The sequence below is a fragment of the Ammonicoccus luteus genome (assembly GCF_050880385.1).
GTDB lineage: Bacteria > Actinomycetota > Actinomycetes > Propionibacteriales > Propionibacteriaceae > Enemella.
On record NZ_JBNZCI010000001.1, the window covers coordinates 1,034,776 to 1,092,446 of the forward strand.

General features: G+C 67.1%; 49 protein-coding genes, 1 tRNA gene and 3 pseudogenes (2 of these 53 only partly in view). 27 read left to right on the forward strand and 26 right to left on the reverse strand.

The features are described from left to right. Positions 1-122: the 3' portion of a hypothetical protein gene (locus tag ACQ260_RS04810; protein ID WP_432558246.1), read on the forward strand. The gene continues 727 nt to the left of window position 1, outside the view; 122 of the gene's 849 nt are visible here — the last part of the coding sequence; its start codon lies off the left edge, out of view; the stop codon is at positions 120-122. Beyond that, positions 119-1,093, forward strand: a complete 975-nt coding sequence (locus ACQ260_RS04815) for a ParB N-terminal domain-containing protein (protein ID WP_432558247.1) — start codon at positions 119-121, stop codon at positions 1,091-1,093. Before ACQ260_RS04810 ends, ACQ260_RS04815 begins: the two co-directional genes overlap by 4 nt. Here the strand turns inward: ACQ260_RS04815 and ACQ260_RS04820 are convergent. Further along, positions 1,090-2,020 (reverse strand): IS5 family transposase gene (locus ACQ260_RS04820; protein WP_432558248.1). Its coding sequence is split into 2 segments (ribosomal slippage): positions 1,090-1,635 and positions 1,637-2,020, totalling 930 coding nucleotides; the frame shifts between segments, so codons are not numbered across the junction. The two genes, ACQ260_RS04815 and ACQ260_RS04820, sit on opposite strands and share 4 nt — an antisense overlap. Positions 2,021-2,079: 59 nt before the next feature. Between ACQ260_RS04820 and ACQ260_RS04825 the strand changes: the two genes are divergently transcribed. The 18 genes and pseudogenes from ACQ260_RS04825 to ACQ260_RS04910 all read left to right on the forward strand — a co-directional run. Continuing rightward, complete coding sequence (locus tag ACQ260_RS04825) at positions 2,080-2,424, forward strand: inorganic pyrophosphatase (RefSeq protein WP_432558249.1); 345 nt, start codon at positions 2,080-2,082, stop codon at positions 2,422-2,424. Positions 2,425-2,514: 90 nt separating this feature from the next. Then, complete coding sequence (locus ACQ260_RS04830) at positions 2,515-3,240, forward strand: hypothetical protein (RefSeq protein ID WP_432558250.1); 726 nt, start codon at positions 2,515-2,517, stop codon at positions 3,238-3,240. Positions 3,241-3,256: 16 nt separating this feature from the next. Beyond that, complete coding sequence (locus ACQ260_RS04835) at positions 3,257-4,891, forward strand: M23 family metallopeptidase (RefSeq protein WP_432558251.1); 1,635 nt, start codon at positions 3,257-3,259, stop codon at positions 4,889-4,891. 10 nt (positions 4,892-4,901) lie between these two features. Further along, entirely contained in the window at positions 4,902-5,168 is a 267-nt protein-coding gene (locus ACQ260_RS04840) for a DUF6112 family protein (RefSeq protein ID WP_432558252.1), read from the forward strand. Between the two features lie 113 nt (positions 5,169-5,281). Further along, positions 5,282-5,551: a DUF6112 family protein gene (locus tag ACQ260_RS04845; protein WP_017883434.1), complete on the forward strand. Its 270-nt coding sequence runs from the start codon at positions 5,282-5,284 to the stop codon at positions 5,549-5,551. 41 nt (positions 5,552-5,592) lie between these two features. Beyond that, positions 5,593-6,939 carry a conjugal transfer protein TrbL gene (locus ACQ260_RS04850; RefSeq protein ID WP_432558253.1) on the forward strand — a complete coding sequence of 449 codons (1,347 nt, stop codon included), beginning with the start codon at positions 5,593-5,595 and terminating at the stop codon, positions 6,937-6,939. 6 nt (positions 6,940-6,945) lie between these two features. Beyond that, positions 6,946-8,415, forward strand: a complete 1,470-nt coding sequence (locus tag ACQ260_RS04855; RefSeq protein WP_432558254.1) for an SCO6880 family protein — start codon at positions 6,946-6,948, stop codon at positions 8,413-8,415. A gap of 52 nt (positions 8,416-8,467) precedes the next feature. Beyond that, positions 8,468-8,971 carry a hypothetical protein gene (locus ACQ260_RS04860; RefSeq protein WP_432558255.1) on the forward strand — a complete coding sequence of 168 codons (504 nt, stop codon included), beginning with the start codon at positions 8,468-8,470 and terminating at the stop codon, positions 8,969-8,971. Then, the gene (locus ACQ260_RS04865; RefSeq protein WP_432558256.1) at positions 8,968-10,470 is read left to right on the forward strand and encodes a putative type IV secretion/conjugal transfer ATPase; all 1,503 of its coding nucleotides are present in this window, start codon (positions 8,968-8,970) and stop codon (positions 10,468-10,470) included. The genes ACQ260_RS04860 and ACQ260_RS04865 overlap by 4 nt, the downstream gene beginning before the upstream one ends. Beyond that, positions 10,467-10,919: a hypothetical protein gene (locus tag ACQ260_RS04870; RefSeq protein WP_432558257.1), complete on the forward strand. Its 453-nt coding sequence runs from the start codon at positions 10,467-10,469 to the stop codon at positions 10,917-10,919. Before ACQ260_RS04865 ends, ACQ260_RS04870 begins: the two co-directional genes overlap by 4 nt. A gap of 75 nt (positions 10,920-10,994) precedes the next feature. Further along, a complete protein-coding gene (locus ACQ260_RS04875; protein WP_432558258.1) occupies positions 10,995-11,471 on the forward strand; it encodes a hypothetical protein in 477 nt (158 codons plus the stop codon). Beyond that, positions 11,468-13,258 (forward strand): type IV secretory system conjugative DNA transfer family protein, encoded by a 1,791-nt coding sequence (locus ACQ260_RS04880; RefSeq protein ID WP_432558259.1) that lies wholly within the window; start codon positions 11,468-11,470, stop codon positions 13,256-13,258. The genes ACQ260_RS04875 and ACQ260_RS04880 overlap by 4 nt, the downstream gene beginning before the upstream one ends. A 227-nt stretch (positions 13,259-13,485) precedes the next feature. Then, a complete protein-coding gene (locus tag ACQ260_RS04885) occupies positions 13,486-14,034 on the forward strand; it encodes a hypothetical protein (RefSeq protein ID WP_432558260.1) in 549 nt (182 codons plus the stop codon). Between the two features lie 113 nt (positions 14,035-14,147). Continuing rightward, on the forward strand, positions 14,148-19,097 hold the full coding sequence (locus ACQ260_RS04890; protein ID WP_432558261.1) for a helicase-like domain-containing protein: 4,950 nt from the start codon (positions 14,148-14,150) through the stop codon (positions 19,095-19,097). Between the two features lie 61 nt (positions 19,098-19,158). Further along, positions 19,159-19,617 (forward strand): single-stranded DNA-binding protein, encoded by a 459-nt coding sequence (locus tag ACQ260_RS04895; protein WP_432558262.1) that lies wholly within the window; start codon positions 19,159-19,161, stop codon positions 19,615-19,617. 14 nt (positions 19,618-19,631) lie between these two features. Then, complete coding sequence (locus tag ACQ260_RS04900) at positions 19,632-20,231, forward strand: hypothetical protein (protein WP_432558263.1); 600 nt, start codon at positions 19,632-19,634, stop codon at positions 20,229-20,231. A 210-nt stretch (positions 20,232-20,441) separates the two neighbouring features. Further along, entirely contained in the window at positions 20,442-20,858 is a 417-nt protein-coding gene (locus ACQ260_RS04905) for a sulfate permease (protein WP_432558264.1), read from the forward strand. A 188-nt stretch (positions 20,859-21,046) separates the two neighbouring features. Continuing rightward, positions 21,047-22,078, forward strand: a pseudogene (locus ACQ260_RS04910) (recombinase family protein); the annotation flags it as partial. Between the two features lie 165 nt (positions 22,079-22,243). Here the strand turns inward: ACQ260_RS04910 and ACQ260_RS04915 are convergent. From ACQ260_RS04915 to ACQ260_RS04950, 8 genes are all read right to left on the reverse strand, one after another. Then, positions 22,244-22,462 (reverse strand): hypothetical protein, encoded by a 219-nt coding sequence (locus tag ACQ260_RS04915; protein ID WP_432558265.1) that lies wholly within the window; start codon positions 22,460-22,462, stop codon positions 22,244-22,246. Between the two features lie 127 nt (positions 22,463-22,589). After that, positions 22,590-22,662, reverse strand: a tRNA-Ala gene (locus ACQ260_RS04920). Between the two features lie 96 nt (positions 22,663-22,758). Next, the gene (locus ACQ260_RS04925) at positions 22,759-23,778 is read right to left on the reverse strand and encodes a L,D-transpeptidase family protein (RefSeq protein WP_432558266.1); all 1,020 of its coding nucleotides are present in this window, start codon (positions 23,776-23,778) and stop codon (positions 22,759-22,761) included. A gap of 146 nt (positions 23,779-23,924) precedes the next feature. Then, positions 23,925-24,587: a histidine phosphatase family protein gene (locus ACQ260_RS04930; RefSeq protein WP_432558267.1), complete on the reverse strand. Its 663-nt coding sequence runs from the start codon at positions 24,585-24,587 to the stop codon at positions 23,925-23,927. Then, positions 24,584-24,955, reverse strand: a complete 372-nt coding sequence (gene rsfS / locus ACQ260_RS04935) for a ribosome silencing factor (protein ID WP_432558268.1) — start codon at positions 24,953-24,955, stop codon at positions 24,584-24,586. The genes ACQ260_RS04930 and rsfS overlap by 4 nt, the downstream gene beginning before the upstream one ends. Then, positions 24,952-25,626, reverse strand: a complete 675-nt coding sequence (nadD, locus tag ACQ260_RS04940) for a nicotinate-nucleotide adenylyltransferase (RefSeq protein WP_432558269.1) — start codon at positions 25,624-25,626, stop codon at positions 24,952-24,954. Before nadD ends, rsfS begins: the two co-directional genes overlap by 4 nt. 30 nt (positions 25,627-25,656) lie before the next feature. Beyond that, positions 25,657-25,788, reverse strand: a complete 132-nt coding sequence (locus ACQ260_RS04945) for a hypothetical protein (protein ID WP_432558270.1) — start codon at positions 25,786-25,788, stop codon at positions 25,657-25,659. Positions 25,789-25,876: 88 nt separating this feature from the next. Beyond that, positions 25,877-27,121, reverse strand: coding sequence for a glutamate-5-semialdehyde dehydrogenase (locus ACQ260_RS04950; RefSeq protein WP_432558271.1), 1,245 nt, complete (start codon positions 27,119-27,121; stop codon positions 25,877-25,879). 87 nt (positions 27,122-27,208) lie between these two features. Between ACQ260_RS04950 and ACQ260_RS04955 the strand changes: the two genes are divergently transcribed. Further along, the gene (locus tag ACQ260_RS04955; protein ID WP_432558272.1) at positions 27,209-28,048 is read left to right on the forward strand and encodes an alpha/beta fold hydrolase; all 840 of its coding nucleotides are present in this window, start codon (positions 27,209-27,211) and stop codon (positions 28,046-28,048) included. A gap of 23 nt (positions 28,049-28,071) precedes the next feature. Here the strand turns inward: ACQ260_RS04955 and ACQ260_RS04960 are convergent, their stop codons facing one another. The 5 genes from ACQ260_RS04960 to ACQ260_RS04980 all read right to left on the reverse strand — a co-directional run bounded on the left by ACQ260_RS04960 (position 28,072) and on the right by ACQ260_RS04980 (position 33,991). Beyond that, positions 28,072-29,208, reverse strand: coding sequence for an ABC transporter ATP-binding protein (locus tag ACQ260_RS04960; protein ID WP_432558273.1), 1,137 nt, complete (start codon positions 29,206-29,208; stop codon positions 28,072-28,074). Further along, positions 29,205-30,236 (reverse strand): ABC transporter ATP-binding protein, encoded by a 1,032-nt coding sequence (locus ACQ260_RS04965; RefSeq protein ID WP_432558274.1) that lies wholly within the window; start codon positions 30,234-30,236, stop codon positions 29,205-29,207. Before ACQ260_RS04965 ends, ACQ260_RS04960 begins: the two co-directional genes overlap by 4 nt. A 1-nt stretch (position 30,237) precedes the next feature. Further along, positions 30,238-31,203, reverse strand: coding sequence for an ABC transporter permease (locus ACQ260_RS04970; RefSeq protein WP_432558275.1), 966 nt, complete (start codon positions 31,201-31,203; stop codon positions 30,238-30,240). Further along, positions 31,200-32,222, reverse strand: a complete 1,023-nt coding sequence (locus ACQ260_RS04975; RefSeq protein WP_432558276.1) for an ABC transporter permease — start codon at positions 32,220-32,222, stop codon at positions 31,200-31,202. Before ACQ260_RS04975 ends, ACQ260_RS04970 begins: the two co-directional genes overlap by 4 nt. An 83-nt stretch (positions 32,223-32,305) precedes the next feature. Continuing rightward, positions 32,306-33,991: an ABC transporter substrate-binding protein gene (locus ACQ260_RS04980; RefSeq protein WP_432558277.1), complete on the reverse strand. Its 1,686-nt coding sequence runs from the start codon at positions 33,989-33,991 to the stop codon at positions 32,306-32,308. 205 nt (positions 33,992-34,196) lie between these two features. Between ACQ260_RS04980 and ACQ260_RS04985 the strand changes: the two genes are divergently transcribed. Further along, a complete protein-coding gene (locus ACQ260_RS04985; protein ID WP_432558278.1) occupies positions 34,197-39,038 on the forward strand; it encodes an NAD-glutamate dehydrogenase in 4,842 nt (1,613 codons plus the stop codon). A 27-nt stretch (positions 39,039-39,065) separates the two neighbouring features. Here ACQ260_RS04985 and proB read toward each other — a convergent pair whose 3' ends face one another. The 5 genes from proB to ACQ260_RS05010 form a co-directional block, all read right to left on the reverse strand. After that, complete coding sequence (gene proB, locus ACQ260_RS04990; RefSeq protein ID WP_432558279.1) at positions 39,066-40,211, reverse strand: glutamate 5-kinase; 1,146 nt, start codon at positions 40,209-40,211, stop codon at positions 39,066-39,068. Beyond that, the gene (obgE, locus tag ACQ260_RS04995; RefSeq protein ID WP_432558280.1) at positions 40,208-41,761 is read right to left on the reverse strand and encodes a GTPase ObgE; all 1,554 of its coding nucleotides are present in this window, start codon (positions 41,759-41,761) and stop codon (positions 40,208-40,210) included. The genes proB and obgE overlap by 4 nt, the downstream gene beginning before the upstream one ends. Before the next feature lie 138 nt (positions 41,762-41,899). Further along, the gene (gene rpmA, locus ACQ260_RS05000) at positions 41,900-42,169 is read right to left on the reverse strand and encodes a 50S ribosomal protein L27 (RefSeq protein ID WP_432558281.1); all 270 of its coding nucleotides are present in this window, start codon (positions 42,167-42,169) and stop codon (positions 41,900-41,902) included. Between the two features lie 14 nt (positions 42,170-42,183). Continuing rightward, the gene (rplU, locus tag ACQ260_RS05005; RefSeq protein WP_432558282.1) at positions 42,184-42,492 is read right to left on the reverse strand and encodes a 50S ribosomal protein L21; all 309 of its coding nucleotides are present in this window, start codon (positions 42,490-42,492) and stop codon (positions 42,184-42,186) included. A 182-nt stretch (positions 42,493-42,674) separates the two neighbouring features. Further along, positions 42,675-43,094, reverse strand: coding sequence for a helix-turn-helix domain-containing protein (locus ACQ260_RS05010; RefSeq protein WP_432558283.1), 420 nt, complete (start codon positions 43,092-43,094; stop codon positions 42,675-42,677). 318 nt (positions 43,095-43,412) lie between these two features. On the opposite strand from ACQ260_RS05010, the gene ACQ260_RS05015 reads away from it, so the two are divergent. Then, positions 43,413-43,967, forward strand: coding sequence for a hypothetical protein (locus ACQ260_RS05015; protein WP_432558284.1), 555 nt, complete (start codon positions 43,413-43,415; stop codon positions 43,965-43,967). A gap of 140 nt (positions 43,968-44,107) precedes the next feature. Here the strand turns inward: ACQ260_RS05015 and ACQ260_RS05020 are convergent, their stop codons facing one another. From ACQ260_RS05020 to ACQ260_RS05030, 3 genes and pseudogenes are all read right to left on the reverse strand, one after another. After that, on the reverse strand, positions 44,108-44,830 hold the full coding sequence (locus ACQ260_RS05020; protein WP_432558285.1) for a dienelactone hydrolase family protein: 723 nt from the start codon (positions 44,828-44,830) through the stop codon (positions 44,108-44,110). A 567-nt stretch (positions 44,831-45,397) separates the two neighbouring features. Next, positions 45,398-48,004: pseudogene (locus ACQ260_RS05025) on the reverse strand (Rne/Rng family ribonuclease); the annotation flags it as partial. 274 nt (positions 48,005-48,278) lie between these two features. Further along, a complete protein-coding gene (locus ACQ260_RS05030) occupies positions 48,279-48,980 on the reverse strand; it encodes a TIGR03936 family radical SAM-associated protein (RefSeq protein ID WP_432558286.1) in 702 nt (233 codons plus the stop codon). Between the two features lie 108 nt (positions 48,981-49,088). Between ACQ260_RS05030 and ACQ260_RS05035 the strand changes: the two are divergent. Further along, positions 49,089-50,792: pseudogene (locus ACQ260_RS05035) on the forward strand (NAD-dependent malic enzyme); the annotation flags it as partial. A 145-nt stretch (positions 50,793-50,937) separates the two neighbouring features. On the opposite strand, the gene ACQ260_RS05040 reads toward ACQ260_RS05035, so the two are convergent. The 4 genes from ACQ260_RS05040 to ACQ260_RS05055 are packed head-to-tail and all read right to left on the reverse strand — an operon-like array spanning position 50,938 to position 55,165. After that, positions 50,938-52,914, reverse strand: coding sequence for a TIGR03960 family B12-binding radical SAM protein (locus tag ACQ260_RS05040; RefSeq protein ID WP_432558287.1), 1,977 nt, complete (start codon positions 52,912-52,914; stop codon positions 50,938-50,940). 55 nt (positions 52,915-52,969) lie between these two features. Continuing rightward, positions 52,970-53,377: a nucleoside-diphosphate kinase gene (ndk, locus tag ACQ260_RS05045; protein ID WP_432558288.1), complete on the reverse strand. Its 408-nt coding sequence runs from the start codon at positions 53,375-53,377 to the stop codon at positions 52,970-52,972. Between the two features lie 19 nt (positions 53,378-53,396). Continuing rightward, positions 53,397-53,741, reverse strand: a complete 345-nt coding sequence (locus ACQ260_RS05050) for a DUF4233 domain-containing protein (RefSeq protein ID WP_432558289.1) — start codon at positions 53,739-53,741, stop codon at positions 53,397-53,399. After that, a complete protein-coding gene (locus ACQ260_RS05055; RefSeq protein ID WP_432558290.1) occupies positions 53,741-55,165 on the reverse strand; it encodes a bifunctional folylpolyglutamate synthase/dihydrofolate synthase in 1,425 nt (474 codons plus the stop codon). Before ACQ260_RS05055 ends, ACQ260_RS05050 begins: the two co-directional genes overlap by 1 nt. A gap of 27 nt (positions 55,166-55,192) precedes the next feature. On the opposite strand from ACQ260_RS05055, the gene ACQ260_RS05060 reads away from it, so the two are divergent. The 3 genes from ACQ260_RS05060 to valS form a co-directional block, all read left to right on the forward strand. Continuing rightward, positions 55,193-55,780: a MauE/DoxX family redox-associated membrane protein gene (locus ACQ260_RS05060; RefSeq protein WP_432558291.1), complete on the forward strand. Its 588-nt coding sequence runs from the start codon at positions 55,193-55,195 to the stop codon at positions 55,778-55,780. Beyond that, positions 55,777-56,541: a DsbA family protein gene (locus ACQ260_RS05065; protein WP_432558292.1), complete on the forward strand. Its 765-nt coding sequence runs from the start codon at positions 55,777-55,779 to the stop codon at positions 56,539-56,541. Before ACQ260_RS05060 ends, ACQ260_RS05065 begins: the two co-directional genes overlap by 4 nt. A gap of 98 nt (positions 56,542-56,639) precedes the next feature. Further along, positions 56,640-57,671, forward strand: the 5' portion of a protein-coding gene (gene valS, locus ACQ260_RS05070; RefSeq protein WP_432558293.1) for a valine--tRNA ligase. 1,593 nt of this gene lie beyond the right edge of the window; the window shows 1,032 of its 2,625 coding nt (coding positions 1-1,032); its start codon is at positions 56,640-56,642; its stop codon lies off the right edge, out of view.

The window sequence follows — 57,671 nt, forward strand, 5'->3', positions numbered from 1 at the left end:
CCGCCGGGCGCGGCATCCTGCTGAGGTTGCTGATCGGCGAGAGCCTGCGCGCGCTGCTGCGCGACGACGATCTCGTGCTGATGATCTCCCTCGCGGCCCCGAAACGCGGGGGCCGGTCATGAGCAGGCGCACCGGACACATCGAACTGGACCGCACGGTCGACTCGATCATCGTCGGCAACCGGCACCGCACCGACCTGGGCGACCTGACCGCGCTGGCCGAGTCCATCGAACGTGACGGACTCCTGCAGCCGTTGACGGTCACCATCGACGGGGTGCTTGTGTGCGGCGCTCGGCGGCTGGCCGCGATCAAGCTGCTCGGCTGGCGCACGGTGAGCGTGTGGGTGCGATCGGGCGTCTCGGGCAGGCTCGGGCACCTGCTGGCTGAGCAAGACGACAACCTTCTGCACAAGAACCTCACCCCGAGTGAGAAGACCGCGCTGTATCGCGAGCTGAAGACCCTCATGGCCGAGGACGCCGCTCGGAGGCAGGCGGCAACACGATTCAGCGTGGAGAACCAGCCAGGAAACGACGGTGTGGGAAACTTTCCCGCACCGTCTGAAGCGGCGGGCCGGGCCAGCGAGCAGGCCGCCGCGATGATTCCCGGTGGCGTGTCGTACAAGACACTCGACAAGATCGACTACCTGCGGCAAGTCGCTGACGACCGCGACCTGCCTGCCACGGTGCGCGGCGATGCCGCTGCCGAACTCGAACTCATCGATGCCGGTGGGCCGGTGCATCCTGGCTTCGAGCGCATCCGCGCTGCCGTCGACGCAAGCGAGGACGCCGATCTGGAGGCGCTCGCACAAGAGGCCGTCGCCCGTGCGCATACCGCGCAGAAGAAGCCCGCACCGGTCACGTCCACGGGTGAGGCCGAGCCTGTGCGGTGGCCGGTGCGCGCGTTCGTCGCCACTTGGACGGAGCTTGCCGACTGGTGGACACATTACGACGCCGAGGTGCTGGCGAGCGATCTCACCGACGAGCAGATCGCCTCGTTCCTGGCGACCGCTGAGGGCACCAGCACGTTCGCCGACGAGCTGCGTGCTGCGCGGCAGTCGCTGGAGAGCCCGCGCAGGCATCTCCGGGCGCTCTAGGGCGTGTCTTCTAATTGGCGTAGCCAGGTCAGGATTGCGCAGAGTGTGACGGCGGCGCGGTAGGTGATTGCGAGTTTGTCGTATCGGGTGGCCAGGGCGCGCCATTGCTTGGCCAGGGCGAAGGATCTCTCGACGACGTTTCGGTCTTTGTAGAGGTCGGCGTCGAGTTTCGGGGGCCGCCCACCGCGGGAGCCTCGGCGTTTGCGGGAGGCGATGGTGTCGCTCTTCTCGGGGATGACCGCAGTGATTCCGCGGGTGCGGAGCTGGCGGCGGATCGTGCCGGATGAGTACGCCTTGTCGGCGATCACCGCGTCGGGACGGGTGCGAGGCCTGCCCCGGCCAGGGCGCGGAACGTGGATGTCGGCCAAGACCTGTTCGAGCATCGCGCCGTCGTGTCGTTGACCGCCGGTGACCACATTCGCCAGCGGCCGGCCGCGACCGTCGACGGCGCTGTGAATCTTGGTGGTCAGCCCGCCACGGGAGCGGCCAATGCCGTGACCTGCAGGTTCACAGTCCGGGAAGGGGCGGTTCTTGTGATTCGATCGTGCCCCCTGTGTCCTGCTCAGGGCGCGTTGTATTTGTACCGTGCTGGTGCGCTCGGCAGATGGTGGCGTCTACCGAGACGTTCCAGTCGATCTTTCCGGCCGCATCGGCCTCGGCGAGGATGGCCTGCAAGATCCGGTCCCAGGTGCCGTCTCGGGCGTAGCGGGCGTGACGCTTCCAGACCGTCTGCCAGGCCCCGAACTCTTCCCGCGGCAGGTCCCGCCAGGGAATGCCTGCTCGGTAGCGGTAGATGATGCCCTCGACGACCTTGCGGTTATCGCGGAACGGATGCCCTTGCCGTCCTGCGTTCGAGGGCAGCAGGGGCTCGATCCGCGCCCACTGCTCATCGGTAAACTGGCGAAAACGTGACTTCGTCTGTCCCATACGGCCACGGTCTCGCGGTGCAGCGTTCAGCGTCGGGCGCCACGCCCTAGGTTGACTACATGGCAACCGCTGAAATGTTCTCCGCCCTGGAGCACCTTGTACACACCAGTCGCCTCGTCATCGACCGCCCCAGGGGAACACCTCACCCGCGTTTCGGTGAGGTGATCTACCCGCTGGATTACGGCTATCTAGACGGCACAAGCAGCGGCGACGGTGAGGGCATCGACGTGTTCGTGGGGTCGCTGATGCCACGCAGGGTCGATGCAATCTTGATATCGGTAGATCCAGGCAAGCGAGACGTCGAAGTCAAGGTCCTTCTCGGTTGTACAGCAGAGGAATCGGAAACTGTCCGCCACTTCGTTCATCGACATTTGGGCTTGGGTTGTCACCTCGTAAAGAGGTAGGTGGTTCGCGTCACGGCGGTCGCTGTCACCAACCTCATGACCCGCAACATCTAGCCCTCATCGGGTGAGTGGGCGGCGCACCTGGGGGTTATGAAGACGACTCCCGATGATCCCGCCCGCACCCGCCGCCGACTGATTTCCCTCGTCTGCGCCGGAGTCGCGTTCCTCGTCCTGGCTGCGATCGGCGTCTACGGGCTGGCGACCGGCCCGAACGACACCGGCCCGTCACCCGATGGGCGACCAGTGCCGACTCGCCCCACCCCCGATCAGTCGGCTCCGCGCCTGCCTTACGTCGCACCGTCGACCGACCCCGAAGAGTTCGCGCGCTCGGCCGCGCATGCGCTGTTCACCTGGGATACCGCCAGCGGGTTCCTGCCGCTGGATTACACCGCCGTGCTGCTCGACGTGGGTGATCCGACCGGGAACGAGCAGGCAGGGCTGGCATCCGACGTCGCCTCCTATCTGCCGGACCGTGACGCTTGGGTCGATCTGCGCCAGTACAGCACGAGCCAGCACCTGATGATCACCGACGCCTACGTACCGGACCAGTGGGCACAGGCAGTCGAGCAGGCCCGCCCCGGTCAACTCCCAATCGGGGCAATAGCCATCACGATCGAGGGCACCCGGCACCGCGAAGGGATCTGGAACGACGAACCGGTGACGTCTGAGCATGCGGTGGCGTTCACGATCTTCCTCGCCTGCCCACCCGAAACCCCGCCGACGGGCAGCCAGAGCATGACCGACGCACCGGATGCGGGGGCGGTGCCGTCGTGCTACTTGCTGCGTCTGTCGCTCCTCGACCAGCCGCTGCGCTGAGACGGAGGCCATGACCATGAAGAAGGTAGCTATCGCGTTGGCCCTGCTGCTCCTGCTCGGCCCGTTCGTCGGGCTGCTGGCGATCGGCGTGCTGATGAACCCTGCCGCGAACGCCGCGTGCACCATCGACGGCACCGGTGTCACCATCGGGAACATCCCCGACTCGCTCACGGCGACCACCGCGAACGGCGAGACCATCACGCTCAACCGGCAACAGCTCACGCACGCGGCGACCATCATCGAGATCGGTTCGGGCATCGACGGGGTGGGGCGCGACGGCATCCAGATCGCGCTGATGGCGGCCTTGACCGAATCCACCCTCCGGATGCTGTCGAACACCTCCGCCTATCCCGAGAGCGCCGACTACCCGAACGACGGCAACGGTGGCGACCACGACTCACTCGGGTTGTTCCAGATGCGCCCGCAGTCCGGGTGGGGCAGCGTCGCCGAACTAATGGACGCCACCTATCAAGCTCGGGCGTTCTACGGCGGGCCGGACGGCCCCAACTACCCGAGTCCGCGTGGCCTGCTCGACATTCCCGGCTGGCAGCAGATGAGCAAGGGCGAGGCAGCTCAAGCCGTCGAAGTCAGTGCCTACCCCGACAGGTACAACAACTACGAGCCGGTCGCGCTCACCATCCTGAGCACGCTCACGGGAGCGGGTGGCCCGATCAACCCAGCACCGCTCCAACCCACTGTCATACTGGCTGAGGTCGCGGAGTCATCGCGCGTGGTCTTCCCCCTGCCGGAGGGCACCTGGGTTCCCACGTCACCGTTCGGGTCGCGCATCCACCCGATCACCGGGGAGCAGAGCTTCCACACGGGTTCTGACTTCGCCGCGCCGGACGGTACGCCGATCCTCGCCGCAGCCTCAGGCACGGTTACGGTTGCCGAGTTCTCCGGCGGTTACGGCGGCCTCGTCGTGATCGAGCACCGTATCGCCGGGCGCACCGTGGCGACCGCCTACGCGCACAGCTGGCAGCACGGCATCCACGTCTCGGTCGGCGATCAAGTCGTGGCCGGGCAACACGTCGCCGACGTCGGTTCCTCGGGCATGAGCACGGGGCCGCATCTGCATTTCGAGGTTCGTGATGGCGGCACCAACGGTGAGTTCATCGACCCTGCCGCATGGTTGAACCAGCACAACGCCGCCGCTCTTCCCGAAGCCGCAGTCGGGGCTCCGAACGGATGTGAGAAAAGCACCGGCGCGGCCGGTGACCCGGCACCGTTCGACGATGATGACCCGAACAGGCTGGTCGCCGATCCGACCTCGACCGGGCAGATCACCGCCCGGATGCTGCACCTGTACGAGCAGACCATCGCTTCGTTCCCTGACACTGGCTGGAGCTGTTACTCACCCCGGCCCGGCACCCAGTCGGAGCATCCCTTGGGGCGTGCGTGTGATCTGACGTTCGGCAATGCGATCGGCCAGTATCCGACCGCTGAGCAACTCGCGTACGGCTGGCAGGTCACCGAGTGGATGCAGACCCACGCCGAAGTACTCGGCGTGGAATACCTGATCTGGCAAGGCAAGATCTGGTCGCTCTCGCGCGATGCCGAGGGTTGGCGTCCCTATGGCGGTGGCGGGATGCACGACCCCAGCAACGTGACAGGTGGGCACTACGACCACCTCCACGTCACGGTGAAGTAGCGGGTGCGTCATGGACGTGTTTCCCGACTTCGACGGACTGGCTGGCATCGGCGATCTCCGGGAGGTCGTTGGGGCACTGCTGATGTTCGCCCTCGTGATCGCGGTGCTGATGCTGATCGTCTCGGCGATCATCTGGGCGGTCTCATCGAGCACCGGCAACTATGCCGCCGCATCCAAGGGCCGCGTCGGAGTGCTGGTCTCTCTCGGCGGCGCAGTCCTGGCCGGGGCCGGTGTCGCGTGGATGAACTGGCTGATCGGCATCGGCCAGCAACTCTGACCCGTATTGCTTCTTCTGAGCGCTCGCCCACTTGGGGCGGGCGCTCTCGTGCGTGTGGCAACGGGGTGCACCTGACGGCAGAACCACCCATCGCTTCGTGAAGGAGAACTGCCGTGATTGACATCGACCCCAACTCCAGCGGCTTGCCGGGAATCGAGCAGCTGCGCATCATCGTCGGCGCAGTCATGACCGTGGGCCTGATCCTCAGCGTTCTGGCGCTGATCGTTTCCGCGATCATCTGGGCCTACGGGTCCAACTCGTCCAACCCGCACCTGGCCGGTCGCGGCAAGATCGGCGTTCTGATCTCGTGCGGTGCTGCCGTTGTGTGTGGCGCGTCTGTGACGCTCATCAACTTCTTCTGGGGCGTCGGCCAAGCCGTCTGAAACCCACCCATCAACAACTCCGAACTACAAGGAGGCTCGTGATGGGCGTGTGCGATATCCCCGTCATTTCCAGCGTCTGCGATGTCGCCGGTGAAGCCGCCGCGACGCTGATCTCGGCACCTTTCGACTGGCTCGCCAGCGCGATGGGTGAAGCCGCCGCCTGGCTGTTCGAGGCCGTCTGGACGGTCTTCGACACCACCACGCTGGTTGACGTCACCAGCGGCGAGTACCTCGGCGTCTACAACTTGATCTTCGGGATCGCCGTGTTCGTCATGCTGCTGTTCTTCTGCCTGCAACTGATCACCGGCATGATCCGCCGAGAACCCGCCGCCCTCTCCCGCGCCGCCCTCGGCTTAGCCAAGAGCGTGCTCGGGTCGTTCGTGGTCATCACGCTGGTGGCGCTGCTGCTGGAGATCACCGACCAACTCGCGATCGGGATCATCCAAGCCGCCGGGGAAACCACCGCAACGATGGGCGACAAGATCGCCATTCTCGTCGCCGGACTGACCGCACTGAACGTCGGCGCTCCCGGAGTCGGGGCGATCCTGACGATCTTCCTCGCATCCTTGGCGATCGCTGCCGCCGCCATCGTGTGGCTGTCGTTGCTCATCCGCAAGGCGCTGCTGCTGGTCGCGGTCGTGCTCGCCCCGTTTGCGTTCTCCGGTGCCTCCTGGGATGCCACGCGCGGCTGGATCTCCAAGTGGGCGATGTTCGTCATCGCGCTCGTGTTGTCCAAGCTGGTGCTTGTCGTGATTCTGCTGGTCGCGGTGACCCAGGTGTCGGCCCCAATCGACGCCGACCTATCGAACATCGCCGACCCACTCGCCGGGGTCGTACTGATGGCACTGGCCGGGTTCGCGCCGTACATGACTTACCGGTTCCTGTCGTTCGTCGGTTTCGATCTCTACAACTCGATGGGAACCGAGCAGGAAGCCAAGAGCGCCCTCAACCGGCCCGTGCCGACGCCGGGCAAGCCGCAGGGCGGCGAACCGAAGAAGGTACTCGACGAGGGCGCCAAGAGCGGCGACAAGAAGGCCAGCGGCGCTGCCGGTGGTGGCCCTAACGCGAAGCCGACACCACCAGCGTCCTCAGCGGGTAGTGCTGGCGCGGGCGCGGGTGGTTCTGCCGGAGCCGCAGGTGCCGGGGGTGGCGCGGCGGCGGCAGGGCCGATCGCCGCAGGAGTCGTGGCCGGTGCCGCTGTGGTCAAAGCAGCCGCGACCGCCGGACCTAAAGCGGGTCAGGCGCTCGCTGGTCAGGCCGATCAAGCGGCATCTGGTGCCGAGCAGTCGGGGTCGGCCCCAGTCACTCCGAACGCGCCGCCGCCGTCACAACCGCTGCCGAAGACCCCGAACAGTTCCCCGACACCGCCGAAGCCGACCAAGGAGTGACCTGCGATGCCCAGCACTGAAACGGCCCACGAGCGCGGCGGCGAGCTGGTGCCCGTGAAGTTCTCCCGCCTCACGAGGCGCGGCATCCTGCTCGGACTGTCACTGTCTCAGCTGATCACCCTCGGTGTCGGCGGGGCGAGCCTCGTGGCCGCGTTCTACGGCGGAGGCGGTGCCCTGTTCCTCATCACCGCGCCGATCTGGGTACTCGCTGCCGCGATCACCTGGATTCCGGTCGCGGGCCGCCCGCTGGTCGAGTGGCTGCCGGTGGCCTGCTGGTGGCTGTGGCGCACCACCGGCGGGCAACTGACCTACCGGCGCAGGATCGTCACCCCACGCCCGGCAGGAACCCTCGCGCTGCCCGGCGATGCGGCCCGGCTGCGTGAGTACGTCGATCCCGAGACCGGGGCCGCAATGGTGCATGACCCGACCGCCGGAACCCTCACCGTCGTCACCGAGATCACTCATCCTGCGTTCGTCCTGCTCGACCCCGGCGAGCAGGAACGGCGCGTGACCGCATGGGGCAGGGTGCTGGCGACCGTGTGCCGTTCGGGGCGTATCGCCACGCTGCAAGTGCTGGAGCGGACGCTGCCGGACTCCGGGCAGGGGTTGGCCGAGTGGTGGGCCGCGCACGGCACCGCCGACGGTTCATGGGCGGCGACGACTTATCAGGAGTTGATCGAACGGGCCGGGCCTGCCGGGGAGCGCCACGCGACCACCCTCAGTCTGAGCCTGGATATGCGGGCCGCCGCCCGCCAGATTCGCACCGCAGGCGGCGGCGTCAAGGGCGCGGCGAACGTGCTGCGGCAGGAGATGGGCACGCTGTCGGCGGCGCTGCGTTCGGCAGACCTGACGAGCAAGGGCTGGCTCAGTACCGGACAAATCGCGGTCATCCTGCGCTCAGCATATGACCCGGCGATCGCCGCGACGCTGGAACGCCACGGCGACCTCGGTCACGACCTCGCCACCGCCGGGCCGGTCGCGGTCACCGAGTCGTGGGGGCATCTTCGCAGCGACTCGGCCTACCACTGCGTCGTGTGGATCTCGGAGTGGCCGCGCTCGATGGTGCATCCAGGGTTCCTCTCGCCCGTGCTGCTGTCCAGTGGCATTCATCGGGCGTTCTCGCTGATCTGCACCCCGTTGCGCACCGATCAAGCCGCCCGCGACATTCGCCGCAAGAAGACCGAATACATCAGCGACGCGGCACAGCGCGCCCGCATCGGGCAGATCGAAGACGCTTCGCAGACGGCCGAGTACCACGATGTGCTCCAGCAGGAGGCTGACCTGACTGCCGGGCACGGGGTGCTCCGCTACACCGGGCTGATCTCAGTGTCTGCCGACTCGCTCGAGGAATTGGAAGCGGCAGTCGCCGCGATCGAACAAGCCGCGATCCAAGCCTCGTGCGAGACCCGCGTGCTGGTCGGCCAGCAAGCGCAGGCATTCACCGCCGCCGCACTGCCGCTGTGCCGCAAGGTCTGAACCGTCGGGTGCACCTCGAAACCATCCCCACTGATTCATCTGGAGGTCCGACATGCCGACGTTCAACGACCCGACTGCCGACGCGGAGGAAGCCCGCCAAGCATTGCGCGGTCTCGCGCACGCCACCATCCGCATGGACGACCCCGACAAGCTCTACGGCATCGTCGGGGAACTCCTCGGCGCGGCCCGTTCCCTGGAGCAATCGCTCATCCAACTCGCAGGGGCCAGCCTCACCCACCAAAGCAGCGCCGCCCACGACGACGGCGACCGCAACCTCGGGGCCGCCGATGCCTGGGCCGCTGCCGACGCGCTCCAGCAGGCCGCACGACACGTCAACGCCGCCGAAAGCGTGCTCGAACAGGCATCCGGGCATCTGGGCCGCATCGCATGGCAACCGCCACAGCTAGACCGCACCGGCCCGGTCCAGGACACCGCCACCGCCGACGCCGCGCAGCGGGCGCTCGATGAGCGCCGCGACCGAGTGCGCGGCGACGGATCATGGTTCACCCCTGACCGCATCGCGGACATCACACGCAACCGGGGGCTAGACCGATGAGCCCTCGTGAGGATGAGAAGCTGCACGCCTCGGTGCTGGTCGCCCCCGCGAAAGAGCGGCGACGCTACCGCAAACAGCGACGCCAGGCCGCGAACCAGCTACATCACGAACAGCAACAACGGAAGACCGCAGAGGCGAAAGCTCGCGCCGACGCAGAGAAAGCCGAGCGCGCCGCACGCCAGTACCTGCCCGCCGCAGGCGAACCCGGCCCGGCCATGCTGCGCGCACCAGGCCGTTTCCATCTGCCCCGACATCAAGACACCTCCGCCACTCTGTCAGGCGCATACCCGTTCGTCGCAGAGGGTGGGCTCGGGTCCAGCGGAGTGTTTGTCGGCCAAGACCTCTACTCCGGTGGGTCGTTCGTCTACGACCCCTGGGTGCTGTACGCCAACGGTGTCATCACCGCACCCAACGTGGTCTTGGCCGGAATCGTCGGCTCCGGCAAGTCAAGCCTGGCGAAGTCCCTGTACACCCGCAGCCTTCCTTTCGGTAGGCGCGTGTATGTGCCGGGCGACCCGAAAGGCGAACACACCGCCGTTGCTGAGGCTGTCGGCGGACGCGCGATCGCACTCGGGCACGGCATGGCCAACAGGCTCAACCCCTTGGATGAGGGCTATCGGCCCTCTCACTTCACCGACGTCGAGTGGGAGAGCACCGTGTCCGCTCGTCGACGTGACCTCATCGGCGCGTTGGCCGAGGTGGTACTCGCTCGCGCGCTGACCCCACTGGAACACACTGTGATCGACACCGCGCTGACCGCGACCGTGCGGGAGAACACCGTGCCGATTCTGCCGATGGTCGTTGACCGCATCCTCGCCCCCACCAGCGATAGCGACGGACGACTGGCCGAGGACGGCAGAATCGTCGGCCACGCTTTGCGGCGGCTGGTCGCTGGCGACCTCGCGGGGTTGTTCGACGGCCCCTCGACGGTGCAGTTCGATCCGACGCTGCCGATGATCAGCCTTGACCTGTCGCGGGTGACGGAGAACAGCACGCTCATCAGCGCATTGATGACCTGCTGCTCGGCGTGGATGGAGTCCGCACTTCTCGACCCAGCAGGCGGACAACGGTGGGTGATCTATGACGAGGCGTGGCGTCTGATGTCGCAGCCGTCGCTGCTGAGACGGATGGATGCGCACTGGCGACTCGCCAGGCACTACGGCATCGCCAATGCCTTGATCTTCCACAAGCTCACCGATCTGGAGAACGTCGGCGACTCCGGCAGCGCCATGCGCTCGCTGGCCAATAGCCTGCTCGCGAACGCCGAGACCCGCATCATCTACCGGCAGGAGAGCGACCAGCTGGGCGTCACCGCCAAGACCCTGGGCCTAACGACCACCGAACGCAAACTGTTGCCTTCACTCGGCGTCGGACAGGGCCTGTGGCGCATCAAGGAACGCAGTTTCGTTGTTCAACAACAACTACACCCTGCCGAGCTAGAACTGTTCGACACGAGCGCCAGGGCATCAGGTCTGACTCCCGGCGGGAGCACACTGTGAACCCGAGCGAACCCGACCGGGAGCGCCTCATGGCGACCATGAGCGCGCTCGATGACGGACTGAACCAGATCGCGAGGAAGTACGACGGCAGCGTGCAGTTCTTCTACGAGGATCCCGAGACGTTCGGTGCCGGGCACTTCGTGTTCTACCCGGAGAACGACGGCCGTTCACGGTTCGCGATCGAAGAGCAGTACACCGGCACCGACTGGTCCGACGACGAGCGACTGCCGACATCGTGGACATGGACCGCAGAACGCCGAGTGCGCCACCCTGACGGCACTACCGTGTGGGGCATAGAACGCGAGGGCGAGGCACGCGCCGAGGACTTCCGGCAGGTGCTCGCCGAGGCCGAGAAGTGGGCACGGCGCACGCAGAACCGCACCGCCTCGAGCAACCAGTTCGGCATCGGGCGCGGGCATCGAGACGAACCGCCCGCGCCGAGGCTCTGACGCCTGACTGAGAGACGGCGGGCGCACCTGACAGGCATGAGAAAGCCTCCCACCTCTGCTTCTGTTCCTGCGCCGGTGTCGATGCCGGTGATCCGCCTGGCCGTACACGACGACGGCACGATGAGCGCCACCGTTGACGGTGAGCCCCTCGCGCCGCCGGTAACCGAGGGCGTGTGGCGGCGTGGTTCGTTCGCGCGGATTGTCGATCAGGTTACCGCCGAGCGGATGATCCCGGCACGGGTCGAGGTCACCGAGGCCGATGGCTCGACGTTCACCGACATCATCACCGCCACCGCCCGAAAAAACACCCCAGCCCCTGACCTGCCGGAAGACGAACCGGCGAACGCGCCCCAGCTGCTGGAAGTGACCGGGGAGGGCTTTGTGCCCGGCGAGGACATTGCGGTGTGCCGCATCATCCGGCACACCGACGCGGCTCCGACCGGCAACGCCCGCGCGCTCATCGACCTGGCCCACGACCACATCGACGCTGGCGACGAGGTTGTGCTGGTGGGCCGAGTCTCGGGCACGCTCGTCGTGCGGAGCCTGTCATGAGCGCCCCCGCACCGGGCAGGCAGACCGGCTCATTCGGTGACGAGCTGACCAACGCCGCCATGATCGGCCTGATCGGGGTGTTCGCGCTCGCGCTCCTGCTGCGCGGGGCCGGGCCGGTGGCCGCGTTCCTTACCGGAACTGCTCAGCCGGCGGCTGGCCCCGCTGCTGGGGTCGGCGTGCTGTTCAACCCCGGCAATCCGGCCACCGCACTGGAGGCGGAAGGTCTGAACGTCGTGGCCTACTGGATTGTCGTGGCCGTCCTGCTCGCGCTGCTGGCGGTGGCGATCACCTGGGTCTGGACCCTGCTGCGCCGCCAGTCGCGCAAGAGTGCGACCGACCCGCACCGGCTGGTCGGCATCGCCACGAAACACGACATCGCCCAGGCCGCGTCGACCAAGGCGCTGATGGGTCGGGCTGCGAACCTGCGCCCCTCGCTGGCAGACCCATCGCCTGCCGATGTGGGCTACCGGCTCGGCACTGCGCACGGGCGCGACGTGTGGGCCAGCGTCGAGGACTCGATTCTGCTGATCGGGCCACCGCGCTCTGGCAAGGGCCTGCACATCGTCATCCCGTCGATCTTGGACGCACCCGGCGCGGTCGTGGTGACCTCAACCCGACCGGACAACCTCACCGCGTCCCTGCGCGCGAGGCAGCGCATCGGACCGACAGCGGTGTTTGACCCGCAGCATCTGGCTGAGGGCATCCCCGCCGGACTGCGCTGGTCACCGATCAGGGGCTGCGAAGACCCATTGACCGCGATGATTCGCGCAACCGGCCTCGCCTCGGCAACCGGGCTGAGCTCAGGCGGCGTCGAGGGCGGCGGGTTCTGGGAGGGCAAGACCCGCTCCGCCCTCCAAGCGCTCATGCATGCGGCCGCGATCGACCACAGGCCGCCCGCCGAACTGTTCCGCTGGACGCTCGACCCGACCGCCGCCGCCGACGCGGTGGCGATCTTGACGAACAGTCCGCTCGCGGCGGGCGGATGGGCCGAGTCCTTAGAGGCGATGATCGACTCCGACCCACGCACCCGCGATTCGATCTGGCAAGGCGTGTCGTTGTCGCTGAGCGCGCTGGCCGATCCGCGTGTGCTCGATGCGGTCACGCCCGGTGAGGGCGAAGACTTCGACCCCGAGAAGTTCATCGCCTCGCGCGGCACCCTCTACCTGCTCGCCACCGGCGCCGGAGCAGGCGCCAGCGCCGCACTGCTCGCGGCATTCGTCGAAGACCTCGTGGAAGCGGCCAGGCGCGTGGCGGCACGCTCTCCGGGTACCCGTCTCGACCCGCCCCTGTTGTTGGCTTTGGATGAGATCGCGAACCTCAGCCCGCTGCCGAGCTTGCCGACTCTCATGGCCGAGGGCGGCGGTACGGGCATCACGACCATGCCGGTGCTCCAGAGCCTCGCGCAGGCGCGTGACCGGTGGAGCGAGAACCAAGCCAACGCCATCTGGGATGCGGCGATCACCAAGATCATCCTGGGCGGCGCATCCAACAGCCGCGATCTGCAAGACCTCTCCGCGCTGATCGGGGAACGCGACGAGTTCACCGACAGCGTGACCCTGGGCGATCACGGCACCCGCTCGAATCAACGCTCGATCCGGCGTGTGCCGATCATGCCGCCCGACCGCATCCGCACCCTCCCGTTCGGCACCGCCGTCACCATGCTGCGCTCGGCCCCGCCGATTATCACCGACCTACGCGCCTGGCCGAAACGACCCGACGGTGACCGACTGAAGTCCGATCGCGCCGAGATCGAGGCGTTGCTGGAACGAGGCAGCAATGGCACCTGAACCGCACCTATCTCACCGACCGCTGACCCGCGACCGACAGCTTCGTCCACGGGCAGCGAAGACAGCGGCCTGAGTGTGGTGGAGGTGATAGCTCATGGCCCGACGCAGGAGTCGCAGCGCGCCGCCCGGTCAGCTGGAGTTCGACCTGTGGGGGCTGGCCGAGCAAACCGCCGACGAGCAGATCAGCGAAGCCGCCGAAACCGCGCCCAGCATGGAGGGAGCAGAACATGAACATGTACGGGGCTCAAGCGATGCAGCACTGGAAGACCTGCGCGCCGCAACGATACGAGCTGATCGAGAACCCGACGGCGTTCTTCACCGAGCTGGGGCTTCAGGCGCAAGGCCAGATTATCGAACTGGCCCGACAGATCGAGACGACACCGGCATCGGTGCTGGCGAAGATGGCCTCTTCGGAGCAGACTTACTTGCAGGACGTGGCGCACCGGATGACGGCGCTACGGATCGCGGAGGAGGTCGTGATGCAGCAACTCGCCTGGGTCACCGACCCGAGCCTGCCGCTGGACGAGGCCCGTCAGGAGTGGAACCAGACCTCCCCGAACGACGAGAACCTGATCATGTGGGCCGAGCGGATGCAGGACGCCCCCGATCTGATGCCCTCGACGGTCGATCTGGAGCAGAAGGCCAAAGACTGGGCCGTGCCCGTCTGGTTCTTGGAGGGTCTGGTCGAAGCGGAGATCCCGAGGCGGTATCTGGAAGAGCACCAGAGCCTGCTGGCGGAGGCCGCGACGATCCGCTTCCTGCGCGAAGTCCGCTAACCCCCACCGCTGACGACACCGGCCCGGAGCCTGCCGCGCCGGTGGTGCGGTTCGTTCCCGCCACGCACGACGACCTGGCTCCCTCTGGTGCGAAGGCCCGTTTCCACGCGAATGTGGCCGCTATCGAGACCGCACGGCATCTTGCGGCGCAGGAACGCTCGGCGACCGCCGACGAGCAGCAGAGGCTTGCGCGCTGGTCGAGCTGGGGTGCGGTGCCCGATGTGTTCGATGAGTCCAAGCAGGACTGGAGCACGGAGCGCGAGCAGCTGCGGAGTCTGCTCACCCCGGAAGAGTGGGATGCCGCCGCGCGCACGACGATCAATGCGCACTACACCGATCCGTTGATCGTGCGGCAGATGTGGCGGGCAATGACCATGCTCGGCTTCGACGGCGGCAGGGTGCTGGAACCCGGCTCCGGGCTGGGCACGTTCCTCGGCATGGCCCCCGAGCACGCGCGTATGACTGGGGTGGAGCTCGACCCGGTGACCGCGGCGGTCAGTCGCGCCCTGTACCCGCACGCCGAGGTGCGCGGCGAGTCGTTCGCCGACACCCGCCTGCCCGAGGGGTCGTTCGACGCGGCGATCGGGAACGTGCCGTTCTCGGATGTGACCTTGCATGACCCGGTGCACAACCCGACCCGGCAGTCGATGCACAACCACTTCATCCTCAAATCCCTTCGGCTCGTCAGGCCGGGCGGGATGGTCGCGGTACTGACGTCGCAGTACACGATGGATGCGCAGAACCCCGGCGCGCGCCGGGAAATGGCGATGCTCGCCGACCTCGTGGGCGCGATCAGGCTCCCCGCCGGGGCGCACCGGCGCACGGCGGGCACCGACGTGGTGACCGATCTGCTCATCCTGCGCCGCCGCGAAGACGGCGTACCGCCTGCCGATGATCTGTGGGAGACGGTCACCCCGATCGGCCTCGACGGACAGGGCGCGAAGATCAACGCGTACTTCGACCACCGCCCCGAGCATGTGCTCGGTGAGATGCGTATCCGTCAGGGGATGTACGGCAGGCCAGCGGTCACGGTCGACGGCGACCTCGAGCGGCTGGAAACCGACTTGGCTGACGTGCTCGATCAGATCACGTTCAGTGCTCGTCGCACCGGGCTGAAGTTCACCGCGCCCACGGTTGAGCATCAGGCGCGGCAGGCGGCCCGTGTGCCTTCGTCACCGCAGTTGTGGGATGGCAGCATCGTCGCCACTGACACCGGGTTCGGCACCGTCGCGGCTGGTTCGGTCGAACCGCTGGAGGTGCCGAAGTCGGCTGGGGCGGAGTTGCGTGCCCTGCTGGGGTTGCGCGACGGCGCGCACCGGCTGCTCGAATTGGAGGCCGCGACCGTCGATGACACCGACGAGATCGACGGGGCACGCGAGGGTCTGCACCGCGACTACCGCAAGTACGTCGGCAGGTACGGGCCGCTGAACCGTTACACGTTGCGCCGCACCGGACGCATCAACGATGCCGGGGAAGACACCTACGCCCGCACGGTTCCGACCCCGATCCGGCTGCTACGCAGCGACCCGTTCGGGGCGCTCGTGCTCGCCCTGGAGCAGTTCGACGGCACCGACCAGACTGCGACACCGGCGGCGATCATGACGCGCCGGGTCGTCTCCCCGCGAACCGAACCACAAGGCGTCGACACTCCTGCCGATGCGATCGCGGTCAGCCTTGACCGCACCGGCAGGATCGATCTGCCGTTGATCGCCGACATGCTCGGTATGGACGAGCCCGAGGCTCGGCAGGCGCTGGGCGGGCTGATCTTCACCGATCCGGTCACCGACGAACTCATCCACGCCCCCGCGTATCTCTCAGGCGATGTGCGCGTGAAACTGGAGCAGGCCACGGCGCGCGCGGCCGACGACTCTGCGTTTCAGGCGAACGTGGACGCCCTGACCGAGGTCGTGCCCGAAGCGCTCGGTGTGCAGGAGATCAGCGCCCGCATGGGAGCGGTGTGGATCAGCGCCGAGGTTCACGCCCAGTTCCTGAACGAGCTGCTGCGCACCAGCGATGTGAACGTGGAGAATCCAATGCCGGGCATGTGGGAAGTGCGCGGTGGGCGTCAAGGGCTCATGTCCACCAGCGAGTGGGGAACCGAACGCCGTCCTGCACCGGACATCGCCCAGGCGATCATGGAACAGCGAACCATGCTCGTCTACGACGAGATCGAGGACGTCGACGGCAAAAAGCGTCGCGTGCTCAACCCGCTGGAGACCACCGCCGCGCAGGAGAAAGCTGACGCCCTGCAGGAGCGGTTCTCCGAGTGGGCGTTCGAAGACCCCGAACGTGCTCACACTCTCGTGGCCGAGTACAACCGGCGCTTCAACTCGATTGTGCTCAGGGATTACACGAACGCGGGCGAGTACCTGAGCCTGCCGGGGTTGGCGGAGAACTTCACTCCCCGCCCGCACCAACGTTCGGCGGTCGCACGGATGATCGCCGAACCCTCTGCCGGGCTATTCCACGAGGTCGGCGCGGGTAAGACGGCGGAAATGATCATGGGCGTGATGGAGATGCGCCGCATGGGGCTGATCGACAAGCCCGTGCTGGTGATCCCGAACCACATGCTGGAACAGTTCAGCCGCGAGTGGCTGCAAATCTATCCGCAGGCCCGGATTCTCGCTGCCTCGTCCAAGGACCTCACCGCCGACAAGCGCCGCCTGTTCGTCGCACGGGCGTCGGCGAACGAGTGGGATGGGGTCCTGGTGACGCAGGGCGCGTTCGAGAAGATTCCGCTTCGTCAGGAGACTCAGCAGGCGTACATCCAAGCCCAGGTGGACGAGATGCGGGACGTGCTCGCCACCGCGACGGGTGAGAACGCCATGAGCGTCAAACGCATCCAGCGCAAGCTGCTCCAGCTGGAGAACAAGGTCAAAGCTCGCATCGACGTCGGCCGGGATGCTGGGGTGTGTTTCGAGGACACCGGGATCGACTACGTGGTCGTCGACGAGATGCACATGTACAAGAACCTCGCCACCGACTCCAACATCGCTGACGCCGCGATCGAGGGTTCCAACCGAGCCAGCGATCTGCACATGAAGCTCGAATACCTACGCTCGCAAGGCCGCGAGCGAGTCGTCACCGGGGCGACCGCGACACCGATCTCGAACTCGGTGACGGAGGCGTTCGTGATGCAGAAGTACCTGCGCCCGGACTTGCTGGAGGCGGCCGGGATCGGCGCGTTCGATGCGTGGGCGGCGACGTTCGGGCAGACCGTCACGCAGATGGAGATGGCCCCCACCGGGAACAACACATTCCGGATGAAGACGCGGTTCGCGAAGTTCCAGAACGTGCCCGAGATGCTGAAGCTCTGGTCGATCTTCGCCGACGTGAAGACCGCTGAGGATCTGCAACTGCCGATTCCCGACCTCGCTGAACGCGAGGACGGCAGGCGGGCACCGGCAACGGTGGCGATCCAGCCCACGATCGAGCTGGAACAGTTCATCGAGACCCTCGGCACCCGCGCCGAAAAGGTGGCCGCCCGGGCGGTATCCCCGAGCGAAGACAACATGCTCACCATCTCCACCGATGGGCGCAAGGCCGCCCTCGACATTCGCATGATCGCCCCGCGTGACCCCTCGGGGCCGACCAAGGTCGATCTGGCCGCCGACAGCATCCATCGGGTCTGGGGACAGACGAAAGACAACACCTACCTCGACCCGCTCACCGGGCAGGAGTCGCCCGTGCGAGGGGCGCTCCAACTCGTGTTCTCCGACATCGGCACCCCGAACCCGACCCGGTGGAACGCATACGATGAACTCCGGGCGCAACTCATTGCGCGCGGGATGCCCGCCGAGTCGATCCGGTACATGCACGAGGCCAAGACCGACGTGGACAAGGCCAGGTTGTTCGCCGCCGCGCGCGCCGGGCACGTCGCGGTGCTGATGGGCTCGACCGAGAAGATGGGCGTCGGCACCAACGTCCAGAACCGTGCCATCGCCTTGTACCACCTGGACTGCCCGTGGCGACCGAGCGACATCGCCCAGCGTGAGGGCCGCATCCTGCGGCAAGGCAACCAGAACTCCGAGGTCGGCATCGTCAGGTTCGTCACTGAGCGGTCGTTCGACTCCTACATGTGGCAGGGCGTCGAACGCAAAGCCACATTCCTCGCGCAGCTTATGCGCGGAAGTCTCGACTCCCGCGAGATCGAGGAGATCAACTCATCCGCACTCTCTGCAGCAGAAGCCAAAGCGATCAGTTCGGGCAACCCTTTGCTGCTGGAGCACTCCACCGTGCACTCCGAAGTGCAACGGCTGCGCCGTCTGGAGCGCGCCTACCACCGCAACGAGTCGATGCTCGCCCATGCTCGCGACCGCGCCAGCGATCACGCACGCCGCGCCGCCTCCGATATCGACGCCCTCGAAGCGGCCCTGCCGCGTGTCACCGATACCTCCGGTGAGAAGTTCCGCATCGAGCTACGCGGCCACACCTACACCTCCCGCACCGACGCGGCCCACGCGCTCGCGTCCTGGGCGCACGAGTCTGATCTGAAATGGGCACCCCGCTACGCCACGCGCGACTACGGCACGATCGGCAAGATCAGTGGCTTCGAGGTCACCGTCTCGACCAGTCCGGTGCTCGGGGCCGAGCCGATGGTGACCGTCAGACTCGACGCAGTGCCGCGCAGCGGCTTCACTATGACCCGCCAGTCGTTCCTCGACGGCGGCGTCGGACTCATCCAGCGCATCGAGAACCGCGCCTCCGGCATCCCCGCGCTTCTGGAGCAAGCTCGCGACGACCTGACCAGCGCCGAGCAGGAACGCGCCGACGCGGAGCAACGCATCGGCCAGCCCTTCCGCCACGCTGTGTCCCTCGCAGACGCCGAGAATGACCTCACCCGAATCGAGACCCAGCTGGCCGCGATGCAAGAAGACATCGACCATGCAGCACCGCCCGAACCCACGCCGCAGAGCCCTCCGAGCGGGCTGACGGTGGAGATGGTGCGAGCGCACCGTGCGGCGTTTGGGGTGCGAGCTGACCCGACCCGGGCGCCGAGCAGCACCGGAGCGTTCACCAGCACTGGTGGCGAATCGCGTGACCTTTCCCCACGGGGACTTTGAGCGCACCTTCCCGTCACACCAGCCGAAGAGAGGCGGTGCGACGTGAACAGGAGGATGCGTGATGGGGATCAAGAACGGCACGATCATGGTCGGTCACATCGCCGGTGACCCGCGACTGACCCACAGCGAGAAGACCGGTACCCCGAGGTTCTACGCCCGCGTCGGCGTCGACCACTGGCGACGTGAAGATGACGGCACCTTCACCAAGACCGACCGGACGTTTCACGACCTCGCGGTGCGCTACAAGGCCGCCGAAGCAGCGATGGAACTGTTCAAGAAGGGCGACGACTTCATCGCCACCGGACGGTTCGAGAAGTTCACCGACGCCACCACCGGGGCCGAACGCGAAGAGTTCCGCGCCGACACCCTCACCCCGAACCCGGTCAGCACACGGCTGAGCATCGAACGCGAACCGCGCCCCGGCCCGGGGCGAGACGCGCCCGGCGTTGACCGCAACCAGGCATTCGAGCGGTCCGAGCAGTCCTCGCAAGCCCACGAGCCTGCGACGCTTGGCCGCTGAACCGGGAGCAGACCATGAGCGATCACACTCACGCACCAGCCGAAGGACCTGACGAGCGACCAGACCCAGATCTCGATCCCGCATCGACGCCGGAACCGCACGGTGGCCTCGGACCGGTGCTGGAGGATCCGCCCGGCCCGATCAACTGGAACCTCTTGACCGCTGATGAGGCAGAGCATGCATGGTTGGAGCTGAACCAGTGGGTGAACTGGCTGCGCACCACCTACGGGCTGCCCACCTCGGTGATTCCTCCGATGTGGCACCGTCACCCGGAGCTGCACTGGGAACTCTCCGCACTCCACACCCACTGGCTCAACGCCTTCGATCCGCAGCAGAACGGTTCGGCACCGATCGGCTGGCATCGCGACTTCGCAGATACCCGACAGCGACTGCGCGATTGGGTCGCCGCCAGCGGCACCCGGCTCGACCGGGATCGACCCACTCGCCAGACGATCTGGCCAGGAGAGGACGACGCCGCGCCCATCGAAGACACCCCCATCGAGAACCGTGACGAGGACTTCGTGGCGTTCGTCATCGCCGACGTCGAACGCCGCCGACAGATCGAACACGACTTCTACGCCAGCCTCAACCCTGACACCGGCGAACTCGCCTGAACCTCCAAAGAACACTCGTGGGGTCGAGCCACACAGCTCGACCCCACACGCATGCCCTTCCCGAGTGTCAGCTGACCCGGTAGAATCAAGGGCACAGGCGACATCACATCAGCTAGGCCGTCACCCTCCGTGGAGGCGGCATGACGAGCCGGGCACCCCGCCCAGGTGAGTCCATCCCATCAAGGCGTCGCCGCTTGGGAGGACTCCGTCATGCTCCGACTGATCTGGAACACCAGCACCCGCATCCGCACCTTCATGCGCGTCTGGATGCCCACCAACATTCTGCTCGATGCACTGCGCAACGGGCGAGGGCTGCGCTGGGGCATCCCGGCCATGCTGCTCTCAGTCGGCTACTTCGCGATCGCCTACTGGTGCACCACTCTCATCGCCGATGGTGGCCCCGGATGGCTGCACCTGATCGTGCTGCTGTGCATCATCAACGCGTTCAAGTTCCTCATCAACGGCCCCATCACAGCCGCCCGACTCATGAGCGTCCGTCGCCGTGAACGCAAGCACGACCACCCGCGCCGGCAGGCACCGAGTGCACCTGTAGGGCATGCGGCACTACCGGACAACGAACACGGGGCGACGTATCTCGGCCGAACCCCGGGTGCGCTCCGCACCTGATCGCGCCCGTCTGGTCGACCTCGTGCTGCACCTCGCCGACGAACTCCACGCCCACGAACTCGATGAACGCCAGCGCCGACTCAGCGCTCCGAGCATCCACGACGCATCACCATCTGCTCCGGCAGATGAGCAAGGAACAGATCACGATGACACTCCTCGCCCCGAACACTGAGACCGACTCCGCCCCGATGTTCACGGCAGTCACCTACCAGCGGGTCTCCACCAAGGAACAAGCAGCCAAGGGCGGACGCGACGAGGGGTTCTCGATCCCCGCCCAACGTGAGGCCAACGCCCGCAAAGCCGAGTCTCTCGGCGCGCGGATCGTGGCGGAGTTCGTAGACGCTGGAGAATCCGCCCGCTCAGCTGACCGACCCGACCTGCAACGGATGCTCGAATACATCGCGACCCATCAGGTCAGCTACTGCATCGTGCACAAAGTCGACCGCCTCGCCCGCAACCGGGTCGACGATGTGGAAATCCACCGCCGCCTCGTCGAAGCAGGAGTAACGCTGGTCTCGGCGACGGAGAACATCGACGAAACCCCCTCGGGAATGCTGCTCCACGGCATCATGTCATCCATCGCCGAGTTCTACTCCAAGAACCTCGCCACCGAAGTCACCAAGGGCCTCACACAGAAGTTCGAGACCGGAGGCACGCCCATGCGTGCACCCATCGGCTACCTCAACGTCCGCGCCCGCGACGAACGGGGCCGCGAGTACCGCACCGTGGAGATAGACCCCAAACGCGCACCGCTCATCCGATGGGTGTTCGAGCAGTACGCCACCGGAGACCGCACCGTCGTCGACCTGCTCGCCGAGGTCACCGCGCGCGGCCTGACCACCGTGCCCACACCCAAGCGCCCCTCCGGCCCAATGGCACGATCAGGATTCTTCAAGATTCTGCGCAACCCCTACTACATCGGCATCGTCCGCTACAAAGGCGCTGAACAGCCCGGCACCCACGAACCCCTGATCGATATCGACACCTGGCAGCTTGTCCAACGACTCCTCGATTCGCGCAAGATCGCCTCCGAACGGCGACGCTCTCATGACCACTACCTCAAAGGCACCCTGTACTGCGGATCGTGCGGATCACGGATGCAACTGGACTACCCCGCCAACAAGCAAGGAATCCGCTACGGCTACTACGTCTGCTCCGGGCGAGCCTCGAAACGCAAGAACTGCACGCGCCGCGCCGTCCCGATCGGTGTCGCCGAGCAACTCGTCGCCGACTGTTACCAAGACATCGCGATCACCGAGGCCGAGTACACCGCCCTCGCCGCGCAGGTCGAGGCCGCGTTCGATGAGCGCCTCGTCTCCCGCTCCCAGGAACTGGCCGAGCTGACCGAGAACCGCCAGCGACTCCAGAACGAGAGCGACAAGCTCCTAGCCGCACACTTCGCCGACGCCATCGACCTCGACACCCTCAAGCGCCACCAAGACCGCATCCGCACCGGCCTCGCCGACATCGACCGCCGCCTCGCCAGTGAACACGACCACCACACCGGAGCACGCAAACAACTCAGCACAGCCCTCAGTCTGCTGGTCGACTGCGCCACGCTCTACGCCCGCACGAACGATCAAGGCAAGCGGCTCGCGAACCAAGCGCTCACCGACGGCATCGAGATCAGCGAAGACGAAAGGGCGACAATCCGACTCGCTGAGCCTCTCGCCGCCCTCACACCAGAACCGACATCAACTGATGTCAGGAGTTCTAGTACGTCTTCAATTGTGGAGCTAAGGGGATTCGAACCCCTGACCTCTTCCATGCCATGGAAGCGCGCTACCAACTGCGCCATAGCCCCGTGCTCTCGATCCGGCTGGTGTGCCCTGCGATTGCGACCAGTGAAACATAGCGCAGCCGACGATCCCGTGCAAATGAGTCGCCGGCTGCGTTCCGCTCAGGAGTACACGACCACCTTGTCGCCCACACGGGCGGCGTTGAACAGCGCTTGGGCACCGCCGCGATCGCGCAGGTTCACGCAGCCGTGGGAGCCACCGTTGTATCCGCGGGCGGCGAAGTCGGGCGAGAAGTGCACGGCTTGGCCACCGCTGAAGAACAGGGCATAGGGCATGGACGTGTGATACAGCGTCGAGACGTGGTCGCGGGACTTCCACTGGACGCTGAACGTGCCCTCGCGGGTGCGGAATTCACTGGTGCCGAAGCGGGCGTCCAAGGTCATCTTGACGACGCCGTCGTTCACCCACCAGACCTTGTTGCTGCGCTTCGAGATGCAGATGACGCGACCGGTCATGCAGCGCGAATCCAGTCCCTGAGCCTTGCGCTCGCCGCCCGGCGCGTTGGTGCGCGTGGGCGCCGTCGTCGCCGGCTGATCCGCGAGCTCGGCGGCAGTCGGCTTGCGGGTCATGCCCACCAACTTGTCCCAGGTCGTCTGATCGACGGCACCGTTGGACGGCAGGCCGCGCTTGGCCTGGAAACCGGCCACGGCGGAGCGAGTGGTGTTCCCGTAGTAACCGGTCACCTTCGCGCTGAACCAACCGATCTGCTTGAGCCGCGCCTGGAGTTCCTTCACTCGCTCCGACTGATTGCCCTGCGCCATGATCGCCGGGCCGGCCTGCTGGGCAGGCCGAGTCGTGGCGGGCGCCGTGGGCCGGGTGCTCGTGGTCGGACGCGTGCTGGTCGTCGGACGCGAGGTGGCGGTGGGCCGCTGCGTCGCAGGCCGGGTCGTCGACGGTGCCGTCGTCGGCTGTTGTGACTCCTGGGCTGCGGCGTCCGGGGTCTCCTCGGCGGGTTCCTGGGCAGCCGGGTCAAGCGGTTCCGGCTGAGGCTCCGGGGCCGTGGTCACCGGGGCGGGAACGGCCACGGGTTCCGCGTTCGTGGGGGGTTGCCCGCAGGCGGGCAGCAGGATCGCAGCCGCAGCGATGCCTGCCAAGGCAACTCGAACGGACTTTCGCGCCACTGACTTCTCCTTCATAACCCTCACGAGTCCGGCACCTTCTCTTCGGTTCCGTCGCGGGAGAACGATTTCGTCACGCGGCGTCCGCCAGACCGCCTCAGCCTAACCCGGGACGAGACCGCGAAATGCCACCAGCACTCACGATCCGGTCACAATCCACCCGAGCGATCCGGCAGCGGACACGCTTCGTCGAAGAACTGGGAGTTGTACGCCGCCAGGCGCCAGCACTCGACACCGTCGTGCCGGACACCTCTGTCGAGGACGAGCCACGCGCAGTTCTCCAGCCCTCGGAAGGCCTTCGCCTGGTCCGGGGCAAGTTCCATCAGCTCGAAGGCACCCACCCGTGCCGCCAGACCGTGCATGACCACGGCGACCACGGAGCCGTCCGGTGCGCCCTCGCCGATCTCGGTGAGCGCCTCCGCGGTCCGGGCGGCCACCTGCCGCACGGACTCTCCCCCACCGCGCACGACGTCGAGCCCCGCCTCCTCGGCGATGAGGACCTTCGTGAACTCGGCGCCGATCTGGTCTTTGGTGCGGCCGGCCCAGTCGCCGACGTTGATCTCACGCAGGCGCGGGTCACGCGTCACGGGGAGGCCGATGATCTCACCGAGGATGTCCGCGGTCTCCGCCGCCCGCAACAGGTCGGAGGAGAACAGATGCGTGATCCCATATCGGGCGAGGGCGGGCGCCGCCGTCCGGGCCTGGGCGCGACCGGTGTCGTTGAGCGGGATATCCACCTGGCCCTGCCACCGATGATCCAAGTTCCAGTCGGTCTGTCCGTGGCGCCAGATGATCATGCGGGAGGCCGTCACCGGCCCTCCTCGACCGCCAACTCAACGCGCGGGCAGTCCCGCCACAAACGTTCGAGGGCATAGAACGCACGCTCTTCGGTGTGTTGCACATGCACAACGAGGTCCAGATAGTCGAGGAGCACCCAGCGGTTCTCCCGGTCTCCCTCGCGGCGGACGGGCCGCGCATCGAAGTCCTCGCGCAGCCGCTCCTCGATCGCGTCCACGACCGCACCGACCTGGCGGTCGTTGGCGGCGGTCGCCAAGAGGAACACATCGGTGATCGCGAGTTGCTCGGTGACGTCGAAAGCCATGAGGTCGGTGCCGAGTTTGTCGGCAGCGGCCTCCGCAGCCGCCTGCGTCATGGCGAGGGCGAGTTCGGTGGCGCTCATGCGTCCTTTCCGGGATCCTCGGCCACCGGTTCGTCCGGCACATAGAGGCCCCGCTTGTTGATGTATTGCACGATTCCGTCGGGCACCAAGTACCAAATCGGCAAGCCCTCGCCCACCCGTGTCCGGCATTCGGTGGACGAGATCGCCATCGCCGGGACCTCCATCAACGTGATCTTGTCCTCCGGCAGGTGCTGCACTGCTGGGGAAGCCAGCTCCACCCCCGGCCGGGAGACCCCGACGAAGTGGGCCAGGTCGAACAACTCGTCGGCACCCCGCCAGGTCAGAATCTGGGCCAGCGCATCCGCACCGGTGATGAAGAACAGGTCGACCTGGTCGCCGCGCACCTGACGGAGGTCCTTGAGGGTGTCGACCGTGTAGGTCTCCCCCGGTCGCTCGATGTCCACCCGGCTCACCGTGAAGTGCGGATTGGACGCGGTGGCGATAACGGTCATCAGATAGCGGTCCTCCGCGGAGGACACCTTGCGGCCCTTTTTCTGCCACGGGATGCCCGTGGGCACGAAGACCACTTCGTCCAGCCCGAACCGGGCGCCGACCTCACTGGCGGCGACGAGGTGACCGTGGTGGATGGGATCGAAGGTGCCACCCATGACGCCAAGGCGATAGCGGCCGTTGGCGTTCGGTGGGCGGCGCAGACCGGGTGTGTCGGACACAGGCGGGTCAGTCAGGGATGCGGCGGATGATCAGGAGTGCGGGCGCGAGGCTCCGATGGCCAGCACCCAGGCGAGCCCGATGAGGGCGATGACCAAGGCGATCAGACCGAAGAACGGCGCGGGCACCGGGAGGTGGTTGAGACCTTCGAGGGGAATCAGCATGGGCCGAAGAATACCCATGCTCCACCGGCTTTGTCCCCGTGTGGGCGCTTGATGGGCAAGATCGCGCGTCGTCGGCGCAGACCGGGCATCAGTCCCTGGTTTGCCCCTGTCCGACGACCACATATTTGGTCGAGGTCATCTCCGGCAGCGCCATCGGGCCCCGCGCGTGGAGCTTCTGGGTGGAGATGCCGATCTCGGCGCCGAACCCGAACTGCTCACCGTCGACGAACCGGCTCGATGCGTTGACCAGCACGGCCGCGGCGTCAACCTCCCCGGTCCACCGGCGCGACGACTCGAGACTCTGCGTGACGATCGTCTCGGAATGGCCGGACGTGTGGATGTGCACATGCTCGAGCGCTTCGTCGAGGCCGTCGACGATCTTCGCCGACAGGTCGAGCGACAGCCATTCCTCATCGAAGTCGCCCGCCTCGGCGGCGACGACGCCCTCACCCGCGAGCGCGGCAAACTTCTCCTCGGCATGGACGGTCACCCCGTGTTCGGCCATCGCGGCCAAGGCCTTCGGCACGAAGTCCTCGGCGATGTCGCGGTGCACCAGCAGCGTCTCCGCCGCGTTGCACACGGACGGCCGCTGCACCTTGGCGTTGATGAGGATCTTGAGCGCCATCTCCAGATCGGCCGTGGCATCGACGAACAGGTGACAGTTGCCGGTGCCGGTCTCGATCACCGGCACCTTGGCGCCCTCGACGACCGCGTTGATCAGCCCTGCGCCCCCGCGCGGAATCAGCACGTCCACGACCCCGCGGGCGGCCATCAACTCGGCGGTCACCTCCCGACCCCCCTCGACGAGTTGCACCGAATCAGCCGGCAGACCCGCCTGTTCGAGGCCGGCGCGCAGTGCCTCGACGATGGCGGCGTTGGAGGTGGCCGCCGAAGACGATCCGCGCAACAACACCGCGTTGCCCGACTTGAGGCCGATGCCTGCCGCGTCCGCGGTCACGTTGGGGCGCGCCTCATAGATGATGGCGACCACGCCGAGGGGCACCCGAACCTGGCGTACCTCCACCCCATTCGCATTCGTCCACCCACGCACGACGTCACCCACCGGATCGGGCAGGGCAGCGAGCTGGCGCAATCCGTCGACCATGCCATCGAGACGGGCATCGGTGAGGCGCAGCCGGTCCACCAGCGCCGCCGAGGTCCCGGCCTCCTCGGCGCGGCGGATGTCCTCTCCGTTAGCCGCCAGGACCGGCTCACGGGCCGCATCCAGGGCGTCGGCCATCGCGTGCAATGCGGCGTCCTTGGCCTCCCGCGAAGCGGTCGCGAGGGTTCGGGCGGCGGTGCGGGCCAGCGGGCCCTGATCGGCGAAGAGCATGTGGGAGAGGATACCCGGAACGCTCCCCTGTCTCGGCCGGCCGGGCGTGCGGCGTGAGTACGCTGGCAGGAAGCAGGAGGGATCCTCGTGAGCAGACCGATTCCGCAGCACACGGCGGTGCCGGGACACCCGGGTGTCACCATGATCGACGGGGGCGCCGAGCGCCCCACACTGGTGTCCACCCTCGGCGCCTTCTCCCGCCTCGACCCGTTCGAGACCGATCGCTATCAGCGCTTGGCCGCGCTCCAGCATCGCCGCATCGCCATCGTCGAGACGCCCGGTTGGACCAAGGGCACCAAGCTCGATCGCACGGCTCGCGAGGAACTTCGCAAAGGTCACTTCGCGGGCGTGGGTCGGTCCATGGGGCAAGCCGTCGCCGCTGTCGCCGATCTCGACACCGGGTCACCGGTGAGTGTGCTCGGCTATTCGATGGGATGCTCGACCGCTACGGCCATGGCCCACTGGTTCGCCCGCGAGGGCGTCCCGGTGTGCCACCTCACGCTCGTCGAACCGGTCGCCATCACCCCCCGCCATCCCTCCGTGCTGTTCGCCCGCAACAGCTGGGAAGGCCTGTTCTCCGCCAAGCACCTGCGGGAGAACCACGGCCTCGCCGAGATCCCCACGCCCTCTCTTGCGTCCTGGGGCGACCGACGCCGGATCCCGGAACCACTGCACCTGCTGTGGGCATTGTCCCGCGGCCGGCTCGCCGAACAGGTGACCGCCCTCGCCCGGTCCGCCCCCGGACTGGCGATCACGCTTATCCACGGCAGTGCCAGCCGGCTCGTGTCGAAGAAGGACCTGCGCCGGCTGTCCGCCGCCCTGTTGGGGCTCGGTGTCCGCGTGCAGGTCCAGACGGTCGGTGGCGCGCACCACGCGCTGTGGCACAGCCGCCCGACCGTGGATCGACTCGCCCAGGCGATCGGCTGAGCCGGGCTCCGCCGGGCGCGCGGTCAGTCGAGCCTGTCGATCTCGATCCGGGGTTCGATCACGGCGTCCTCATCGGGCCGCACGCGGCCCGAGTGGATCGATTCGGCGAAATGACAGGCGACCTTGTGGCCGGGTCTGATCTCGCGCAAGGGCGGGACCTCGGTCTCGCACCGGGCATCGGGTTTCCACGGACACCGTGTGTGGAACCGGCACCCGGTCGGCGGGTTCGCCGGGCTGGGGAGGTCACCCGACAGCAGGATTCGCTCGCGACTGTCCTCAACCTCGGGATCGGGCACGGGGATCGCGGACAGCAGCGCAATCGTGTAGGGATGCAGCGGATCCGCATACAGATCGTCGGAGGAGGCTTCTTCGACGAGGGTCCCGAGATACATCACCCCAATGGTGTCGGAGATGTGCCGGACGACGGCGAGGTCATGGGCAACCACGACATAGGTCAGACCGAAGGCGTCCTGCAGCCGCTCGAGCAGGTTGAGGACCTGCGCCTGCACGGACACGTCGAGTGCGGAGACCGGTTCGTCGGCGATGACGAGATCGGGATTGAGAATCACCGCACGGGCGATTCCGATCCGCTGCCGCTGGCCACCGGAGAACTCGTGGGGATATTTCTCCAGCACCGACCGCGGCAGTCCCACCATCTCCAGCATGCTGACGGCCTTGGCGAGATAGGACTTCGCCGAGTTCTTGCCGAACTCATCCCGGTCGACCTCGGAAAGCCCGTGGACGGTCAGCGGCTCGATCAGCAGCGACTGGATCGACTGGCGCGGATCGAGGCTCGCCATCGGGTCCTGGAAAACCATCTGCATGCGCCGGCGCATCGTGCGCAGCTGTTCGCCCTTCAGGCCGGTGATGTCCCGGCCGTCGAACTCGATCGTGCCGCCGGCCGTCTCCTCCAGACGCAGCAGCGCACGGCCCAGCGTGGACTTGCCGCAGCCCGACTCTCCGACCAACCCATAGGTCGCACCGCGCGGGACGGTGAGGTCGACTCCGTCGACGGCCTTGACGTGGCCGACGGTGCGGTCGAAGAACAGGCCCTTGCGGATCGGATAGTGCACCTTCAGGTCGGTGACGCGGATCATGGCGTCGGGCGCAGCCGCGGTCATGCCGCTCGCGGGCGCCGGTTCTGTCGTGTGGTCGGTCATGCGCGCGCCTCCTGTCCAGCCGGATGGACGCACCGCACCAGATGGTCGGGTGCGAGTTCGGCCAGCGCGAGATCGCCGCGCACGCAGGCGTCGGTCGCGTGGACGCAGCGCGGGGCGAAGGCGCATGCCTTCGCCCAACTCACGGTGTCCCGGGGCGTTCCCGGGATGGGCGTGAGGGTGGCCCCGCGGTCGGCGTCCAACCGCGGGATCGAGTTGAGCAACCCCTCGGTGTAACGGTGCATCGGGTTCCCGAACAGCTCTCGTCGACCGGCCTGTTCGACGATGCGGCCCGCGTACATCACGTTCACACGGTCGCAGAGACCCGCCACGACGCCGAGGTCGTGGGTGATCATGATCATCGCGGTGCCCAGGTCGGTGACGAGTTCCGCGAGAAGCTCGAGGACCTGCGCCTGGATGGTCACGTCGAGAGCCGTGGTGGGCTCGTCGCAGATCAACAGCTTGGGCCGACAGGCCAGTGCGGTCGCGATGAGCGCCCGCTGGCGCATGCCGCCGGAGAGCTGATGGGGGTATTCACCGAACCGCCGAACCGGATCCGGGATGCCACAGCGCCTCAGGAGGTCGATGGCCTCCGACTTGGCCGCAGCTCGCGACATCGATCGGTGGGCGTGCAGCACCTCGGTCACCTGGGTGCCGACAGTGACGACGGGGTTGAGCGAGGACATCGGGTCCTGGAACACCATCGCGAGCTCGGACCCTCGATAACGGGCCAGTTCCCGCTTGGACAGGCTGAGGAGGTCCTTCCCCTGATACAAAACCTGCCCACTGACCCGGACGCCGCGGGCGGGCAACAGGCCCATCACCGCCATGGAGGTCACGGACTTGCCGGAGCCGGATTCGCCGACGATCCCGATGATCTCGCCCGATCGGACATCGAAGTTGACGCCGTCGACAGCCCGGAAGCCCTCCTGCTTCCTGCCGCCGAACACGACCTCGAGTTCCCGGACGGACAACAGGACATCCAGGGAGTCCTTGGCGCCGGAGGCCGCGCCGGGTGTCACAGCGGTCATGTCACTTCCTCGTCTTCGGGTCGAGGGCCTCGCGCAGGGCTTCGCCGAGCAGGGTGAAACCGAGCGCTGTCACCGCGATGCACAGACCGGGCAGCAGCGTGAGGTGAGGATAGGACTCGAGGCGTTCCTGGGCCTTCACCAACATGCGGCCCCACTCGGCGACCGTCGGGTCGGGTGCGCCCATGCCCAGATAGGACAGGGCCGCGACCTCGATGATGGCCGTCGCCAGGATGAGCGTCGCCTGCACGATCACGGGGCCGAGCGAGTTGGGCAACACGTGGCTGAGGACGATCGTGCGGCGGCGCAACCCGAGTGAGGTTGCCGCGAGGACATAGTCCTGCTTGCGCTGCTTGAGCATCGAACCGCGGAGCAGTCGAGCGAACACCGGCACCTGGGCGGCGGCGATTGCCACCATGAGCGCCTCGGGGCGCCGGCCCATGATCGCGGCCACGCTGACCGCCAGCAACAGGGCCGGGATCGACAGCAGGATGTCGACGATGCGCATCACGAGGGTGTCGACCCATCCCCCGAACGCCCCGGCGAGCAGCCCCAGCACCGCCCCGCCGAGCAGGCCGAGCAGCGTGGAGACCACACCGATGATGAGGGATTGGCGGGCGCCATAGATCAGCTGGGTGAGCAGGTCGGAGCCGAACGGGTCGAGGCCGAGGGGGTGTTCGGCGCTGAAGTCGGGCAGCCGTGACGGGGTCACCTGGTTCGCCCACTCGGTCGTCCCGGGCCGGTAGGGCGCGAGGAAAGGCGCGAAGAGTGCCACCAGGATGAACGCCACGACGATGATCGCGCCGACGATGGCGGCCGGGTTGCGACGGAGGCGATGGAAGGCGCCGACCCAGAGGCTGGTGCCGGTTTCGTTGCCGTCCGTGCGGTCGCCCATGGCGTCGGTGAGAGCCTGCGGGCGGGGCGCGTTGGCTTCGGCCTGGGTCTCGTCGATGGGTGGCTGGATCGTCACTGCACACGCATCCTCGGGTCGAAAACGCCATAGAGCAGGTCGACGATCAGGTTCACCACGGCATAGACGACGGCGATGAAGATGATGAAGCCCTGCAGGACGGCGTAGTCCAGGGTGGAGATCGCCTCGAACAGATAAGACCCGATCCCGTTGAAGGCGAACACCGATTCGGTGAGGACCGCGCCGGAGAGCAGTTGCCCGGTCAGCAAACCGATCATGGTGACCACCGGCAGCATCGCGTTCTTGAGCACATGGCGCCGGGTGATCAGTGCTTGGGCCAGGCCCTTGGCGGTCGCGGTGCGCACATAGTCCTCACCGAGCACCTCCAGCACCGAGGCCCGGGTCATGCGCGTGATCGCCGCGAGCGGGATGGAGCCCAGGGCCAGCCCGGGCAGGATCAGATGCTTGAAGGCGTCCCAGGCGGCATCCCACTCGCGGGTGAGGAGTCCGTCGAGGACATAGAGGTTGGTGATGTGGGTCGCGTCCAGGCGTACGTCCTGGCGGCCGGAGGAGGGCAGGATCGCGAGGAACTCCAGCCCCGGCAGTCCGATCGCGAACACGATTTTCAACAGGTACGCCAACACGAAGACGGGGATGACCACGCCGAGAAGGGAACTGCCGACGGCGGTCAGATCCAGAAATCCCCCGGCCCGCTTCGCCGCGAAATAGCCCAGCGGGATGCCGACCACGATCGCGAACAGCAACGCTGCGAGGGCCAGCTCGATGGTGGCGGGGAACCGCAGGAGGAACGTGTCGAGCACCGGCTCGCCGGTCCGCGGCGAGGCGCCGAAGTTGCCCTGAAGGAGTTGTCCGACATAGCTGAAGTACTGGACCACGAGCGGCTCGTTGAAGCCGTACTGCTCGTTGAGGCGTTCCACGGCCGCCGGCGTGCCCTTGTCCCCCAGCAATGCGCGCGCGGGGTCTCCGGGGAGGGCACGGAGCCAGATGAACAGGAGCACGCTCAACCCGAACAGCACGGGCAGGAGCAGCAGGAGCCTGCGCACAACGAACCGGAACATGGGATTCCTAGGGCGTTAACGGTGCCGGGCACGGATCGGCCCGAGCGGCGACATGGAGCCACCGCCCGGGCCGTCCGCAGGTGTCACCGGGTGACGGTGACGGTGTTCCAGACCTCGTCCTGGACGGGGCTCGGGTCATAGCCCTGCACCCCTTCGCCGAAGGCGAGGGACGGAGCCGGGTGCGCGATCGGCACGCCGGGCGCGAACTGCGCGATCTTGCGGTTGATGTCCTGATAGGCGGCTTCCTGCTCCTCCTTGGTGGTCAGCCCACGGGCACGCTGGAGGTCAGCGAACAGCTCCGGATTGTCGAAGCCCCACTCCGTGGCCTTCTTGCCGAAGAAGACGCCGACGAAGTTGTCCGGATCGTTGTAGTCGCCGGTCCAGCCGAGCATGTGCACGTCACGCTTGTCGATGCCGTCGGGCCCCTGGACCATGTCGATGTAGTCGGGGGTCCACTTGGCCGTCACCGGCTCGACCGTGATTCCGACCGCCTCGAACTGGGACTTGATGGCGACGAAGGTGTCCTCCGGGGTCGGCATGTAGGGCCGCGAGACCCCGGTCGGATAGGCGAACTTCAGCGTGAGGTTCTCCTGACCGGCTTCCTTGAGCAGCGCCTTCGCCTTCTCCGGGTCATAGGAGTAGGCCTCGACGTCCGCGGCATAGCCGTTGACCATGTCGGGCATGAACTCGATCGCCGGCACGCTGCCCTCGGGCAGCGACTGCTTGATGACCGCGTCCTTGTCGATCGCATAGTTGAGCGCCTGGCGGACCCGCACGTCCTGCAGTGCCGGGTTCACGTTCTGGTTGATGCCCAGATAGAGGACGTTGAAGGCCGGGCGGTTCAGCACCTGGAAACCCTTGTCCTTCAGCGCCTGCACATCGGCCGGCGCGACGAGGTCATAGCCGTCGATGTTGCCGGCCTGGAGCTCCTGCGTGCGGGCCTTGGCGTCCGAGATGATCCGGACGATCGCTCGGCTGATCTTGGCCTTCTCGCCGTGATAGTCGTCGTTGCGGACCAGGACGACCTGCTGGCCGCGATCCCACTTCTCGAACTTGAACGGACCGGTGCCGGTCGGGTGCGCGGTCGCGTATTCCGAGAAGCGCGGATCGGTCTCGGTGCCCTGTGTGTCGTCGGCGTTGTATTCCTCCATCGCCGTCGGCGACTGCATTGAGAACGCGGGGAGGGTCATGGCATCGACGAATGCCGCGAACGGCTGGTTCAGCGTGACCGTGACCTCCGTGGGCGACTTCGCCTCACAGCCCTCATAGATGCCGGGGGTGCCGCCGTTCTCGGGGTTGCGATAACCCTGGAAGAGCTTGCCGTAGTAGTAGGTGATGTTCTCGTTCTGGTTCAGGCCCTTCCAGTCGGCCCAACGCTCGAAGTTGGCGCACACCGCCTCAGCGTTGAAATCGGTGCCGTCGTGGAACTTGACCCCGGACTTCAGGGTGAAGGAGTGTTCCTTGCCGTCCTCGGAGCTCTCCCACGCGGTAGCGAGAAGCGCCTCTGGCTCGGTGGTGCCGGGCTTCACCGACACCAGCCCCTCGAAGATCTGGCGCGCGATGCGGAAGCTCTCGCCGTCGCTGGCCATCGCCGGGTCGAGCATGACCGGGTCGGAGGAACCGGCAAAGATGAACGTGTCCTGGTCGGTCCCGCCCTGACCGCCGGCGTCGCCGGTGCCGTCGCGCTGGCTCTCTGCACAGGCCGCCAGGCTGAGCGACATGGCCAATGCCGCTGCGCCTGCGAGGACCTTGCGATGAAGTGTGTTCACAGTCACCTCGATGTGTTGAAACGGATGGCGGCACACTACCTTCAGGGGACGGGCCCGAGCAGCGAGGTTTGCATCACAATTCGGCACCTGTTTCCCCGGCGCCGGATCGCGACCGAAGGGGGACCGGACGCGCGGCGGACCGGTGGCTAGGCTGATCTTCACGCCACGCGTGGTGGGTGCCCAACAACCGACCCAGGGAGAGCTCGTGTCGCCGACGGAGACCGCGGAAGAGACCGCCAAGACAGAGTTGCTGGCCGAGGTGTCGGACCGTGCCGGCGAGGTCGCCGAGCAATGGGGTGCCGACGCCGACCAAGCACGGGAGTTCCTCAACCACTATTTCCTGCACGTCGACGCCCGCGAGGTGATCGAGCTCGACGCCGACGAACTGCTCGGCGGGGTCGTGGCACATCTCGAGCTGGCCCGGCACCGGCCCACGGGCACGACCAACGTGCGGGTCTGGTGGCCGACGCTCGAGGACGACGGGTGGGAGAACCCGTCCGCAGTCATCCAGGTCGTCCACCAGGACCTGCCGTTCCTCGTCGACACGGTGACGATGGAGGTCCTGCGGCAGGGCTGGCAGCTCCGGCAGGTGGTCCATCCCCAGTTCTTGGTCCGGCGCGACGCCGAGGGCAGCTTGCTGGAGGTCGTCCACACCGACCGCGCGGGAGATCCGGACGTCCAGGGCGAGTCCTGGATCCACGTCGATGCGACCCCGCCGCTCGGCGCCGAGGACGAGGCGTACGCGGAGCTGGAGCGCGGCCTGCGCGAGGCGCTCGGTCTCGTCACGACGTGCGTGGACGACTGGGGACCCATGCGGGAGCGGCTCCAGGAGACGATCCGGCTGCTGCAGGAACGGCCGGTGCCCTATTCGTTCAGTCAGGTCCGTTCGGCCATGGAGCTGCTGGAGTGGCTGGGCGACGAGCACTTCACCTTCCTGGGCTATCGGGAATACCGGCTGGGAGAGGACGAGGACGCGCGGTTCCAGCCGGTGCCCGGCACCGGACTCGGCCTGCTGCGCGGTGACGAGGAAGCACCCGACGCGTTCCAGGCGCTGCCGCCCACGGACAAGAAGCCGTCGCTGGTCATGGTGACCAAGGACAGCACGCGGTCCCGGGTCCACCGTCCGGTCGATCTGGACTATGTGGGGGTCCGGTTGTTCGACGAGGACGGCGAAGTCATCGGGGAGCGCCGGTTCCTGGGGCTGTTTGCGGCGACGGCGTACACCGACTCCGTCAACTCCATCCCAGGCCTCGCCGACAAGGCCCGCGAGATCCTCGAGCATTCCGGCTATTCGCCCGACTCGCACGGCGCCAAGGCGATCCAGGCGACGCTGGAGAGCTATCCACGCGATGAGCTCTTCCAGACCCGCAGCGAGCACCTCGCCCCGCTCATCGAATCGATCTCGCGACTGCGCGAGCGCCGCCAGGTGCGGCTGTTCCTGCGCCGCGACTTCTATGGCCGCTATGTGTCCTGCCTCGTCTTCCTCCCCCGCGACCGCTATGTCACCAGGGTGCGGACGGCTATCGAACGCATCCTGCTCGACCGGTTGGGCGGTGAGTCCCTCGCCTTCTCCGCGCGCTCGACGGAATCATTGCTGGCGCGCCTGCACTTCGTGGTGCGCCTCGGGCCCGACTCGCCGTCCGATGTCGACGTGCCCGCGCTGGAGGCCGAGCTCGCCGAGGCCGCCCGCAGCTGGGAGGATCGCTTGGCCGGCCAGGCCCAGGGCCATCCCGAACAGGCCGAGCTGCTGCCGTTGGCCGCCGGTCTGTCGGAGGGCTACAAGGAGGATTTCACCGCCCGCCAGACCGTGCTCGACCTTGCGGAACTGCGCGCGCTCAAGAACGACTCCGACATGCGGATGGTCATGTTCGTCCCTGACGTCGACCACGACCAAGCGGATCTGCGGCTCAAGGTGTTCCGCAAGAACGCGACGATGTCCCTCTCGGAGGTCCTCCCCCACCTCAGCCTGCTCGGCGTGGATGTGATCGACGAGCGACCCTATGAGTTCGACCTGCCCGGCCTGGGCCACACCGCGATCTATGACTTCGGGCTGCACATCCGGGGTGGCCGCGACCGGCTGCCCGACTGGACTCCCGCCGCCCGGGAGCGCTTCAACGATGCGTTCCGTGCCTCCTTCACCGGCCGGGCGGAGGCGGACCGGCTGAACGGTCTGGTCACCGCGGCCGGGCTCACGTGGCAGGAAGTGTCCTGGCTGCGCCTCATCGCCCGCTATCTCAAGCAGGTGGGCGTGTCCTGGTCCCAGGAATCGATCGCCAAGGCACTGCTGGAGGAGGTCGAGGTCACCGGTCGGCTGATGCGGCTGTTCCGCGCCAAGTTCGACCCCGATGCGATGGACGGCGTCGAAGCCGACGCGCGTGCCCTCCTGCTCGAGGAGCACAACGCCGCGATCATCAGTGCGCTGGACGAGGTCGCGAGCCTCGAACACGATCGCATCATCCGGGCGTTCCTCTCGGTGATCAACGCCACTGTGCGCACGAACGCCTTCCGGGACCACATCGCGCTGGCCTGCAAGATCCTGCCGCAGGAGCTCTCCTGGATCCCCGAGCCGCGACCTGCGTACGAGATTTTCGTCTGCTCACCCATCCTCGAGGGCGTCCATCTCCGATTCGGCGAGGTGGCCCGCGGCGGCCTGCGCTGGTCCGACCGGCGCGACGACTTCCGCACCGAAGTGCTCGGCCTGGTGAAGGCCCAGATGGTCAAGAACGCCGTGATCGTGCCCGTCGGGGCGAAGGGCGGGTTCTGTCCCAAGAAGCTGCCCGACCCGAGCCACGACCGGCGCGCCTGGCAGGAAGCCGGCAAGGCTTGCTACCGGGTGTTCATCAATGCGCTCCTGGACGTCACCGACAACCTGGTCGAGGGAGAGGTCGTGCCGCCCGAGGGCGTGCTGCGCTATGACGACGACGACCCCTATCTGGTGGTCGCGGCCGACAAGGGCACCGCGACGTTCTCCGACACCGCCAACGAGATCGCGGTCAAGCGCGGCTTCTGGCTCGGGGACGCGTTCGCCTCCGGCGGGTCGGCAGGCTATGACCACAAGGGCATGGGCATCACCGCCCGGGGCGCCTGGGTATCAGTGCAGCGCCACTTCCGCGAGATGGGCATCGACACCCAGAACGAGGAGTTCACGTGTGTCGGCGTCGGTGACATGTCCGGCGACGTGTTCGGCAACGGCATGCTGCTCAGCCGCCACCTCAAGCTGGTCGCCGCGTTCAACCACCAGCACGTCTTCCTGGATCCCGACCCGGACCCCGAGGCCACATGGAACGAACGCAAGCGCCTGTTCGACGCGGGTGAGGGCTGGGGTGGCTATGACACCTCGCTGATCTCCGCAGGCGGTGGCGTCCATCCGCGCACCGCCAAGTCGATCGCCATCACCGATGAGGTCCGCGAGGTGTTGGGCCTCGACGGGGAGACGACCGAGCTGTCCCCGACCGAGTTGATCAGCGCGATCCTGCGGGCCCCGGTCGACCTGCTCTGGAACGGCGGCATCGGCACCTATGTGCGGGCCTCGGACGAGACCAATCCCGAAGTCGGCGACAAGACGAACGACTCGCTCCGCGTCACCGGCGCCGAGCTGCGGTGCAAGGCGGTCGGTGAGGGCGGGAACCTCGGCTTCACGCAGCGCGGGCGGATTGAGTACGCCCGGGCCGGCGGCCGCATCAACACCGATTTCATCGACAATTCCGCGGGCGTGGACACCTCCGACCACGAGGTCAACATCAAGATCCTGCTTGCCGACGAGGTGCGCTCGGGACGGATGAGCATCGAGGAGCGCAACGAACTGCTGGGGTCGATGACCGATCTGGTCGCCGAACACGTGCTCGCGCACAACTATGACCAAAACCTCGCGATGGCCAGTGCGGTCGACCAAGCCACCGCGATGGCAGGGTCCTATGAGCGCTGGATGCAGACGCTGACCTCCCTGGGGCTGCTCGACCGGGAGCTGGAGGAACTGCCGTCGACCGACGACATGGCCCACCGGATGGAGCACGGGCAGGGACTGACGGCGCCGGAGCTCGCGACTCTGTTGTCGTACACCAAGATCTGGCTCGAGCAGGAGCTCCTCGCCTCGGATCTGCCCGATGATCCGTATCTCGAGGACCGGTTGATCCAGTACTTCCCGGAGCCCCTGCGTGAGCGGTTCGCCGATCAGATGCGCCACCACCGGCTCCACCGCGAGATCATCACCACGGTCGCGGTGAACCGCTTCGTCAACTCCAGTGGCGCGACGACCGGCATGCGACTGTGCACGGAGACCGGGGCGAAGATCGCCGAAGTAGTCCGGGCCCAGCTGGCGGCCCGCTCGATCTTCCGGGTCGGCGTGCACGAGGACCAGTCCGCCGCGCTGGACAACGCGATCGACGCGTCGGTCCAGACCCGGATCCGCCTCGATCTGCGCAACCTGGTCGAACGCACCACCCGGTGGTTGCTGCGGCATCGCGAGTCTCCGCTCGACGTCCAGGCCACGATCGACGAGTTCGTGGACGATGTCCAGGAGATCAAGGGTCACCTGAGCGAATGGCTGGGCGCGAAGGCGCAGGAGGAACTGGGCGAGCGGATGGCGGAGTACGCCGAAGCGGGCGTCCCGGAGGAACTCGCGCGCGTCGCGGCCGAGTCACCGTTCCTGCCGCAGGCGTTGCCGATCGTGCAGACCGCACACCAGCAGGGCCGGCCGGTCGGCCTGGTCACGCGTGTCACCGCGATGCTCTCCCAGGACCTGGGCCTGGACATGCTCCAGGATCAGGTCGCCGCCCTGCCGCGGCAGGACCGGTGGGACGCGCTCGCGCGCGCAGCACTGCGGGACGACCTGCTCCAGGCCCGGGCCGACCTGACAGCGCAGGCGCTGAGGGCGGCGCCCGAGTCGGAGGACTCCGACGAGGTTGTCGAGGCGTGGCGGGCCAGTGCGAACGGACAGGCGGAGACCCGGCGTACGCTCGCCGCGGTCTGTGACGGCGATCCCGACATCGCCCGGTTGTCCGTGGGGTTGCGGGCGGTGCGGTCGCTGTTGAGCACGCCGGAGGGCTGAACGGTCTGACGGCGGTTCCTTTGCCTGTCAGGACACCTGAGTGGCACCCACCAGGTTGACCATGACATCGCGGTGAACCGCCACCCGTTCCCACTCGGGCCCGAACTTCTCCCCCACCTCGGCGATGGACCGACCGCGGACCAGGCGGAGTTCGTGCGAGGTGAAGTTGACCAGTCCCCGTGCGACGACGGTGCCGTCGGGGGCGATGATGTTGACCGGCTCGCCCGCTTCGAAGTCCCCGGTGACCTCGGTGATGCCGACCGGGAGCAGGGAGGCGTTGCGCTCGACGACAGCGCGCACGGCGCCTGCGTCGAGGTGGACCTGGCCAGCCGCATAGGAGGCGTGCTGCAGCCACAGCTGCCGGGTGGGCCGGCGCTTGCCGGTGGCGGTAAAGCGGGTGCCGACGTCCTCGCCGGCCAGCGCCGCGGCCGCGTTGTGGGCCGCGGTGATGAGGACCGGGATGCCCGCTGACGTGGCGATTCCAGCCGCCTGGATCTTGGTGGTCATGCCACCCGTGCCCACCCGCGAGCCGGTCCGGCTCGTGTCGACCCCGTTGAGGGCGTCGGGCGACTCGACAACGTCGATCCGGCGGGCGTTGGGTTTGGAGGGGTGGTCCGTGTACAACGCATCCACGTCGCTGAACAGGAACAACGCGTCGGCATGCACCAACTGCGCGACGAGCGCTGCGAGGCGGTCGTTGTCGCCGAACCGGATCTCGTGGGTCGCGACGGTGTCGTTCTCGTTGACGATGGGGATCACACCCAGGTGCAGGAGCTTCTGAAACGTCGCGTGGGCGTTGCGATAGTGCTGCTGGCGGGTCACGTCATCGACAGTGAGCAGGACCTGGCCGACCGGCCACCCGTATTCGTGGAATCGCCGGGTGTAATGCGCGACCAGGAGCCCTTGACCCACCGACGCGGCCGCCTGCTGAGTGGGCAGGTCGTTGGGTCGCCGAGTGAGTCCCAACGGCTCCAGACCGGCCGCGATCGCACCGGACGAGACCAGGACGACTTCGCGGCCGACGCTGCGGGCGGCCGCCAGGGTGTCGACCAGTGCCTGCACCCGGTCTGGGTCGAGGCGCCCGTCGGCTTCCGCGGTCAGCGACGACGAGCCGATTTTGACCACAATCCGCTTCGCCTCACCGAAGGTCCGCTCGGCCCGCCCATTGGTCATCGGGCCTCTCCGTCCGGGCCGTCGTTGCGACCAGGCTTCTGTGGCGCCGCGCCCGGGCCCTTGCGGCGTGGGTCGGCGTACTGCCGCCGCATCCCCTGGGTCTCGGCCTGCTCCTCCTCGGCGCGAGCCGCATGATATTCGGCGTCCTTGGCGCGCCGGCGAGCCGCCGCCGGACGCTCCTCGGTGAGGCGGATGTCCTCCCCGCGGCGGGTCAGGATCTCCGCACCGGTGTCGATCTGGGGTGCGAAGTCGAACACCACGGCATCCTCGCCACCGATCGCGACGGCGTCGCCGGCCTGAGCACCCAACTCCAGCAGCTTGTCCTCGATGCCGAGCCGGTTCAGCCGGTCGGCCAGATAGCCGACGGCCTCCGGGTTGCCGAAGTCCGTCTGGCGCACCCAGCGCTCGGGTTTGGTGCCACGCACACGCCACATGTGGCCACCCTCGCCGTCGCCGATGCGCTTGATCGTGAACTCCTGGCCACCGTCGACCGGCTTGGGTCGGATCACAATGCGCGGCGGCTCGGGCGGCGGCAGCGCGGCGCGGCGCTCGCGCACAAGCGCGGCCATCGCATAGGTCAGCCCTTTGAGGCCTTCGCCGGTCTTGGTCGAGATCGTGAACACCGGCCAGCCGCGCGCTTCGAGATCCGGCCGGACCATCTCGGCCAGCTCGGCCCCGTCCGGCACATCGGCCTTGTTGAGCGCGATGAGGCGGGGCCGGTCCTCCAGTCCGCCGTGCGCGGCCAGTTCGCCCTCGATGATCTCGAGATCGGACACGGGATCACGACCCGGCTCGAACGTCGCTGTGTCGAGGACGTGGACCAGTGCCGCGCAACGCTCGATGTGACGCAGGAAGTCGAGGCCCAGACCTCGGCCCTCGGAGGCACCCTCGATCAGGCCGGGCACGTCGGCAACCGTGAACGTCGTGTCGCCCGCCACGACCACCCCGAGGTTCGGCACCAGCGTGGTGAACGGATAGTCCGCGATCTTGGGCCTGGCCCGCGAGATCGCGGCGACGAGCGAGGACTTGCCGGCACTGGGAAACCCGACGAGGCCGACGTCGGCGACGACCTTGAGCTCCAGACTGATCCGGCGGCTCTCGCCTTCCTCGCCCAGCAGCGCGAAGCCGGGCGCCTTGCGGGCTGCGGTCGCGAGCGCGGCGTTGCCCAAACCGCCCTTGCCGCCGGCCGCGACGACCAGCTCGGAATCCGCGCCGGTCAGATCCGCCAGGACCTCGTGCGTCTCGGCATCGGTCACGACCGTGCCGTCAGGGACGCGCAGGACGATGTGCTCACCGTTTGCACCGTTCTGGTTGTCACCGCGCCCCGGCTGACCGTTCGTGGCCCGGCGCTTCGACTGGCGGTGATATTCGACGAGCGTCGTGAGGTTGGGATCAACCCGGAGGACCACCGAGCCGCCGTCACCCCCATTGCCGCCGTCGGGACCGCCGAGCGGCTTGAACTTCTCCCGATGCACCGAGACGCACCCGTGACCGCCGTTGCCGCCGGCAACCTCCAGGGTGACCTGATCGACAAAGGAAGGTATGGCCATGACGCAACATCCTATGAGAAAGGCAAAGGGCGACTCCCTCAGTGGGAGCCGCCCTGAGCGGTTGAACTGGGTGCAGGACCGTTCCTGCAACAGGCCCGTGCCCGGCCGACGTGAGCGGGCAGAGAGCCGGCGTACGCCTCACTCGGCGGCCGCGGCCTCCAGAGCCTTGATGTTGACCACGCGACGACCACGACGGGTGCCGAACTCGACGTGGCCCTCACGGAGCGCGAACAGGGTGTCATCGCCACCGCGGCCGACACCGTCGCCCGGGTGGAAATAGGTGCCACGCTGACGCACGATGATCTCGCCGGCGTTGACCAGCTGACCGCCGAAACGCTTCACGCCGAGGCGCTGCGCATTCGAGTCGCGACCGTTCTTGGTCGACGATGCGCCCTTCTTTGTTGCCATGGCTCAGTCCCTCCTCAGGCCTCGATGCCGGTGACCTTGACCTGGGTGTAGCGCTGGCGATGGCCCTGACGCTTCTTGTACCCGGTCTTGTTCTTGTATTTCTGGATCCGGATCTTCGGACCCTTGGTCTCCGCCAGCACCTCAGCGGTGACCGTGGCCTTGCCCAGCGAGTCGGAGTCCGAGGTGACGGTTTCGCCGTCGACCAACAGCACCGGCTGCAGTTTGACATTGGAGCCGACCTCGTCGGTGACCTTGTCGATCTCGACGACGTCGCCCACGGCAACCTTGTGCTGGCGGCCGCCACTACGCACGATCGCGTACACGCCTGACCTACTCTCTGTCTTCGTCGGTTGAGCCACTCGTCTCGCAGGACAGCAATCGAACCGGCTCGGTCTGTGGGATGTGCCCGGATCACGCGACGGCATGACCGCAGAACACCGAGGACCCAATGTACGCGCGCTCGCGGCCCCGGTCAAACCGAGGAATCGCCCGCCGGCCGCACGAATCAACTGGCGTGCCGCTGACGCAGGCTCCTATAGACACCGAGCACCACGTCCTTCTCCTCCTCTGTGAGGACAGGGTCAGCCAGGATGGCGGTCTCTGCGTTGGTCTGCTCTGCGGGATCGGGCTTCTCCAGGACACCCGACTGGCTCAGGAGATATTCCGTGGAGATGTTGAGCGCTTCCGCGATCGACCGCACGACCTTCAGCGACGGCTGATGCAATCCACGCTCGATCTGACTGAGATAAGCGTTCGAGACATTGCTCAGTGCCGCGAGCTGACGCAACGACATGGCAGAGAGCTGACGCTGGGCGCGGATGAACGAACCCATGGAGGGGCTGTTGAGCAAGGCATCCGGTCCGGCCTTCTTTCGCTCTTCGGCCGATTCGGCCGTCCGGCCGGAGGCGTGCTGTGCGGAGGACACTCTGGCTCCTCTCTCTCTGCTGATGGGCACTTCTTTCTGCTGCTGAGGTGCACTGTTCTCTGCTGATGTCCACTGTCGACTCTAAGCGGTCGCATGGTCCGGGACAGTGGATTGAAGCACACGCCCCGGCAGGTGTCGCTCGATTCATTGAACAGGCAGGACGCCCGACGGAACATGGGCGAGGCCCCGCTTTCCCTGTGCACACAAGGATATCGGACCCCGTGCCCTCTAATGGAACGCCTCGATTGACTTCCCAAGCGGCCGCTGCGTAGTATTTCAATCGTTCCGCCAAGGACACAAGCCACCGGAAGGAAAGTCATGAACATCACCGAGCAGTACTACTCGAACGCCAAGGAAGCTCAGGCCAAGTGGGCCGAGGCCATGAAGTCCGTCTTCGACGAGACCAAGAAGGCCTTCGACGGCCAGACCCTCGCCGTGGACAGCGCGTCCGCTGGTGAGCGTGTCCAGCAGGGCATCGACCAGGTCTTCGACTTCTGGGCCAAGGCCATCGAGTTCAACCGCGACCTGGCCAAGAAGGTTGCCGACGCGAACGTTGAGTACCTGAACGTTCTGCAGCGCCAGGCCGAGGCCGCCGGCGAGCAGGCCCTCGCTCGTTTCGAGGAGGCCCGTCAGCGCGCTGAGAAGGTTGCCAACGAGACCCAGGACGCGCTGGCCAAGTCCGCCGCTGAGCTCGAGAACTCCGCCACCCAGGTTGCCGAGCGGGCGACCCAGCAGTTCGAGAAGAACGTCAACGCGGCTGCCGAGCAGACCGTGAAGATGAGCCAGAAGGCTGCTGAGGAGACCCAGAAGGCCGCGGACCAGGCTGAGAAGGCCACCTCGCGCGCTCGCTCCTCCGCCACCAAGCAGGCCTGAGCTTAATCAGACCCAGACGGAGGTCGAGTCGATCTGACTCCTTCTTCGTGGGCGGGGCCCCATCCGTGATCCGGATGGGGCCCTTCCGCTTTCCCTCAGTCAAGACCTCATCCGTGACCCGGATGGGGTCTTTCTGCATGTCAGGGCTTGCTCGGCAGGTGCTGCTCCAACCATTGCGTCGTGCGATCCCAGGCCAGGGTCGATGCTTCCGGGTGGTGCAGGGGTCCGTCGGAGTTGTCGAACGCGTGGTCCGCACCCTCATAGGTGAAGAAGGTGGTGCGCGGCTGCTCGATGAGGACCGACTCAAGGTGGCGCACAGCGTCGGCATCGATGTATTGATCCGCCAGACCGAAGTGGTGCAGGCTCGGCGCGGCCACGGTTGTGGTGTTCACGAGATCGGCGAGCGCCGAGCCATAGAAGCTGACCAGGGCGTCGATGCCCTTTCCCCCGCCGTCAACCGTTTCGAGATGGGCGGCGACCGCGAAACCCAGGCCGCCACCGAAGCAAAAGCCGACGATGGCCGTCCCTGCGGTGACGGCATCGAGCGCCCGGACGTGCTGGACGGCGGATGCGCCGTCGAGGACAGCCTCGTGCCAGTCCAGCTCGGTCACTTTGCCGATCGCCCGGTCGATCGGATCCCATCCGAACGGCCCGACATCCTCGCTGCGCCAATAGATCTCCGGAGCGACCACGACATAGCCGAGCTCGGCCAGGTCCTCGGCACGTCTCCGGACGTAGTCGCTGATCCCGAAGATCTCCTGGAACAGGACCACACCGGGCCCGACTCCGGATTCGGGCAACCAGAGGTGGGCAGGCATCTGCTGGTCGTCGTGGGTGACGACACTCGTCATTGAGCTCGGCATGAGCTGACGATAACCCGTCCGGACTTGTCGAGGTTGTCACCCGCCGCAGCGGGTCACCCCGCCTAGCTGTACCTAGCCAGCTGGAGAGTCGTCCTCCGCCGGGGAAGCCAGTTCCTCGACCTCCGAGGCATTCTGCTCTGCGGGGTCGGCGGAGCCCGGTTCAGCGGAGTTGCCACCGGCCCGTTCCGCGTCGTCGGCAGGGACCTGGAGGTCCGGCTGCGGAGCGTCAGCGGGCGTGTCGGCCACGTCGGCGTCCTCTGCCGGCGTCTGGTCCTCCCCCTCCGCGGAGGTCTCCGCGGCGTCGTCCGCGTCAGCATTGCGGGACGACGAACGGCTCCTGGATCGACTGCGTCGGCTCCGACCGCCGGATTGACCCGATGCGCGCTCAGCGGTGTCTCTGCCCGAGTCGGAGGTCGTGCTGCCCGATCGGTCGTCGCCACTCGACTCGCCATTGCCCGGACTGTCAGCGGAACCATCGTTGTCCGCCGTGCCGTCGTTCTGGCTCTGGCCGCCGTTGCCGGACCGGCCGTGACCGGAGGTGCTCGACGAACCCGAGGTGCCCGAGTTGCCCCCGGCGCCCTGACCCGATCCGCTGTTTCGGCCACGACCCCGACGACCGCGTCGCTCGCCCCCGTCGGCCTGCGACTGGGACTCGACCGGCATGTCGTGGATCTCGAAGCCACGCCCCTTGCAGGCCTCACAGGTTTCGGTGAACGCTTCGGCGAGACCGGTGCCGATCTTCTTGCGGGTCATCTGCACCAAACCGAGGCTGGTGACCTCGGCAACCTGGTGCCGTGTCCGATCGCGACCGAGGCACTCGACGAGCCGGCGCAACAGGAGTTCCCGGTTGCTGGGCAGGACCATGTCGATGAAGTCGATCACGATGATGCCGCCGATGTCCCGGAGTCGGAGCTGGCGCACCACCTCTTCCGCCGCCTCCAAGTTGTTGCTCGTCACGGTGGCCTCGAGATTGCCGCCGGAGCCGGTGAACTTGCCGGTATTGACGTCGATAACCGTCATCGCCTCGGTCCGGTCGATGACCAGAGAACCACCGGACGGCAGATAGACCTTCCGCTCCAGGGCCTTGGCGATCTGCTCGTCGATGCGGTGGACAGCGAACACGTCCCCGCGGTCGCCGTCCCAGCGCTCGATGCGCTCGGCGAGGTGCGGCGCGACATGGCTGACATAGCCGGTCACCATGTCGTAGGCGTCATTCGATCCGCCGTTGCCGTCGATGATCAGCTTGCCGAAGTCCTCGGTGAACAGATCCCGGACGATGCGGACGGTGGCGTCGGGTTCGGCGTACAGCTGCGCCGGAGCCACTCCGCTCTTCACCTTCTTCTCGATCGTCTCCCACTGGGCTTTCAGCCGGTTGACGTCCCGAACGAGTTCGTCCTCGGACGCTCCCTCGGCAGCCGTTCGCACGATCACGCTCGCGTCCTCGCCGACCAGCTCGGACAGAATGCCCTTCAACCGCTTGCGCTCGGTGTCGGGCAGCTTGCGCGAGATTCCGGAGAGGTGGCCACCGGGCGAATAGACGATGTATCGCCCCGGCAGCGAGATGTTGTTCGTCAACCGCGCGCCCTTTGCGCCGACGGGGTCCTTGGTCACCTGGACCAGGATCGTCTGGCCGGACTTGAGCACGTTCTCGACCTTGCGCTGTTGCCCCTCCGCGCCGAATGAGTCCCAGTCGACCTCTCCGGCGTAGAGCACCGCATTGCGGCCGCGGCCGATGTCGATGAAGGCCGCTTCCATGGACGGGAGGACGTTCTGCACCCGACCCAGATAGACGTTGCCGATCAGCGAGGTGGCCGATGCCCTGTCCACGTAGTGCTCAACGAGAACGTTGTCCTCGAGCACCGCGATCTGGGCGAGTTCCTCGTTCTGGCGGACAACCATCGTGCGCGCCACGGATTCGCGGCGGGCAAGGAACTCGGCTTCGCTGAGAATCGGAGTACGCCGACGTCCCGCTGCCCGCCCTTCGCGGCGCCGCTGACGCTTGGCTTCCATCCGCGTCGAGCCCTCGATGCCGGTGACCTCGTCCGCCGCCCGGCTGCGGCGGGGCTCACGCACCTTGACCACCACATCGGTGTCGGGATCGTCCTCCCCGCCGGTGTCCTCGCCGCGCCGACGGCGCCGCCGCCGGCGGCGCCGAGTGGTGCTGGCGCCCTCACCGTTGTCGTCAGCATTCGAGTCATCGCCATTGTCATCCGAATCGTCATCGGACGAGTCGCCGTCGCTGTCCTCGGAATCGGTGCTGTCGGAGTCGGTGCTGTCGGAGTCGTCCGATTCGCTGGTGTCGGCCGAACCGCTGCTGCGGCGCCGACGGCGCCCACCCCGGCGCCGCCGGCGGCGCCGTGTGCTCGTGCTCTGATCCTCACCCGAGTCGTCGCTGTCCGAATCATCGTCGGAATCGCCCGAGTCGTCGTCGGAATCGTCCGAGTCGTCATCATCGTCCGAGTCATCGTCGGAATCGTCCGAGTCGTCGTCGTCCGAATCGTCGGAGTCGTCATCGTCGTCATCAGAGTCAGCGCCGTCGCCGGGCTCACCAGAGTCAGAGTCGTCGTCGGAGCTGTCCTCGTCCGAGTCGCTCTCCTCGGAGTCGCTCTCCTCGGAGTCGGCCTCCTCGGAGTCGGCCTCCTCGGAGTCGTCCTCGTCGGAGTCATCGCCGATCCGGCGCTCGTCAGCGGGGTTGCGCAGCGAATCCTCCGCAGCCGCTGCCGTCGGGTCGTCCGCGGTGGCGTCAGTCGAGGGGGTCTCGCGCTCCTGTCCGGTGTCCGCAGCGCTGCCGTCCTCGGGCGCGGCGCCGGAGTCCTCCGACGAAGCGTTGTCGGCGGAATCGGCCTGCGGGTCGGCAGCCGCGCGCTTGCGGCTGCGACGACGGGCCAGCCCGTCCTCGTCGCTGCTCGCCCGGCTGCGGGAAGTCCGCTTGCGCGCAGGTCTTGCCGGTGCGTCTTCGGTTCCCTCGGTCGCGCCGGGCGTGTCCTCGGCCACGGAGGCGCCCAGCTGTGCCTGCATGCGGGCTTGGAGCTCGGCCTCGAAATCGGGCGATGGTCCGCCTTCGCTGACCGGCTTGGGCGGGCCGGCGGGGCGGCTGGCAGCGCGCCGGCGACGCGGCGGCGTGGGCAGATCGGACGATGTGGAATCAGTCGAAGCGTCCGGTTCGTCGAGCATGCGCTCTCCTTACCCGGCGTTTTTCACGCCGGTCACGTGCGCTGAATCGAGTGCGGGGGCTAGCAGCACGACCCGCGCGACCCAGCAAAGCTGGCGGCCCTCGCCTCGGCGGGCGCGTCGTCCGCGGTCGCATAGCGTCGCGGGTCAGACTCCCGCAGCGACCTGTCACATCGCCACGGCACCACTGCTCCGAAGGCGGCGGAGCGCCGGCGGCGCTCCAGACCTTCGCTGATTATCCCACATTGTCGGCCGAAACCGGAGCCGACCGCCCGGCTCAGTCCGCCAAGGGGTCACCGATCGCGGTCCCGGAGAGCTCACCCTGCTCCAGCCGAGTCAGCAGCACGCCGGTCGGCGCGCCCAATTCCGGATGCACGATCGTCAGGGCCCGGAGCACGTCGTCGGGCCGCACGAGCGGAGTCAGATGGCGGGAGACCAGCTCCAGACAGTCGGGCAGCGCGGTGAGGTGGACGACTGCTGCCCGGGCATTGAACTGGCGTACGCCATGTTTCGTCAGCCGCTCGACCAGCACCTCATCGACCGCCATCAGCGCGGCCACAGCCCGCTCGGCGACGTCAGCGTCGAAGTCCTGCCATTGAATGCGCCACCGGGAGCCGGTGAGGCGATCACTGAATCCGCCGCCACCTTGGACGACGGTGAGCACGTCGATGCCCGGCGGCAGCGCCGCATCGAGTGCCTTGAGCACCTTCGCGGGGTCGCAGATCGCAGCGAGCCCGATCTCCAGATATTCGGACTCGGTCGCCGCCCCCGTCGGCGCAGCGTTGGCGAACGAGATGCGGGGATGGGGGTTGAAGCCGGAGGAGTACGCCATCGGGATGTCCGCCCGTCGGAGGGCTCGCTCGAACGCCCGCGCGAAGTCGCGGTGGGAGGTGAAGCGGGCCCGGCCGCGCTTCGCGTACCGGATCCGCAACCGTTGCACCGGTGGGGCCTGCTGCTCCGGCTGCCTGCGCTTGCTCATAGCGCGACAGCCTAGTGCCCCTGCTCGCGGCGCCCACGCGCTCGAGGCGCGATGATCGCCGCGTGGGCAGACTGTGTTCTGTCGGATGCGCGCATTAGTGTTTCCGGCATGCCTCGTCAGTTCCAGTTCCACACGACCAACGGTGTCGAGACGGCCGAGATCGCGGTGCGCGGTCGCCAGGTGCTCGCTCGTCCGATGCTCAACTTCGGTCCCGGTTACACCGCCGAGGAGCGGCGCGCCCTCGGCCTAACCGGCCTGCTGCCGCCCGCGGTGAACACGATGGCGGAACAGCTGAAGCGGGTCTATACGCAGTTCAAGGCGCGGCCGGACAATCTGGCGAAATACGTCTATCTGAATTCGCTGCAGGATCTCAACGAGATCCTCTTCTATCGGTTGGTGACGGAGCATCTCGATGAAATGCTGCCGATCATCTACACCCCGACCGTGGGTGAGGCGATCCAGAAGTTCTCGAGCACGTTCGACCGGGCTCGTGGCATTTATCTCTCGATCGACGAGCCGGATGCCATCGACTTCGCGTTGGAGTCCTATGGCTCCCACTCGGGCGATGTCGACGTCATCGTCGCGACCGATTCGGAAGGCATCCTCGGCATCGGCGACCAGGGCGTCGGCGGCATCCGGATTTCGATCGGCAAGTTGGCGGTCTATACGACGGCGGCGGGCATTCACCCGCTGCGCGGCCTGCCGATCGTCCTCGATGTGGGCACGGACAACCTGGAACTGCTCAACGACCCGAACTATCTGGGCGTGCGCAAGGCCCGCGTGCGCGGCGCGCAATACGACGAGTTCATCGACATCTTCGTCAAGTCGGTCAACAAGCATTTCCCGAACGCGCTGCTGCACTTCGAGGATTTCGGCGCCAACAACGCGCACCGCGTGCTGGAGACCTATCGCGACGACTATTGCACGTTCAACGACGACATCCAGGGCACGGCGGCCGTCGTGGCCGCGGCTGCGCTGTCGGCGGTGAAAGCGAAGGGCGAGCGGCTCAGCGAGCAGCGCATCGTCATCCACGGTGCCGGCACCGCAGGCATCGGCATCGCCGATCTGATGCGCGACATCATGATCCGGGAGGGTGCTGATCCGGACGAGGCGACGAAGCTGTTCTGGGGCCTCGGCAGCCGCGGCCTGCTGCACACCGGCGCGCAGATGCGACCCTTCCAGGAGCGTTATGCGCGCGACGAGTCCGAATTGGCCGGTTGGCAGCTGAAGTCGGCGGGACGCTACGACTTGGTCGATGTGGTGAAGAACGTCAATCCGACGATCCTGATCGGCACCTCGGCCCAGCCCGGGGCGTTCACCGAGGAGATCGTCACGCACATGGCGGACACCTGCGACCGCCCGATCATCATGCCGCTGTCGAACCCGACATCGAAGTCCGAGGCCATCCCCAACGACGTCATCAACTGGACCCAGGGTCGCGCGTTGATGGCGACCGGTTCCCCGTTCAAGCCGGCGCACTATGCGGGTGTCGACTATCACATCGCCCAGGCCAACAACGCGCTCGTGTTCCCCGGCATCGGGCTGGGGACCATCGCGATCAAGGCGGGACGGGTCACCGACAACATGATCGCGGCCGCGGCGATCGCGGTGGCCGAGATGAGCCATGCCGCCAAGCGCGGGTCCGCGGTCCTGCCGGGTCTCGCCCAGCTGCGTGCTGTCTCGGCAGCAGTTGCGCTCAAGGTCGCCGAGGCGGCCGAGGAGGACGGCGTCGCCCGGGCGACTCTCACCAACCCCATCCAGGAGATCCACGAGCTCATGTGGCAGCCGCGCTATCCCAGGGTGCGAGCCGTGATCGAAGTCAGCGAGCGGTCGGCACGGCCGACCGACGGCCTCGTGTCCGAGCCGAACGGCGACCCGATGGACGGCCACTTCGCCACGCCGGACGAGGTGGCCGCCCAGAGCTGACGCAGCGGGCTAGGCCCGGGCAATCGTCGGTTCAGTCGGCCAGCACGCTGGGTCTGACGGTCGGCAGCGGCAAGAGCACCTGTCCGGTCGGCCCGATCTGGATCTCGGTGTCGAGTTGCGGGCACACGCCACAGTCGAAGCAGGGAGTCCAGCGGCAGTCGTCGACCTCGACCTCGTCGAGGGCGTCCTGCCAGTCCTCCCACAGCCAGTCGCGGTCGAGCCCCGAGTCGAGGTGATCCCAGGGCAGCACCTCGTCATAGTCCCGTTCCCGCGTGGTGAACCAGTCCAGGTCCACCCCCAGCGGAGCGAGCTCCCGGGCCGCCTGCTCCGCCCAGCGGTCATAGGAGAAGTGCTCCGACCAGCCATCGAACCGGCCACCGTCGCGCCAAACCGCCTCGATGACGCGCCCCACCCGCCGGTCGCCCCGCGACAACAGCCCCTCGATGATGCCGGGCTTCCCATCGTGATAGCGAAATCCGATCGCGCGACCGTACTGTCGATCCGCCCGGATCACCTCTCGCAGCTTCTGGAGCCGCGCGTCGGTGGTCTCGACGTCCAACTGCGCCGCCCATTGGAAGGGCGTGTGAGGTTTGGGCACGAAGCCACCGATCGACACCGTGCAGCGGATGTCCTTGGTTCCGGCCTCCTTGCGGCCGGTCTCGATCACGCGGCGCGCCAGTTCGGCGATCGCGAGCACGTCCTCGTCGGTCTCCGTGGGCAGGCCGCACATGAAATAGAGCTTCACCTGACGCCAGCCGTTCGCGTACGCGGTCGCGACCGTCCGGATCAGGTCCTCCTCGTCGACCGTCTTGTTGATGACCTTGCGCATCCGCTCGGACCCGCCCTCGGGGGCGAAGGTGAGTCCCGAGCGGCGACCGTTGCGGGACAACTCGTTGGCGAGGGTGATGTTGAATGCGTCCACGCGGGTCGACGGCAGGGACAGCGAGACGTTCGACCCCTCGTAGCGGTCGGCGAGCTGGGTCGCGACGTCGGCGATCTCGGTGTGATCGGCACTGGACAGCGACAGCAACCCGACTTCCTCGAGCCCGGTCGCCTTCAGGCCTTCCTCGACCATCGCGCCGATCGTCTCGATGCTCCGCTCGCGCACCGGGCGCGTGATCATCCCGGCCTGGCAGAAGCGGCAGCCCCGCGTACACCCCCGGAAAATCTCCACCGAATAGCGCTCGTGGACGGTCTCCGCCAGCGGGACGAGCGGCTTCTTCGGATAGGGCCACTCGTTCAGGTCCATCAGCGTGTGCTTGGCGACCCGGAACGGAACGCGATCGCGATTCGGAGCGACCCGCATGATGCGCCCGTCGGGCAGATATTCCACGTCGTAGAACTTCGGCACATAGACCCCGCCGGTCTCGGCCAGCCGCAGCAGCAGTTCGTCGCGTCCGCCCGGTCGACCCTCGGTCTTCCATTCGTCGATGACCTCGGAGATCTTCAGCGAGATCTCCTCACCGTCGCCGAGGACCGCACAGTCGATGAAGTCCGCAATGGGCTCGGGGTTGAACGCCGCGTGCCCGCCGGCGATGACGATCGGATCGAACTCCCGGCGCTCAACCGCGTGCAGCGGCAGGCCGGCGAGATCCAGCACGGTCAGCAGATTGGAATATCCCAACTCGGTCGAGAACGACACGCCCAACACGTCGAACGCTCCGACGGGTCGGTGCGAGTCCAGCGTGAACTGCGGGAGGCCGTGCTCGCGGAGCTGAGCCTCCATGTCGGGCCAAACCGAATAGGTGCGCTCGGCGAGGATCCAGTCGCGCTCGTTGAGCACCTCATAGAGGATGGCGACGCCCTGGTTGGGCTGGCCGACCTCGTAGGCATCGGGATACATCAGACACCAGCGCACCCGCGCGGCGTCCCACTCCTTCACGACGCTGTTGTGTTCACCACCGACATATTGAATCGGCTTGCTCACGCTCGACAACAGCGGCTCGACCCGCTCGAAGATCGGCTCGGGCGAGGGCGCGGACGCGGCGGTGATGCGGGTGTCAGTCATAGCGCATCAAGGGTACGCAGGGACTGCGCCCCCGGCCAACCACTGGAATGTCCGGTCAGGCCTCCGGGAACCAGATCCCGATCTCGCGCTCGGCCGATTCGAGGGAGTCGGAGCCGTGGACGAGGTTGGCCTGGTTGGAGATCGAGAAGTCGCCGCGGATCGTGCCCGGTTCGGCCTTGCGCCCGTCGGTGGCGCCGTTCAGCGCCCGCACGATCGAGACCGCGGAGTCACCCTCGAGCACGAACGCGAGCAGGGGTCCGGTCTGCATGAAGTCGCGAAGCTCGTGATACCACGGCTTCTCGACGTGCTCGGCATAGTGCTCGTCGAGCACAGAGCCTTCGGCATTCCGCTGCTCCAGGGCGACGATGCGCAGCCCCTTGCGCTCATAACGGGAAAGGATCTCGCCCGCGAGCCCGCGCTGCACTGCGTCGGGCTTGATCAGGACCAAGGTGCGCTCACTCATGGGCCGCACCCTAGCGGGCTCAGGTCATCCCCCGCTGGGCTTCCAGCCGCTTCCCGAGGATGAAACAGACCACCCAGAGCATCGCGAACATCACGCCCATGATCAGCATGCCGATCGTGAGGAACGACAGGGCCAACGTCGCGACCTGGGTGGCCCAGCCGAGGGGATAGCCGGTCCGCGGCTTCCGCATGGACCCGGCCGCGACCAGCGCAAGGAGCGCGACGGCACCACCGGCCGCCGAGGCAAGTCCCGCGGACACCCCGGACACCATGATCATCACCGGCACGGCGAGACCGATCGTGATCGCCTCGAAGATGAGCGTGGCCATAAGCACCTTGCCCATCGGGTTTCCCGGCCGCAGCATCAGTCGTCCTCCCCCGTGTCGTCCTCAGCCGCCAGCAGCTCATCCAGTGTGCCGCCGTGGTCGTCGGCCTCCCAGTCGATCTCGTCGGCGTCACGGACGAGATCGTCCGCGGCCAGCAGTGCCCTGGCCTCGCCGGCGGCGATGACCGATCCGGTCACGAGGATGCCCGGCTGCCCGGCGTCGACGTCAACGGTCGCGGTGGCGATCTCCAGAGCGTCGGCGATGGACGCCGCCCCGCGCACCCGACCCGGCCCGAACACCTCCCCCGCCAATTCGACGAGGTCATCCACCGCCATCCCCCGCTCGGTCGACGCGACCCGCGTGCAGATGATCTCATTCATGACCGGTTCCCACACCCGCAGCACTGCTTCGGCGTCCTTGTCGGCCATCACGGCGAAAACGCCGATGAGTGGATCGAAGGAGTACGCCTCCACGACAGCTTCCGCGGACGCCGCGGCGGCATGTGCGTTGTGGGCACCGTCGAGCACGATGGGCGGGGACTGGCGGATGGCCTCGAGCCGTCCGGGCGCGCGTACCTCCGCGAACCCCTCCCGCACCAAATCTCCCGGCAGTGCCTTCATGCCGAGGAACGCCTCGACCGCGGCGAGCGCGACACCGGCGTTGCGCGCCATGTGGACCCCGTGGACGGGCAGGTGGATGTCGTCGACCGGGCCCTCGACCCCGTTCAGGCGGATCAGTTGGCCGCCGACCGCCAACCGCCGGTCGAGCAGACCGAAATCGACGCCCTCGCGCTGGACCAGCGCGCCGACGTCGGCGCAGTGCTGCAGGAGGACCCGAGCGGCGTCGAGCGGCTGACCGGCGAGGATCGCGTGGGCACCCGGCTTGATGATGCCCGCCTTCTCCCCCGCGATCTCCTCGATCGACTCACCGAGCAGGTGGGTGTGGTCGAGGTCGATCGGCATCACGACTGCGACCTGCGCGTCCGCGATGTTCGTCGCGTCCCACGTGCCCCCGAGCCCGACCTCGATGATCATGACGTCGACGGGGGCGTCGGCGAAGGCTGCATAGGCCATCGCGGTCAGCACCTCGAAGAACGTCATCGGGGCGTCGTTGAGGAGTTGCTGGTCGACGATTTCGACGTAGGGCTTGATGTCCGCCCAGGTCTCGCCGAACCGCTCCTTGCTGATCGGCTGTCCGTCGATCGCGATCCGCTCGGTCACATCAATGAGGTGCGGGGAGGAATAGCGCCCTGTGCGCAGACCCGCGGCGCGCAGGAGCGCCTCGATCATGATCGCGGTGGAACCTTTGCCGTTGGTTCCGGTGATCTGGATGACCGGACACGCACGTTGCGGGTCACCGAGCAACTCCGTGACAGCACGGATCCGGTCGAGGCTGGGGGCTATGCGGTGCTCGGGCCAGCGGGAAGTCAGCTCGGCCAGGAGCGTTTCATGATGGGTTGCCATGTCACCGGGCATCCTATGCTGTTGATCATGACCAGCACGGCCACACCGAACCGGCGCACCGCCCTCGCGCAGAGATATTCGCTCCCTGAGTGGTTCGGCCTCGTGGCGCGGGTCGTGCTCGCCGTCGTGTGGCTCATCGCCAGCCTGCTCAAGCTCCCCTACCTGGAGGAGTCGGTGCTGGCGGTGCGCGGCTATCAGATCCTGCCCTACGACCTGGCGGTGGTGGTGGGCTATCTGCTGCCGATTATCGAGCTGATTCTGGGCCTGTTGCTGATCGTCGGCCTCTTCACCCGTCCCGCTGCCGTGGTCAGCGCGCTGATCATGATCGCTTTCGTCATCGGCATCGCCCAGGCGTGGGCCCGCGGCCTGGCGATCGACTGCGGGTGCTTCGGCGGTGGCGGCGAGATCGCGCTCGAGGAAGCCCAGGCCAAATATCCGTGGGACATCGCTCGCGATGTCGGGTTGTTCCTGCTCGCCGCGTGGCTGGTCTGGCGCCCGCGCACCCCATTCAGCCTCGATGAAAAACTGTTCGGCGTGCCCGACGCCGTCCACCTCAACGCCGATGACATCGGCACCGAGACCGACCCCGCTGTGAAAGAGGACGTCACCCGATGAGCAAGTCCAGCCCCGCCAAGTCCGATAGTCGCCGCGCGCAGTTGCGGGCCGCCCAGCTGCAACAGGCCAAGCGCGACAGGAACCGCCGCATCGCCACCTTCTCGGTGATCGGGGTGGTGGTGATCGCCCTGATCATCGGTGGCGTGCTCCTGTTCAACCGGTTCAGCCAGGAGCAGGCGGTGAACAATCCGCCCAACGCGACCGCAGCTGGCGACGGCATCGTGACGAACCCGGGCAAGGCCCAGGCAGGCGCGCCGAAGGTGGAGCTCTTCCTCGACTATCAGTGCCCGGCCTGCGCCCGTTTCGAGGCTGGCTTCGGACCGACGCTCGACCAGATGGCCGAGGCCGGCGAGATCGAGCTGTCCTATCGGACGATGACGTTCCTCGACACCAACCTGCGCAATGACTCGTCGACCAGGGCGGCAAACGCGGCCGCCTGCGCGGATCTGTCGGGCCACTATGCCGACTATCACAACGCGATCTTCTCCCATCAGCCGGCGACCGAGGGCACCGGTTTCACCGAAGCCAACCTCACTCAGGACTTCACCCAGCAGGCCGGCATCACCGGTGCCGCCCTGGACGAGTTCAACGCCTGCTATTCGGCCAAGCGCTTCACCGGCTTCGTCAAGCAGGTCGACAATGAGGCCGGTCGCTCCGGCGTGACCGGCACGCCGAGCCTGCACGTCAACGGCGAGACCGTGGAACTGGGCCAGCTGACCGATCCCGCGTCCCTCCGGGCCCAGATCGACGCGCTGAAGTGACCCGCTGGTGAATCCACCGGGGCACCGACTCCGCGTACCGCCGCCCGCCGACCGATAAGCGACGGAAGCTGTCGGATCTGCCGTCTAGGATTCACCGCATGACTGAAGCATCCCAGCCTGCCGCCCGCGTCCCCGACAAGCCCGCTCTCGAGGGCCTGGAGGAGAAGTGGGCGGCAGTGTGGGCCGAGAACAAGACCTATGCGTTCGTCCGGCCCGAGGTGGACCTGGCCGACCCCGAGAGCTGCGCGGCGGCGCGGGCACAAGTGTTCTCGATCGATACTCCCCCGCCGACCGTGTCCGGGTCGCTGCACGTGGGGCATGTCTTTTCCTATACGCACACCGACCTCATCGCGCGCTATCAGCGGATGACCGGCAAGCGGGTCTTCTATCCGATGGGGTGGGACGACAATGGCCTGCCGACCGAGCGTCGGGTGCAGAATTATTACGGTGTCCGGTGCGATCCGCACGTGCCCTATGACCCCGATTTCACGCCGCCGGCCAAACCGGATCCCAAGCGGCAGGTCTCGATCAGCCGCCGCAACTTCATCGACTTGTGTCACGAGCTGACTGAGGTCGATGAGCAGGCGTTCGAGGATCTGTGGCGCCGCGTCGGTCTGTCGGTCGACTGGGATCAGCTCTACACGACGATCTCCGAGGAGACGCTGCGGACGTCGCAGTTGGCGTTCCTGCGGAACTATCACCGTGGGGAGGCCTATCTGTCCGAGGCCCCGACGATGTGGGACGTGACGTTCCAGACCGCCGTCGCCCAGGCCGAGTTGGAAGCGCGGGACTATCCCGGCGCCTATCACCGGGTGAGCTTCCACCTCACCGAGGACGTCGCCCTGCCGGAAGATTCGCCCGTCGAGGGCCGCAAGGTCTTCATCGAGACCACGCGTCCGGAGTTGCTCGCTGCGTGTTGTGCGTTGATCGCCCACCCGGACGACGAGCGCTATCAGCCGCTGTTCGGCCGGACGGTGACCTCGCCGGTGTTCGGGGTGGAGTTGCCCGTGCTGGCGCACCCCGCCGCGGAGATGGACAAGGGCGCCGGCATCGCGATGTGCTGCACCTTCGGCGACCAGACCGACATCCAGTGGTGGCGGGAGTTGCAGTTGCCCACGCGGACGGTGGTG

Bases quoted from the DNA above. Each gene is read 5' to 3' on its own strand.
- ACQ260_RS05015 (WP_432558284.1), top strand. From the start codon at position 43,413: ATGAACATCACCGAGCAGTACTACTCGAACGCCAAGGAAGCTCAGGCC.
- obgE (WP_432558280.1), bottom strand. From the start codon at position 41,761: ATGGCCATACCTTCCTTTGTCGATCAGGTCACCCTGGAGGTTGCCGGC.
- ACQ260_RS05030 (WP_432558286.1), bottom strand. From the start codon at position 48,980: ATGAGCAAGCGCAGGCAGCCGGAGCAGCAGGCCCCACCGGTGCAACGG.
- ACQ260_RS04815 (WP_432558247.1), top strand. From the start codon at position 119: ATGAGCAGGCGCACCGGACACATCGAACTGGACCGCACGGTCGACTCG.
- ACQ260_RS04860 (WP_432558255.1), top strand. From the start codon at position 8,468: ATGCCGACGTTCAACGACCCGACTGCCGACGCGGAGGAAGCCCGCCAA.
- ACQ260_RS04850 (WP_432558253.1), top strand. From the start codon at position 5,593: ATGGGCGTGTGCGATATCCCCGTCATTTCCAGCGTCTGCGATGTCGCC.
- ACQ260_RS05055 (WP_432558290.1), bottom strand. From the start codon at position 55,165: ATGGCAACCCATCATGAAACGCTCCTGGCCGAGCTGACTTCCCGCTGG.
- ACQ260_RS04965 (WP_432558274.1), bottom strand. From the start codon at position 30,236: ATGACCGCTGTGACACCCGGCGCGGCCTCCGGCGCCAAGGACTCCCTG.
- ACQ260_RS04900 (WP_432558263.1), top strand. From the start codon at position 19,632: ATGAGCGATCACACTCACGCACCAGCCGAAGGACCTGACGAGCGACCA.
- ACQ260_RS04885 (WP_432558260.1), top strand. From the start codon at position 13,486: ATGAACATGTACGGGGCTCAAGCGATGCAGCACTGGAAGACCTGCGCG.
- ACQ260_RS04855 (WP_432558254.1), top strand. From the start codon at position 6,946: ATGCCCAGCACTGAAACGGCCCACGAGCGCGGCGGCGAGCTGGTGCCC.
- ACQ260_RS04960 (WP_432558273.1), bottom strand. From the start codon at position 29,208: ATGACCGACCACACGACAGAACCGGCGCCCGCGAGCGGCATGACCGCG.
- ACQ260_RS04905 (WP_432558264.1), top strand. From the start codon at position 20,442: ATGCTCCGACTGATCTGGAACACCAGCACCCGCATCCGCACCTTCATG.
- ACQ260_RS05020 (WP_432558285.1), bottom strand. From the start codon at position 44,830: ATGCCGAGCTCAATGACGAGTGTCGTCACCCACGACGACCAGCAGATG.
- ACQ260_RS04830 (WP_432558250.1), top strand. From the start codon at position 2,515: ATGAAGACGACTCCCGATGATCCCGCCCGCACCCGCCGCCGACTGATT.
- ACQ260_RS05060 (WP_432558291.1), top strand. From the start codon at position 55,193: ATGACCAGCACGGCCACACCGAACCGGCGCACCGCCCTCGCGCAGAGA.
- ACQ260_RS04865 (WP_432558256.1), top strand. From the start codon at position 8,968: ATGAGCCCTCGTGAGGATGAGAAGCTGCACGCCTCGGTGCTGGTCGCC.
- ACQ260_RS04825 (WP_432558249.1), top strand. From the start codon at position 2,080: ATGGCAACCGCTGAAATGTTCTCCGCCCTGGAGCACCTTGTACACACC.
- ACQ260_RS04880 (WP_432558259.1), top strand. From the start codon at position 11,468: ATGAGCGCCCCCGCACCGGGCAGGCAGACCGGCTCATTCGGTGACGAG.
- rpmA (WP_432558281.1), bottom strand. From the start codon at position 42,169: ATGGCAACAAAGAAGGGCGCATCGTCGACCAAGAACGGTCGCGACTCG.
- rsfS (WP_432558268.1), bottom strand. From the start codon at position 24,955: ATGAGCGCCACCGAACTCGCCCTCGCCATGACGCAGGCGGCTGCGGAG.
- ACQ260_RS04840 (WP_432558252.1), top strand. From the start codon at position 4,902: ATGGACGTGTTTCCCGACTTCGACGGACTGGCTGGCATCGGCGATCTC.
- ACQ260_RS05050 (WP_432558289.1), bottom strand. From the start codon at position 53,741: ATGCTGCGGCCGGGAAACCCGATGGGCAAGGTGCTTATGGCCACGCTC.
- ACQ260_RS05065 (WP_432558292.1), top strand. From the start codon at position 55,777: ATGAGCAAGTCCAGCCCCGCCAAGTCCGATAGTCGCCGCGCGCAGTTG.
- ACQ260_RS04835 (WP_432558251.1), top strand. From the start codon at position 3,257: ATGAAGAAGGTAGCTATCGCGTTGGCCCTGCTGCTCCTGCTCGGCCCG.
- ACQ260_RS04945 (WP_432558270.1), bottom strand. From the start codon at position 25,788: ATGCTGATTCCCCTCGAAGGTCTCAACCACCTCCCGGTGCCCGCGCCG.
- proB (WP_432558279.1), bottom strand. From the start codon at position 40,211: ATGACCAATGGGCGGGCCGAGCGGACCTTCGGTGAGGCGAAGCGGATT.
- ACQ260_RS04975 (WP_432558276.1), bottom strand. From the start codon at position 32,222: ATGTTCCGGTTCGTTGTGCGCAGGCTCCTGCTGCTCCTGCCCGTGCTG.
- ACQ260_RS04895 (WP_432558262.1), top strand. From the start codon at position 19,159: ATGGGGATCAAGAACGGCACGATCATGGTCGGTCACATCGCCGGTGAC.
- ACQ260_RS05040 (WP_432558287.1), bottom strand. From the start codon at position 52,914: ATGACTGACACCCGCATCACCGCCGCGTCCGCGCCCTCGCCCGAGCCG.
- ndk (WP_432558288.1), bottom strand. From the start codon at position 53,377: ATGAGTGAGCGCACCTTGGTCCTGATCAAGCCCGACGCAGTGCAGCGC.
- ACQ260_RS04950 (WP_432558271.1), bottom strand. From the start codon at position 27,121: ATGCTCTTCGCCGATCAGGGCCCGCTGGCCCGCACCGCCGCCCGAACC.